The organism is Bradyrhizobium sp. NAS80.1 (genome assembly GCF_001908205.1).
In the GTDB taxonomy this organism is placed as follows: domain Bacteria; phylum Pseudomonadota; class Alphaproteobacteria; order Rhizobiales; family Xanthobacteraceae; genus Bradyrhizobium.
The window spans coordinates 1-55874 of record NZ_LGHL01000146.1 but is presented as its reverse complement, the minus strand read 5'-3'; the positions used below and the strand labels follow the sequence as shown (position 1 = coordinate 55874).

Here is a 55874-nt window from a genome sequence, read left to right as displayed (position 1 = left end):
GGCCCAGAACCTGCCAGCACTCCTCGGCCAGATGCGGCATCATCGGGGAGAACAGCTGAACCAGAATCTGGCTGGCCTCCTGGATTGCCCAAGCGAGGTCGGCCGCCGGCTGTCCGGGGCGCTGCAGCACCTCGGAGAACGCATTGGCGAATTCGCGGATATGGGCGAGGCAGACGTTGAAGTGCAGCCGCTCGATTCCGGTGGTGACCTTGTCCAGCGCGCCATGGGCGGCCTTGCGCAACGCGGTCGCGTCTGGGCCGAACGAGGCCGGCCGGGCCGCAGGGGCGCCCTTGCCGAGTTCGACAGCGTCGTTCACCAGACGCCACAGCCGCTGTACGAAACGCGAGGCGCCCTGGACGCGCTCGTCGCTCCAGATTACGTCGCGGTCGGGCGGGGAGTCCGACAGCATGAACCAGCGGGCGACGTCGGCACCGTAGGTCGCGATGATGTCGTCGGGATCGACCGTGTTCTTCTTCGACTTCGACATCTTCTCGATCGCGCCGATCTGGATGTCTTCGCCCGTTGTCATCAGAGTGGCGCGGCGGTCGTTGCCAGCGCCCTCGATCTTCACCTCGACCGGCTGCACATAGGTGCCGTCGGCCTTCTGGTAGGTCTCGTGCACCACCATGCCTTGCGTGAACATGCCGGCGAACGGCTCGTCCAGCGCAACATGCCCGGTCGCCTTCATGGCGCGGGTGAAGAAGCGGCTATAGAGCAGATGCAGGATCGCGTGCTCGACGCCCCCGATATACTGGTCTACCGGCAGCATCCGGTTGGCGACTGCGGGCGTCGTCGGCGCGTTCTCATTCCAGGGATCGGTGAAGCGCGCGAAGTACCAGGACGAATCCACGAAGGTGTCCATGGTGTCGGTTTCGCGTTGCGCCTTACCACCGCATTTGGGGCAGGTGACGTGCTTCCAGGTTGGGTGATGGTCGAGCGCATTGCCCGGCTTGTCGAAGGTGGCGTCGTCGGGCAGCTTCACCGGCAGGTCGGCATCCGGCACCGGCACCACATCGCATTTCGGACAGTGGATGACGGGAATCGGGCAGCCCCAATAGCGCTGGCGTGAAATGCCCCAATCGCGCAGGCGGAAATTCACCTGACGCTCGCCGACCGGCGCATTGCCGCGCAGCTCGCCCTCGAGACGCTTCGCTACATCTTCCTTGGCCTGATCGATGGTCATGCCGTCGAGGAAGCGCGAATTGATCATGCGGCCATCGCCATCATAGGCGGTGTCGGTGATCACGAACGTCTTCGGATCCTGGCCCTCGGGGCACACGACGGGCGTGTTGCCGAGATTGTACTTGTTGACGAAGTCGAGGTCGCGCTGGTCGTGCGCGGGGCAGCCGAAGATCGCGCCGGTGCCGTATTCCATCAGCACGAAGTTCGCGACATAGACCGGCAGCTTCCAGCTCGGATCGAACGGATGGACCGCGCGGATCCCCGTGTCAAAGCCCTGCTTCTCAGCGGTGTCGATGATTTCCTGCGCGGTGCCGATCTTCTTGATCTCGGCGATGAACTCCGCAAGCTCAGGGTTCTTCGCGGCTGCGGCCTGCGCCAGCGGATGATCGGCCGAGATCGCCATGAACTTGGCGCCGAACAGCGTGTCCGGGCGCGTCGTGAAGATCTTCAGCTCGTTCTCGCCGGCGGGCGTCGTTTCGGCATCGAGCGCAAAGCGGACCAGCAGGCCCTCTGAGCGGCCGATCCAGTTGCGCTGCATCAGCCGCACCTTGTCGGGCCAGCGATCCAGCGTATCCAGCGCGGCCAGCAGCTCCTGCGAATACTTCGTGATCTTGAAGACCCACTGGTTCATCTCGCGCTGCTCGACGACAGCGCCGGAACGCCAGCCTTTGCCGTCAATCACCTGCTCGTTGGCGAGCACGGTCATGTCGACCGGGTCCCAGTTCACCTTGCGCTTCTCGCGCTCGGCGAGGCCTTCGCGCAGGAAGTCCAGGAACATCTTCTGCTGGTGCTTGTAATAGGAGGGATCGCAGGTCGCGATCTCGCGGCTCCAGTCCAGCGACAGCCCGATCGAGCGGAGCTGCTTCTTCATCGCGGCGATGTTGTCGTAGGTCCAGGCCTTGGGCGCGACCTTGCGCTCGATGGCGGCGTTCTCGGCCGGCAGGCCGAAAGCGTCCCAGCCCATCGGGTGCAGCACGTTGAAGCCCTTTGCGCGCATGAAGCGGGCCAGCACGTCGCCCAGCGTGTAATTGCGGACATGGCCGATATGGATGCGCCCGGACGGGTAGGGGAACATCTCGAGGACATAGTATTTCGGCCGCGAATCGTCGTTCTTCGAGACGAAGATTGCCTGTTCGTCCCAGGCGGCTTGCCAGCGCGGTTCGGCGTCGCGGGCGTTATAGCGTTCGGAGGTCATGGAATCGTTGGTTTTTCTCGGATGCGGCCGTCTAAAGACGGCGGACTAGGCCATAGAAGTCCTCAAGGGGTCAATGGGTTGCCGCCGGCAGAGGGGCCCCGCAATGCTGCTCCGCAAAACTACGGAGGAACCTATTGGCATCGGATTAAGGGGTCGGTGCGAGGTTGCCCGCCAACAGCACCCGTGCCAGGCGATGGATTCCAGTTTCGACGATCCCGATTACGACTATGCCGCATCCATGGCCGGACGGGCGATGCGGTGCATGGCCGAACAGCGGATTGCGCCGACGCCGACCAATTTTGCCGTCTGGTTCCAATATTTCGCGGGCAGCCATGACGACCTGCGCAACGCCATCGATCTCCTGATTGACCACAATCGTCCCTTCGACGTCAGGACCAATCAGGATCTGTTCAGGACCTACGTCGCGCCCCAGGTGAGTGCCGCCGCCATCGACACGTCCGAGCGGCTGCATACCCTCATGGGCGCGGCGAAGGAGTTTCTGGCGACCGCGATCGCCGACAACCATTCGCAGATGCAGGCGATCAGCAAGGTTGCCGACCAGGGTAAGGCCGGTGTCGATCCGAAGGCGCTGGTCGCCCAGCTCATGAACGAGCTGGCCCGCGCCGCCACGAGGGCGACACGGCTTGAGGCAGGCTTTGCGGAAAAGACCCGCGAGCTCGACGTGATCCGCGATTCGCTCTCCAGGTCGGAGGAGCGCGCCCGGACCGACACGCTGACGGGGCTGGCGAACCGGCGGGCGCTCGATGAATTCCTGCGCAAGGCGCAGGCGACTGCGGAATGGGGCGAGCCGCTCAGCGTGCTGATGCTCGACATCGACCACTTCAAGACCTTCAACGACAATTTCGGTCACGGCGTCGGCGACCAGGTGCTGCGCCTGATGGCAGAGGTGCTGCGCGATAAGGTTCGCGAGCAGGATCTGTCGGCCCGCTACGGCGGCGAGGAGCTGATCGCCGTGCTGCCGGATGCCAATCTCGCAGCCTGTGCCGAGATCGCCGAGCGCATCAGGCGCGCTATCGCGGACTGCAAGATCACGCGACGTTCGATCGGCGAGGTTCTGCCGAACATCAGCGTGTCGATCGGCGTGGCGCAGTACCGGGCCGGCGAAGCGATGAGCGATCTCATCGAACGCTGCGACCGTGCGCTCTATCTCGCCAAGGGTGGCGGCCGCAATCGCGTGGTGACTGAGAACGAGCTCGATCGCGCCATCGCTGCAGGCTAACGTCAGCCCGCCAGCATCATGTCCGCCGCGCCGTTCTCGATCGGTTGCACGCCGTGCTCGACGACGTTGTTGCGGCCGCGGTGTTTTGCAGCGTAGAGCGCGGCGTCGGCGGCTTCGATCAGATCACCTGGACGCAAGCTCTCGTTGGGCCGCGCCGCGGCGACGCCGATCGAGACGGTGACGATCATATGGCTGGACGTGATGTGCGGCAGGCACAGCTTCAGCACGGCCGCACGCACCTGTTCGCCGATTTCGACGGCGCGGTTCACATCGGTGTTCGGCAGCAGGAGGCAGAATTCCTCGCCGCCATAGCGCGCCGCGAAGCCCATCGTGTCGGCGGCAATGCCGGACAGCGACTCGCCGAGCCTGGTCAGGCAGGAATCGCCTTCAAGATGGCCGTAGGTGTCGTTGAAGAGCTTGAAATGGTCGACGTCGATCATCAGCAGCGCGAGGTCGTTGCCATATTGCTGCGCGCGCATCCATTCGAAATCGAGCCGGCTCTGGAAGCCGCGGCGATTGGCCAGCCCCGACAGCATGTCGATCGAGGCCATCACCGTCAGGCGGTCGTTGCTCGCGACCAGCTCGCGCTCGCGTTGGCTCAGTTGCGCGGCCATGGCATTGAACGCGCGGGCCAGCGCCACGAACTCCGACGGCAGGCGATTGCGTGCCGCGCGCGCCGACAAGTCGCCTTCGCCAAGACGTTTGGCCATGTCCGCGAGCATCTCGATCGGCTTGATCACCAGTTTCTCGGCCGCGATCAGCGCGCCGAGCAGGACGAACACGACAACGAAAGCGAGCTGGAGATAGGCGGTGCGGATATCGCGGCTGACCGCCGCAGACACCTTGTCCTCGTCGATGCTGGCGATCAGGCGGGCATTGGTGCCCGCGATGCGGATATAGCTGACCGCGCGGCGGCTGCCGTCGGCGGCCAGGAAAGAAAGTGAGCCCTCATCCTGGTCCGAGCGCAGCGCCCGGTCGGCGATCGCCGACATCAGCGGCATGTTGTCGAGAGGACGGCCGACCGCGCTGTGCTGGTCGGCCGGCGCGGCCAGCACGGTGCCGGCGCTGTCGACCAGCACGGCGGCGATGCCGGCGCGGCCGCCGAGATTGCTCATGACCTTCGACATCCAGTCGAGGTTGACGGTCGCAAGCACGACGGCATCCGCGACGCCGCTGAAGGCGGACACCGGATAAACCGCCATGACGGTCGGTGTCGGGACGGGCCGCGATAGGATGAAATCGCTCAGCACGAAGCGGCCGGTTTCCTGCGCCTGCTGGAAGTAAGGCCGGTCACTGAGGTCGAGGCCGACATACATGTTGTTGGTGGCGCACTGGATGCGCCCGTCCTGACCGGCGATCAGAAGCGTGCGGATCCAGGGAAGGTTCGACGGCAGGCTCGCGCGCAGCACGTCGCAGCTCTTGCTGATGCCGCCGGCAGAGGCGCGGATGAAGGCTTCCGATTTCAGGATGGTCTCGACCGACGAGATCACCTCGCGCTGCGCATCGGCGCTGTGTCTTGCAATGGTGGTGAATTCAGCTGCCGCCTGCGCGATCTGCCGCGCGCGCGTATCCTCGAGCGATCGGATGCGCTCGAACATCAAAGGCGTCACCAGAATCACCGCGAGCAACGCAAGCCGCGCCCGGATTCCGAGAACCTGCTTGAGTTTCGCTCGTTTGCGGTTGAAACTGACGTTTGCCATCTTCGTTACCCACCCCATGGGCAAGGTAAAGCGAAGGGTTCAAAAACTCTTTCTTGAACTCGGTAAAATTGGACTTACCTCGGTTACAGACACAGCCAATCGACGTCATGACAGAAGCCAACGCCGCGCCGGTAACCGGCCATTCACCAAACGCGCTCGCCGCGGTCGAAGCCGAAATCGCGCGCGCCTGCAAGGATGCGCGGCGCGACCGTGCCTCCGTGACGCTGATCGCGGTGTCGAAGACTTTCGCCGCGGATGCAATTACACCGGTCATCGACGCCGGGCAGCGCGTATTCGGCGAGAATCGGGTGCAGGAGGCCAAGAGCAAATGGCCAGCGTTAACGTCTGCTTATTCCGGTATTGCACTGCATCTGATCGGGCCGCTGCAATCCAACAAGGCGAAAGAGGCGGTCGCGCTGTTCGATGCCATCCATTCGGTTGACCGTCCGAGCATTTGCCAGGCGTTAGCCAAGGAAATCGAATCTCAAAACAAGCATCCGGAACTGTTCGTCCAGATCAACATCGGCGAGGAGCCGCAGAAGGCCGGCGTCGCCCCCGCCGAGGCCGATGCCTTCATCGCGAGCTGCCGCGACACCTATGGGCTCACGATCTCCGGGTTGATGTGCATTCCGCCGGTCGACGAACCGCCGGCGGCGCATTTCGCGTTGACCGCCAAGATCGCGGAGCGCAACGGATTGAAGAAGCTCTCGATGGGCATGAGCGCGGATTTTGCGACCGCCATCATGCTGGGCGCCACGCATGTGCGCGTGGGAAGTGCGATCTTCGGACATAGGTAGTTGTTGTCGTCCCGGACAAGCGCAGCGCAGATCCGGGACCCATACCGCGTGATCTCTGATTGGTGGGCGGTGTTCGTACCGACGAAAGTTAGGTAACCCTCAGTCTTCGCCAAGCTTCTCCCTGGGGTTATGGATCCCGGATCTGCGCTTCGCTTGTCCGGGACGACAGCGGAGTGTGAGACTACTTACGCGAACCTCACCGACACTTTCCCGAGCACACCGAAATCCGCGGCAAAATGATCACCGGCCTGGATCGGCAGCGGCGGATGGCACGTGCCTGTTGTCACCACCTCCCCTGCCCGCAAGGTGATGCCGAGCCCGCGCAGCTCGTTCGCAAGCCAGGCGAGCGCAACGCGGGGGGTCTCCGAGCACGTTCTTGCCGTGGCCGACATAGCGCTCGCCCCGCAATGTGATCTGCGGCCGTTCCTCGACGAGATCTATCGCGCGCCAGTTCGCTGAACTCGCTGCGCCCAGCACGACAAGATGCGCGCAGGCATTGTCGGCGATCAGCTGCGCCTCGCCCGCGCTGACGAAATCGGCAAATCGCGAATCGGGAATCTCGATCGCCGGATGCAAGCTCTCGACGGCGGCCAGCACTTCATCGACACTGTACGGTGCCGCGCGCGGCCCCAGATCGCGTCCCATGCGGAAGGCGAATTCCGGCTCGCCGACGCGCATCTCGTTGCCCTTCATCGACGCCGTGCCGCCATCGGCGATCACGGTGTCGCTCATGATGCGTCCGGCCAGTGGTCCCCCGACGTTGATGTGCTTCTGTCCGGCCTCACTCGTTGCCGCGATCTTCCAGCCGAACAGTCTTCCAAGCGACTGCGCCTCAAGCACGGCCTGAACCGCGTAGCCCTCGGCGCGGCTCTGCGGGCGCAAATTTGCCGCCAGCGCGTCCAGCTTGGTGCCGTCGCGCCAATGTTGAACGAGAACGCGCGATGCGGCGGCGATCTGATCCTTGTCCAGCATCTGTCCTCACCCGATGATGATTTTTGTTTGTGGTCCCAGCCGCCGCAGCAATTGCAGCATCGCAGATTTCGTCATGGAGACGCAGCCCGCGGTCGGCCCGAAATTGTCGCGGGCCAGGTGCAAGAACACCGCGCTGCCGCGGCCGGTGATTCGCGGCCTGGTGTTGTGGTCGATTTCGATGATGAAGTCATAGAGATGGTCGGCCCGCTTGAGCCGGTCGCCGCCCTGCTCCCGTCCGAGCCGGATGGGCTGATTGTAATGGCGATCTCCGGGGTCTTCGCACCAGGCGTCCGCGTTGCCGATGGCCCGGGCGGGCAGAAAAGTCTGCGGGCGGCTGTGCCGGTCGCCCCTCCACCACAATTGCCGCGGCCGGTAGCTGCCCCTTGGCGTGCCGCCATCGCCCTCGCGCTTGTTCGCCAGGATGCCGCCGCGCCCCAGCGCCACCGGTATCGTCAGGTGTCCGGCCGTCAGCCAGCCCCGGCGCGGATTACCCGCGGCAGGCCGAACGCGGATCGCCGAAAGCGGTCCGGAGCTTCGATTTCGGCTGTAACTAGCTGAAGCAGCTTTGTTTTTCATGTGAACGTGCAATGTCGAATTCATTACAGGACATTCATCAAAACGCCCAGCTATTCTGGGTTAGAGTGGTTCTGGCTTGTGAATCGGTAACAGCCCACTACTTCAACACGAATAACAATAATAACGGCGACCCCTAACTTCCCCTCGCGGCTGGGTGCGGCATGCATGCGCGCCGAGCCCGACCCCAAAAGGATGATACCCTATGGCCAATGCCCGCAAGATCCTGATCGTGGATGACGATACCGATCTGCGCGATACGTTGGTGGAGCAATTATCGCTGCACGAAGAATTTGAAGCCTCCGCCGTCGATACCGGCGCCAAGGGCGCAAGCGCTGCAAAGGCCAATTCTCCCGATCTCGTCCTGATGGATGTAGGGCTGCCCGACACCGACGGCCGTGAGGTGGTCCGCTCCCTGCGCAAGGGTGGCTTCAAGGCTCCGATCATCATGCTCACCGGGCATGACACCGATTCCGACACGATCTTGGGGCTGGAATCCGGCGCCAACGACTATGTGGCAAAGCCCTTCCGTTTCGCCGTGTTGTTGGCCCGCATCCGCGCCCAGCTTCGCCAGCACGAGGCCAGCGAGGACGCAGTGTTCTCGGTCGGCCCCTACAGCTTCCGTCCGGGCTCGAAGATGCTGACCGCGGCCAATGCGCGCAAGGTACGGCTGACGGAGAAGGAAACCGCCATCCTCCGCTTCCTCTACCGGGCCGGCCAGATGCCGGTCTCGCGCGAGACCCTGCTCCAGGAGGTCTGGGGCTACAACTCAGGCGTCACCACCCACACGCTGGAAACCCACATCTACCGCCTTCGCCAGAAGATCGAGAAGGATGCCGCCAACCCGGAAATCCTGGTGACGGAAGCCGGTGGCTACAAGTTGGTGCCGTGATACGTTCCGGAAACGCGCGATTCGTCGTAAATTTGCGCGTTCCCTAAGCCTCGGACCGGAATGTCAATCGACGACGACGTAGCGATTCTCGAGCGTGTCCCGACACTGCGCCTGTTGGGAGACGCCTCGTTGCGCATGCTGGCGATCGGTTCCGAGCAGCGTGACTTCGTCCGCGGCGACGTCCTGTTCAATCTCGGCGATAATGCCGATGCCGGCTTCGTCGTCCAGCGTGGCGCCTTCCGGGTCGACGACGGCGCCGGCGCCGAAATGATCGCAGGTCCCGGCGCACTGATCGGCGAGCTCGCGCTGGTCGTGCCGATGAAGCGGCCGTCGACCGCGACCGCGCTGGAGCCCTCCACAGTCATCCGCGTCGCACGCAGCCTGTTTCAGCGCGTGCTCGAAAGCGACCCCGCCGCCGCCCTTCGCCTCCGCGACGAATTCGCGGTTCGCTCCAGCCAGATCGCCAGCGATATCCTGATGGCGGGCACGAAGCTGACGTCCTAGGTCTCTCCGCTCGTCATTCCGGGGCGCGACGAAGTCGCGAGCCCGGAATGACGACGATCAAACCTCCAGCGTCACCGTCACCGGCACGTGGTCCGACGGTCGCTCCCAGCTCCGCGCGTCGCGCAGTATCTTGAAATCACTGACCGCATCCTTCAGCGCGCGCGAGACCCAGATGTGATCGAGCCTGCGGCCGCGGTCGCCGACAGTCCAGTCGGCGGACCGGTAGCTCCACCACGTGTAGACCTTCTCCGACATCGGGATGCGCTCGCGCGCAACGTCGACCCACTCGCCGGCATCGAGCGCTGCCTTGAGCTTCTCGGTTTCGATCGGCGTGTGCGAGACCACCTTCAGAAGCTGCTTGTGCGACCACACGTCGTTCTCGTGCGGGGCGACGTTGAGATCGCCGACCAGGATGTGGCGATCCTCACCGCGCGGATGCAACGGCTCGCAGGCTTTCATTTCGTCGAGGAAGCGAAGCTTGTGATCGAATTTTTCGTTCAGCGCCGGGTCGGGAATGTCGCCGCCGGCGGGAACGTAGAAATTATGCAGCACCAGCGGCTTTGCGATGCTGGCCTTTTCGCCGAACGACACCGAGATGTGGCGCGAGTCGATCTTGTCGCAGAAGGTGCGGATGTCCTTTGACTCGAACGGAATCTTCGAGACGATGGCGACGCCGTGATAGCCCTTCTGCCCGTTCAGCGCGACATGCTCGTAGCCGAGCCGCTTGAATCGCTTCAGCGGAAAGGCGTCGTCGATGCACTTGGTCTCCTGCAGGCACAGCACGTCCGGCCGCGTGCTCTTGAGAAATTTCGCGACCAGGTCGATGCGCAGCCGCACCGAATTGATGTTCCAGGTTGTCAGGGAAAGACGCATGAGGGATGCGTCTTAGCAAGCTCTCGTAGGGTGGGCAAAGGCGCAGAGCGCCGTGCCCACCGTCTTTTCATGCTTGGGAGCAATGGTGGGCACGCTCCGCTTTGCCCACCCTACGGCTGTCCGTCCACGACAATCTCTCGTGCCCCGGACGCTGGGCGGCACGAAGTGACGCGCAGCAGAGCCGCGGCCCATCTGCGGCATTCTGGCTCCCGGCTCTGCGCCGCACCGCCATAGCGCGTCACAGACGCGCGTGAACGCGCTTTACGCGCTGCGTCGCGTCCGGGACACGAGAGCCTAGCCCGGCGACGGGCCGTAGTTGGTGAAGTCGATCTTGAACATGCTGGGATCGAGCTTCTTGCTCGAGTCCAGATTGTAGACCGCGATCGTGGTGTCGTAGCCCTGCGGGTCGGTGACGGTCCACTGTTTCAATTGGCCGTCCTTGGCGCCGAACATCAGCAAGAGCCGGCTGGTGCCGACCAGCGCCTGCTTCTCCTCGATGGTGACGCTGACGAAGAGGTCGTCGGCCGAGACGTTGACGACGTTGGTGTCCTTCATCAGGTCGATGCGGTCGGACAGCAGGAAGCGCAGCGGCGTCTGCGACAGCGGATAGACATCCTGCGTCGCGAGCTTGCGATCGCGCACCACCAGCGACGATCCGTCGGCGACGATGTCGATCGGGCTCGGCGCGTCATACTCGAAGCGCACCTTGCCGGGCTTCTGGATGTAGAAATCGCCCTGCGTCTTGCTGCCGTCGGGGCCGACCTGGACGAAATTCCCGACCAGCGTCTGAAGGGAAGAGAGATAGGCGCTGACTTTGGCCGCCTGCGCCTTCTGGTTGGCATCGAAAGTCTGGAAGATACTGCTCGGCACGTTCCGGCGCGGATCCGGGATGATCGGATTCGGCGGTGTCTGCGTTGCGCCGGTGACAGCGGGCCCCCCGGCGGACGCCCCGCCGTCGCGGCCCTTCGGCGCGGGCTTCGGCACCGGCACAGTCTGCGCGACCGACGCACAGGTCACCATCGCGGCGGTGACGAGAAGCACGCCGGCCATGCGCGCGCTTCGCGCAGCGATGGTGGCAGCGAATCGAATGTCCGGATCTCTGATCAACGGGTCGTCCTGTGTGGTTGGGCGCCCTTTTTTACCGTGATTTCGGGCAAAAGCAGATATCGATTTGCATGAAATTATGTTTAGAGGCCCCTCGCCTCACATATGGCTGTCTTCTTCCTCGACCAGAATCTCGCGCTTTCCGGCGTGGTTGGCGGGTCCGACGATGCCTTCCAGTTCCATGCGCTCCATCAGCGATGCGGCGCGATTATAGCCGATTTGCAGGCGGCGCTGGATGTAGCTGGTCGAGGCCTTGCGGTCGCGTTTGACGATGGCGACCGCCTGCGAGAACAGGTCGCCGCCGCCATCCGCACCCATGCCGGTCGCGTCGAACACCGCGCCGTCCTCGTCCTCGGTGGGCTCTTCGGCCGTGACGGCTTCGAGATATTCCGGCTGTCCCTGCGTCTTGAGGTGACGCACCACCTTCTCGACTTCCTCGTCCGACGCGAAAGGTCCGTGCACGCGGCTGATGCGGCCGCCACCGGCCATGTAGAGCATGTCGCCCTGGCCGAGCAGCTGTTCGGCGCCCATCTCGCCGAGGATCGTGCGGCTGTCGATCTTCGAGGTCACCTGGAAGGCGATGCGGGTCGGGAAGTTGGCCTTGATGGTGCCGGTGATGACGTCGACCGACGGACGCTGCGTCGCGAGGATCACATGCAGGCCCGCGGCGCGCGCCATCTGCGCGAGGCGCTGCACCGCGCCTTCGATGTCCTTGCCGGCGACCATCATCAGGTCCGCCATTTCGTCGACGATGATGACGATGTAGGGCAGCGGCTCCAGCGAGAGCTTCTCTTCCTCGTAGATCGCCTTGCCGGTCTCCTTGTCGAAGCCGGTGTGCACCGTGCGCGTCGGCTCCTCGCCCTTGGCCTTCATTTCGAGCAGGCGCGTATTGTAGCCGTCGATGTTGCGCACACCGAGCTTGGCCATGTTCTTGTAGCGCTCTTCCATCTCGCGCACGGCCCATTTCAGCGCGACCACCGCCTTCTTCGGGTCGGTCACGACGGGTGTGAGCAGATGGGGAATGCCGTCATAGACGGAAAGTTCGAGCATCTTCGGATCGACCATGATGAGCCGGCACTGGTCCGGGCGCAGGCGGTAGACCAGGCTGAGGATCATGGTGTTGATCGCGACCGACTTGCCGGAGCCGGTGGTGCCGGCGATCAGCATGTGCGGCGTGCGGGCGAGGTCGATGATGACGGGGTCACCGCCGATGGTCTTGCCGAGGCAGAGCGGCAGCTTTGCGACCGTGTCGGTCGCCTCCTTTGCCACCAGCAATTCCCGCAAATAGACTTTCTCGCGATGTGCGTTCGGCAGCTCGATACCGATCGCGTTGCGTCCGGGCACGACCGCGACGCGCGCCGACAGCGCGCTCATCGAGCGGGCGATGTCGTCGGCGAGGCCAATCACGCGCGAGGACTTGATGCCGGGCGCCGGCTCCAGCTCGTACAGCGTGACCACGGGGCCCGGATTGGCCTTCACGATCTCGCCGCGCACACCGAAGTCCTGCAGCACGCCTTCGAGCGAACGCGAATTGGTTTCCAGCTCGGCCTTGCTGAGCGGCTGGCGATCGCCGGCCTTCGGTGCGGCCAGCATTGAGACGGAGGGAAGATCGAACTTGTCGGAGGATTTCTTGGAGGCGGCTTTCGGCGCGGCCTTCTTGCGCGGGGTGCGCGCGGCCGGCTCCTCCTCCTCTTCTTCCTCCTCTTCCTCGTCTTCCGCTTCCTCGTGCTCGTCCTCGTAGTCTTCGTCTTCGGACTGCGGCGAGATCGAAGGCGCGGTGCGGCCGCCGCCGAGGTTCGGCTCCTGGCGGCTGAACGCAGCGGCCTTGGTCTTCGGTCCGCTCGAGACCAGCGTGCGGTAGGCGGCGCCGAGCAGCCAGATCAGCCGCGCCTTGGTGCTCATCAATGCGTGGAACAGCCAGCCCAGCGACACCGAGCCGCGATCGCTCTCCTCGTCTTCGTCGAGCGGTTTATCGTCATCCTCGATCTCGGCGAGCTCTTCGTCGTGCTCGCGAGCGCCGAGGCCGCAGGCGATCAGGAAGGTCACGGCCATCGCGACGAACAGGATGACGCCGAGCACCATGCGATAGATCATGCCCGGCGGCCCGAAGATCACCGCGGGCGCGCGCACGAGGGCATCGCCGACCACGCCGCCGAGACCGGTCGGCAGCGGCCAGGCGCCGCCATGCGGCCAGCAGCTCGCAAAGCCTGCCGCGATCACCGTGCAGAGAATCCAGGCGCCGAGCCGCAGCGCCTCGCGGTCGAACGGGCGGTGGGTCATCATGCGCCAGCCCCAGACTGCGACCGTCAGGACCAGCATGATCGCGCCGAGCCCAAGGATCTGCATCGCGAGGTCGGCGCCGATTGCGCCGGCATAACCGAGAATGTTGCGGATCGGCCGCGAGGTCGCGTGGCTGAGGCTGGGATCCTGCACCGACCAGGTCATCAGCGCCGCCGAGGCGACGCCGGACAGCGTGATCAGGCCGAGACCGGTGAGCTCGCGCATACGCCGCGCCAGCCCCTCGCGGATCGAGGGCGGCAGATGGCCCACCAGGGGAATGACACGTTCGATTGCCGACATGCTCATGGGCCTCGCCTAACCCAGAGTCTCGACCAGCCGGTGCAGCGCTTGCGCCGTGGTCTCACCGTCCTGCACCAGCGCAAGGCGGATATAGCCTGCGCCGGGATTGAAGCCGTCGGGTTGGAGCCGCGCCAGATAGCTGCCGGGCACCACGCGCACGCCTGCTTCCTTGAAGAGTCTCAGGGTCACGGACACGTCGTCGCCGATCTCGGACGTATTGAGCCAGACGCAGAAGCCCGCGTCGGGCCGGCGATAACCGTAGCGGTTGCCGATGATCTGGTCGGCGAGATCGAACTTGATGCGGTAGAGCCTGCGGTTCTCCTCTACATGCGCCTCGTCGCTGTAAGCAGCGGTCGCGACATGCTGGAGCGCCGCCGGCACCTGGGGAGCTGCGACGTTGCGCAGCTCGAGGAACATGTTGATGAATTTCTTGTCGCCGGCGGCGAAGCCGACGCGCATGCCCGGAAGGTTGGAGCGCTTCGACAGCGACTGGAACGCGACCACCCGGGTGAAGTCGGGGCCGGCGCATTCCAGCGCGCTGCCCGGCGCCTCGCGAGTGTAGATCTCCGAGTAGCACTCGTCGCTGAGGATCACGAATCCGTAGCGATCGGCGAGCTGCTTCAATCGCTTGAAATAGTCGGGCGAGGCGACCGAGCCCTGCGGATTGGCGGGTGAAGCCAGATAGAACGCCACCGTGCGCGCCAGCGTCGCCTCGTCGATGGCGTCGAGATCGGGCAGGAAGCCGTTTTCGACCGTGGTCGGCAGATAGACCGGCTCGCAAGCCGCCGCGCGGGCGCCGGCGCCATAGACCGGATAGAACGGGTTCGGCATCAGGATGGCGGGCTTGCCGGGACGCGGGCCGACATAGCGCGCGGCCGAGATCGCCGCGAAGAACAGCCCCTCTCGGCTGCCGTTGAGAACCAGAATCTCGTTCTGGGGGTCGAGCGGCCGCGGCAGCTTGAAGCGCGATGACAGCCAGGCGCCCGCCGCCTTGCGGAACGGCTCGGTGCCCTGGTTCGCCGGGTAGCGGCCGAAATCGGCGATGTGCCTGGCCAGCACCGGGCCGACGAAGTCAGGCACGGGATGCTGAGGCTCGCCGACCGCAAGCGAAATCAAGGGCTTACCCGGCTGATGGGGTGCCAGCAGCTCGTTAAGCCGGACGAAGGGCGAGCGTTCGTTATCGGAGCTTCCACCGCCCTGCGGCGCGAGGGATGAAGCGGTCATAGCCATTCGTTGGGCGCCAGCACTCTTGGAACTGCCGGCACGAAGGCACCGGCGGGAAGCGGTTCAGTTCACCATAGATAGGGCGAGGTTAAGACGCGATTAACCATCGGCCGGCCGGCCCGTCCAGAGCGGAATAATTAGGCCGGATAACAACGGGATGCGCCCTTCGGCGAGGACTGTCGGTTCCCGATAGCGCGACGTCAGACCGGGGCGGTGTGTGCCGTCAGCATCGTCATGGCCGGGCATAGCCGTCCGAAGGACGGCGTCGCTTCCGCTCGCCTATGTCCCGGCCATCCACGACCTTTCCCGCTCGCCCGGAGAACGTGGATGCCCGGGACAAGCCCGGGCATGACGAGCTTTGCGAGGTGAGTGCGCTGCCCTAGCGCCCCGGCAGCTTGTCGAATGTCGCCATGCCCGCAGGGATCGCGTGGAATTCCTGTTTGTCGCAGGTGTAGATCGCCATTTGTGGATGGAACTGCGCCGGTTCGTCCAGCGTGCCGACCTTCAGGACCGTTGCGGGGAGGCCCGGAACCTTGGTCACGAGGTGCGTGCCGCATTCGGCGCAGAATTCGCGCGTGACCGCGCGGGCGAGGTCCTTGCGTGTGAACTGCTTGGGCTGTCCGGTGATATAGGTGAAGCCGGCCGCCGGCATTGCGATGAAGGTGTTGGGCGCGCCGCCCGAGATGTACTGGCACTCGCGGCAATGACACTGCGCCTGCATCATCGGATCGCCCTCGGCCACGTAGCGAACTTCTCCGCAATAGCACCCGCCTTCCAAACGCATGACGACCTCCCAATTGTTGTTTGTTGTGGTCGATATTTCTGCGCCGGCAATCTGGAATGGCAATCCCTTTCTTTGGCGCGCCGGTCAAAAAGATTCCTTCAAAAAGAAAGGGGCTCCAGCTTGCGCTGGAGCCCCTCAACGGTCGGGGCATTGCCGGGTATGTGCCCAAACCGTAGGTGTGGGCGCGATCCCCGAAGAGATCGCGGCCGGGAGGAGAGTTACATGTTGTAGGCGCGCTCGGTGTGCTCGGTGATGTCGAGGCCTTCACGCTCGCTCTCGACATTGGCGCGGAGGCCAACGATCACATCGACCACCTTGTAGAGGATCGCCGAGCCGACGCCCGACCACACCAGCGTGGTGCAGACGGCCGTGATCTGGGAGATCATCTGCGCCGCGAAGTCATAATCGGCAACTTTGGGCGGGATCGCGGTGTAGTCGATGATGCCCGCGCCGCCGAGAGCCGGATTGACCAGGATGCCGGTGCCGAGGGCGCCGACGATGCCGCCGACGCAGTGCACGCCGAACACGTCGAGGGAGTCATCGTAGCCGAGCGCGTTCTTCACGACGGTGCAGAAGAACAGGCAGACCACGCCGACCACGAGGCCGAGGACGATCGCACCCATGACACCGGAGAAGCCGGCGGCAGGCGTGACCGCCACGAGACCCGCGACAGCGCCGGAGATGACGCCGAGCACCGACGGGTGACCCTTCACGATCCATTCCGCGAACATCCACGACAGCGCGGCGGCTGCGGTGGCGACGAACGAGTTGGTCATGGCGAGCGCAGCGCCGCCGTTGGCTTCGAGGTTGGAGCCGGCGTTAAAGCCGAACCAGCCGACCCAGAGCAGCGAGGCGCCGATCATCGACATGGTCAGCGAGTGCGGAGCCATCAGCTCCTTGCCATAGCCGACCCGCTTGCCGATCAGGAGAGCGCCGACGAGACCTGCGATACCGGCGTTGATGTGCACGACGGTACCGCCTGCGAAGTCGATTGCGCCCTTCTTGAAGATCCAGCCGGCGTCGGCGTTGATCTCGTCGAGCTTGGCCTGCGCCGCGGTCTTCGCCGCCGCATCACCCGCGGCAGCCAGAGCCTTGGCCGCATCCTGGATCGCGTCCGGGCCGGGCCAGTACCAGACCATGTGCGCGATCGGGAAGTAGATCAGCGTGACCCAGAGCGGGATGAAGAGAGCGATCGCCGAGAACTTCATGCGCTCGGCGAAGGCGCCGACGATGAGGGCGGGAGTGATTGCCGCGAAGGTCATCTGGAAGCACACATAGACGAGCTCCGAGATGTTGGCGTCGACCGAGAAGGTCGCGGCCTTCGAGTCGGTGGTGACGCCCATCATGAAGGCCTTGGAGAAGCCGCCGATGAAGTCGGAGCCGCCGGTGAACGCGAGGCTGTAGCCATACACGGCCCAGATCACGGTGACGACGCAGACGGTGTAGAAGACCTGCATCAGAACGGAGAGCATGTTCTTGGAGCGGACGAGGCCGCCGTAGAACAGCGCAAGACCCGGGATCGTCATCAGCAGCACGAGCACTGTCGATGTCAGCATCCAGGCGTTGTCTCCCTTGTTGATCGTCGGCTCGGCGTAGGCCGCGGTCGCAGCGAACATGCCGGCTGCGAGGGCCGCCAGTCCCGCGCCAAAGGGACGCTTGAACGTCATTTCATTCACTCCTGATTGGATTTTGGTTGAGCGCGAAATCAAAGGGCCGCGGCATCGGCCTCGCCGGTGCGGATGCGAACCGCGTGGTCGAGGTTGATGACGAAGATCTTGCCGTCGCCGATCTGTCCGGTTTTCGCGGCGGACGTGATGGCATCGATGGTCTTGTCGACCTGCTCGGAGGGGACAGCGACCTCGACCTTGATCTTGGGCAGGAAGCTCACGGCATATTCGGCGCCGCGATAGATTTCCGTATGGCCTTTCTGGCGGCCGTATCCCTTGACTTCCGTCACCGTGAGACCGTGAACGCCAATGGCGGTCAGGGCGTCACGGACTTCTTCCAGCTTGAATGGCTTGATGATCGCCATAACAATTTTCATGGGTCCTATCCCCGCTTGGGCCCGGTCCGGACGTGGCCGGGCGTTCTTGACTGGTTCGCCACGAGGGAGATTTTTCACTACGCGGGGCACAGCCAGGACCCCTAGAATCAAATGCCGTGCCAGATCGGGCGCGTTGCCTAACGGACTATGAAAACGGGTATTTTCGCGTTCGACGAGTGTTGCGGCGCAGTGCGCCATTCCGCCGCGCTCAAAACGTGACCATATCTGCTCAAAATGCGAGCACGACAGGCTGCCGACACAATGTTGCTCATGTGCCGGGCAGCTAGAAGGTAATTATATAGTGTAGTCGTTTATTGCAGGGCTTCGCCATGCTGGGTGATGTCGAGACCCTCCAGCTCCTGCTCGCGGGATACGCGCAGCGGAACGAACAGGGCGACCAGCTTGAGCAGAACGAAGCTCACCCCAGCCGACCAGATGAAGGTGACGGCGACCCCATAGAACTGGGCCGCCAGCAGCCGCGGGTGGCCTTCGAGCAAGCCAGCTGTCCCGCCGATGGCGCTGGTTGCGAACACGCCCGCGAGCAGGGTGCCGGTCAGGCCTCCGATGCCGTGGACGCCGAACACGTCGAGCGAGTCATCATAGTTGAAGCGGTGCTTGAGCCAGGTGCAGGCCCAGTAGCAAACGAGGCCCGCTATCACGCCGATGACGATACCATGCCAGGGTGCGACGAAGCCCGAGGCCGGCGTGATGGTGCCAAGGCCGGCGACCGCGCCCGAGATCATGCCCAGCACCGAGGGCTTGCGGCGGGTCGACCATTCGATCGCGCCCCAGGTCACGGCGCCGGAGCAGGCCGCAAGATGCGTCGCGATGATCGCCATCACCGCGCGCGAATTGGCTGCGCCGGCCGAGCCGCCGTTGAAGCCGAACCAGCCGACCCACAACAGGCCCGTGCCCATCACCGCGAGCGAGAGATCGAACGGCGAGAGATTTTCGGTGCCGTAGCCGTGACGGCGCCCCATCACCTTGGCCGCGACGAGGCCGCCGGTGCCGGCCGACAGATGCACGACAAGGCCGCCGGAGAAATCCAGCACGCCCGCCCTGGCGAGGAAGCCGCCGCCCCACACCCAATGCGCCAGCGGAATGTAGACGAAGATGAACCAGGCGACCGAGAACAACAGATAGGCGGAGAACCGCATCCGGTCCGCGACCGAGCCCGCGACCAGCGCCACCGTGATGATCGCAAACGTCATCTGATAAAGCATGAACAGCGATTCCGGGATCGTCTTCGCCGCCGGATTGATGCTGTCCATGGTCATGCCGGCCAGGAACCAGCGATCGAGCGAACCGATCCACGGGCCATCGCCGACGAAACAGAGCGAATAGCCGAACGCAACCCAGAGGATGGAGATCAGCGTCACTGCCGCGAGGCTCTGCGCCATTGTCGCGAGCACGTTCTTCTTGCGCACCATGCCGGAATAGAACAGCGCAAGCCCCGGGATCGTCATCATCAGCACCAGCGCGGTGGCGACGATCATCCAGGCGGTGTCGGCGGCGCTGATCTCGGATGCCGCGGCATACGCCGGCGAAGTTATGACGGACACAAATCCGACGGGCACAGCCATAGCGGCTACGCGGCGCAACAATCCCGCCATGTCGTTTCCCCCAAGCACAGTGATTGCAACGCGCGCCGGGGCGTCGTTGCCCGGTGCGATCGAAGAAGACGGTATTTAGAGCGCGTCGCTGTCGGTTTCGCCGGTGCGGATGCGCAGCGCGTGGTCGATCGGCGTGACGAAGATCTTGCCGTCGCCGATCTGCCCGGTGCGCGCGGAGGCGGTGATCACGGCGACGGCCTTGTCGGCGATGTCGGAGGCAACCGCGATCTCGATGCGCAGCTTCGGCAGGAAGTTCACGACATACTCGGCGCCGCGATAGATCTCGGTGTGGCCCTTCTGGCGGCCATAGCCCTTCACCTCGGTCACAGTCATGCCGTGGACGCCGATCGCCGTCAGCGCCTGGCGGACTTCATCGAGCTTGAAGGGTTTGATGATCGCGACGACGAGTTTCATGGTCAGGCCTATTCCCCGGGAATGCGCCTCGCCGCATGTCTCCGGCGCTGCGTCAATCTGACATCTTTCCGGGCAAATGGCATAAAAAAACTCGCGGATAGAAGCGGAAAAACGCTTGGCCACGTGAACAGCCGCCTCTGTACAGGGCATCCGTTGATCCCTCACAATGCATTTTTGGCATGGATGCAGTGAACCGAAGCGTCCCGGCCGGTACATAAGTATGTTTAAGGGGGACGCTTCATGGCGAGTTGGTTCTACGCATCCGAGGGCAAACAACAGGGGCCCTATCCGGAAGGGCAATTCCGTGACCTCGTCGCCCAGGGAATTGTACGCCCGGATACGCTGGTGTGGTCTGAGGGCATGGCCGGCTGGCAGAAGGCCGCCGAAATCCCCGGCCTGATCGGCGGCCGCGGTGCGCCCCCGATGATGCCGGCCGGCGGCCCGCCGATGATGGGCGCCGGTGGCTATGCCGGCGGCAGCGGCAGCGGAGGATCGATTTCGGTCGATTTCGACATCATCGAGTTCACCTGGCGCAGCATCGTGATGCTGATCGGCATGTGCTTCATCATCCCGGTGCCGTGGGTGTTCGTCTGGTACACGAAATGGATCGTGCCCTGCGTGAATGTCCCGGGGCGGCCTAATCTCAGCTTCACCGGCAATGCGATGGCGCTGGTGCCCTGGTTTTTCGGCTTCATCGTTCTGGCGATCGTCATCAGCCTCATCGGCAGCCAGTTGCTCAGCAACCTGCTGTTCATCGCGCAGATCGTTCTCTACTGGCTCCTGATCAAATGGATGGTTGCGAACCTCGCTTCCAACGGGCAGCCGCTCGGGCTGAGCTTCACCGGCTCGGTCTGGGCCTATATCGGCTGGAATCTGCTGTTCGCGATCTCGATCATCACCATCATCGGCTGGGCCTGGGTCGCCGCGGCCCAGATGCGCTGGTTCTGCCGCAGCATCGAAGGCACAAGGCGCGAAATCCTTTTCAACGGCAGTGGCCTTGAGATTCTCTGGCGCGGCATCGTGGCCGCGATCCTGTGCGCCTTCATCATCCCGATCCCGTGGGTGTATCGCTGGATCATGAACTGGTTTGGGTCGCAGACCGAGCTCGCTCCGCGCGGCTCCGTCCGGGCATGATCCGGAAACCTTGAGCGCGATGAACTCGCGCTTTGGGCGTCAGGCCTTCCGCTCGCGCACGGAGCCTTCCTGCGCGACGGAGGCCACCAGCGTGCCATCCGGCTTGAAGATCAGGCCGCGCGTCAAGCCGCGGCCGTCCTGTGCGCTCGGCGAATCCTGCGCGTAGAGCAGCCATTCGTCGGCGCGGAACGGGCGGTGAAACCACATTGCGTGGTCGAGGCTGGCCGGCATCATGCGCTTGTCGAACAGCGTGCGGCCGTACCGCGCCATCACTGCGTCCAGCAGCGAGAAATCCGACGCGTAGGCGAGCGCGCACATGTGCAGCGCCGGATCGTCAGGCAGCTTTGCCGCGGTCTTGATCCAGACATTGATGCGGCCGTCGTCGATCTTCTGGCCGAAATAGCGGCCGAGCTCGACCGGGCGCAGCTCGATCGGGCGATCGGATTCATAGTAGCGGCGGATGAAGTCCGGCATCTCGCGGAACATCGGCTGCTTGGCCACCTCCTCCGCCGTGAGCTTCTCCGGCGGCGGCACGTCGGGCATTTTCTCCTGATGGTCGAAGGAGCCCTGCTCGTCGGCGTGGAATGACACCATGATCGAGAAGATCGCGTTGCCGTGCTGGATCGCCGTGACGCGGCGGGTCGAATAGCTCTTGCCGTCGCGTAAGCGCTCGACCTGGTAGATGATCGGGATTTGAGGATCGCCCGGCAGGATGAAATAGCAATGCAGCGAATGCGGCAGCCGGCCCTCGACCGTGCGGCAGGCCGCAACCATGGCCTGCCCGATCACTTGGCCGCCGAACACCCGCTGCCAGCTCGTCTTCGGGCTGTTTCCGCGGAACAAATTCACCTCGAGCTGTTCGAGGTCGAGGATCGCGATGAGGTCGATCAGGCTTTTGGACATGGAATTCAGCTTTCGCCTCGTCATTCCGGGCTCGCTGCTTCGGAATGACACAATGGGGGCTTTCCGCCCTTGTTTCACCGCACTGTTTCGCCCAGCTCAAGTCTGCTAGCAAGACCAAGAGTTAGCCGGAAATTTTGGCAGGAAGCTTGGCAGGAATTTTGGGTATGTCGGTACAGGGTAGCATTGTCATTGGCGGCGGCGCGTTTGCGGGCCTGGCTCTGGCCCTGGCGCTGCGTCAGGGGCTCGGACCCGAGATTCCCGTCATCGTCGCCGATCCGGCGCTCAGCGCACGCCCGAGCCGCGACCCGCGCGCCACTGCGATCGTGGCCGCCTGCCGCCGCCTGTTCGAGACGATCGGCGCCTGGGACGGCGTCAGGAGCGAGGCGCAGCCGATCCTCGACATGGTCGTCACCGATTCCAAGCTGGAAGACGCCACCCGCCCCGTGTTTTTGAATTTTGCCGGCGATGTCGCGCCCGGCGAGCCCTTCGCGCATATGGTCGAGAACCGCCGTCTGATCGATGCGCTTGTGGTACGCGCTGAAGCCGAGGGCATCGATCTGCGCGCGACCGCCGTGTCGTCTTACGACGCGCGTAGCGACGGCATCGACGTGACGCTGGGCGATGGCAGCGTCATTGCCGCGAGCCTGCTGGTCGCGGCCGACGGCGCGAGGTCAAAGCTGCGCGAGCGCGCCGGCATCGTCACCCATGGCTGGGAGTACGACCAGTCCGGCATCGTCGTCACCGTCGGCCACGAGCGCGATCACGAGGGCCGCGCCGAAGAACACTTTTTGCCCGCAGGTCCGTTCGCGATCCTGCCGCTCTCGGGAAAACGTTCCTCGCTGGTGTGGACCGAGCGCCGCAGCGAGGCCGCGCGCATCATTGCGCTCGGCGACGAGGAATTTCACAGCGAGCTCGAGCAGCGCTTCGGCCTGCATCTCGGCGAGCTGAAGGCGCTCGACAAGCCGCGCGCGTTCCCGCTGTCCTATTTCGTGGCGCGATCCTTCATCGCCGAACGCCTCGCACTGGTCGGCGATTCCGCGCATGTCATCCACCCGATCGCGGGCCAGGGTCTCAACATGGGGCTGAAAGACGTCGCCGCGCTGGCCGAAGTCGTCGTCGATGCCGCGCGGCTCGGCATGGATATCGGCGGGGCCGACGTGCTCGAACGCTACCAGCGCTGGCGCCGCTTCGACACCATGGCGATGGGCGTTGCCACCAACTCGCTGAACTTCCTGTTCTCCAACCACTCGACGCTGCTGCGCACCGTCCGCGACATCGGGCTCGGCATCGTCGATCGCGCCCCGCCGCTGAAGAACCTTTTCATCCGCCAGGCCGCCGGGTTGACGGGCGAGGTGCCGCGGCTGTTGAAGGGCGAGGCGTTGTAAGCTCTCGCTGGTGCCCCACTCTCCACCGTCGTCCCGGACAAGCGAAGCGCTGATCCGGGACCCATAACCACAGGGAGATGTTTGGCGAGGACTCGTGGTTATCAGTCTCGCGCCACAACCGTGCCCTGGGGTTATAGGTCCCCGCGTTCGCGGGGACGACACCGAGATTGTTGCGCGGCTATCGCCGCCGCTGGTTCCCTAATCGATCTTCCGCGCTTCTTCCGGCAGCATGATCGGGATGCCGTCGCGGATCGGATAGGCGAGCTTTGCGCTGCGCGAGATCAGCTCCTGCCGCGCCGAATCGAACTCCAGCGGGCCCTTGGTCAGTGGGCACACCAAAATCTCCAGCAATTTGGGGTCGACACTGTTTTCGGGGCGTTCGGCGTTCATTGTGGTCTCCGGCGATCGGTTGCCTCTAGCACAGAAAAGCCTAGCCGCCCATTGCTGCGGTTAAAGCGTTTCGAGCAAAATGGATGCCGGTTCCCGTAAGGGAAACGCATCAAAACTAGAATCTAGAGCCCCGTTCCGATTCCATCGGAACGGAACTGGCTCTAGGCCGCGACCATCCTCAGGAGCTCATCGAGCAAGCCCTGGAGCCGCGCCGGCGGCACTGGCGCAGCCGAAAGTGCGAAGCCGAGAAACGTCCAATACAGGATCTGTGCGCGGGCCTGCGCCGCCGCCGGCTCAAGCCCCCGCTTCTTCAGCAGCGCCTCGATATAGTCGAGCCGGCGGCGGTCGATGGCACGGACCGCGCCCTGCGCTGCCGCATCGAACGCCGCCCAGTTGCGCACGGCCCGCTCGAGATCGAGCCGGGCGCCAAAGGTCCTGCGCAGCAGCGCCTTGAGAGGATCGTCGCTGTCGGCTTCGACATCGGCGATGATCTGCTCGGCCGCGATCTCGCGCCAGCGCTTCAGCACGGCGCTGTGGAACGCGGCGAGATCGGCAAAATGCCAGTAGAAGCTGCCGCGCGAGACACTCATGGACTTCGCCAGCGGATCGGCCTTCAGCGCCGTGAAGCCGTTTCTGGCGAGCGCCTTCAGGCCTTCCTTGATCCAGTCATCGGCGGAGAGCTGTTCGGTCATGTCGGGGTCCCAGGATCGAACCATACACTAGTGTATTGACAGGCCGCAGGCCAGCGCCTATCTCACCATACATAGCTGTATGGATAGAGCCTTAAGGGAGCCCCGATGATGCGTGATCTCCTGCTCCAATGTGCTGGCCTTGCCACCATTGCCGTGGCCCTGATCCACGGCATCCTCGGCGAGACCAAGGTCTTCGCGCGGGCTCGTATCGAGCCGGAACGGCTGCGTGCCCTGCTCCGCCTGGTCTGGCAGACCTCGACCGTCGCCTGGATCGGCGGCGGCGTCCTCCTGATCGCGACACCGTGGATGGCCTCGGAGCCGGCACGCCACTGGATCGTCATCACCATGGCCTGCGTGTTTGGCTTCGCGGCCTTCGCTAATGCCTGGGCCACGCGCGGCCGGCATTTTGGCTGGATGGCGCTCGGTGCTGCCGTCGCCATGGCGATCGCCGGCTACTGAGCGGCGACCAGCAGCCTAACGTTCGAGCGGAGCGGCACAATGACAGCTCGTGTTCGCCTGACCATCGAGGACGGCGATCTGCAAACGCTCGGCACTGTGAAGGCATCCTCGGCGTTCAACCTCGCTGGCTTCGAAGTCGTCGCGGCCGAGAACGGTGAAGCAACCATGCGCATGACATGGCGTGGCGACCTCACAAAGCCGCTATCCAGCAACGCGAAGCGCGGTCTAGCGTAACTTGCCCGATCAGCAGTCCATTCCAAACCCGTGAGGCGTAAGGCCGCAGCAGCACTTCAAATGCGCACTGCATACGGAGAGCACTGATCTTTTTCGGATCGTTAGAATATCTCTAAAGCTCCTCGCGGTCGAACTTGATTGACTTCACCCTCCGCTTCGCTTCCTTCGATCACGCATCGCGCTGAGCGAAGCGCACACGACAGAGGAGAGACGTTCGTGAAGGTCATTCGTGTTGTTGCCATTGCACTGACGATCGGGATTGGAACAAGCTCAGCGGCCATGGCCGACGGCTTCAAGGACTGCACCAAGCTCGACAAGGCGTCGTGGAAGCCGGCCAGCGACGCCGAAGCCAAGGCCAAGGCCGCTGGCTATGAAGTGCGGCGCTCGAAGATCGAAGGCTCGTGCTACGAGGTCTATGGCGTCAAGGAAGGCAAGCTCTACGAGCTGTTCTACAGCCCCGAAGACCTCAGCCTGAAGCACACGATTGCCAAGTAAGATTTGATGCTAGAGCGTTTTCGAGCGAAGTGGATGCCGGTTCGCGTGAAGAAAACGCGTCCAAACAAGAACCTAGAGCCCGTTCCGATTCCATCGGAACGGAAATAGCTCTAGGTAAGATTTGAGGGTGGTCCCGGCTTGATCGAAGAAGCGGTGCCAGAAGCGCGCGGGGTGTCCGACAGGCGCCCCGCGGATCGAACCGTCTCGCGGACGGTCGCGGTCTGGGATCTCCCGCTGCGTCTTTGGCACTGGGCTCTCGCCGCCAGCGTTCTGGTCGCGTGGTTCACGCCTACGGTCTATGACAGCCTTCACCGCATTGTCGGCTACACGGTGCTCGGGCTCTTGGCCTTTCGTCTCGTCTGGGGCTTCCTGGGAAGTCGCTATTCGCGGTTTCGCATGGTCCGCGTCAGGCTGCGCGCGGCGCCGAGCTATCTCTGGAATCTGCGACGCGGCATCACCGGCCGTTATATTGGGCTCAACCCAGCCGGCACCTTGATGCTGGTGGCGCTGCTGCTGTCGCTCGCCGTCTCAGCGATCACGGGCGCGCTGTCGGTGACCGTCACCTTCTTCGGCGTCTGGTGGATCGAGGACACGCACGCCTACGCATCCGACGCCGTTATCGTGCTGGTCGTGCTGCACGTCGTGGGCGTGGTGCTGATGGGGGTGCTTCAGCGCGAGAACCTGATCCGCGCGATGTTCACCGGACGCAAACGCATTCGCGCCTGAGCGAGCCGCGTTTAGGATTCCGGTCGGGTCGCCTGCTCGCTCTGCGACGAGGCGCCTTTTTCATTATTCTAATTCTAATGTAGAGCTATTCTAGCTTCACCCTTCCTTCTTCTGCTTCCCAAGGCACGCTTTTGCAGGCTTCTCCTGCGGTGAATTGTCGCAAGTCTTGGGGAGCGCATGTCATTTCACGTTTTCACCGATCCAGTCGCGCCACGTTTCAACAATCGTCGATGCCGGCGCCGATCAGCATTGCTCGCGGCAACTGCGATCTCGATTCTGAGTTCTGGTGCGGCTTGCGCAGCGGAAGGTGGGGCGAATGACGCCCTGCTCAAGAAGCTGGAAAAGATGGAGCAGCGCATCCAGCAGCTCGAAGCCGAGCTGAAGCAGAAGCAGGATCGCCCGACGGCCGACACAGACGCAAAGCGGGCGGCCAAAACGGCATCGCTGACGAGCACCAATGCAGCCGCGCCATCCGCTGAGGGAAAGGATGCGCCAGCCAAATCTGACGTCCAAAAGTCTGACGCTCAAAAGCCTGAAGCCCAATCGTCCGAGAAGTCGGCCAAGTCGAAGTCGAAAGACTTCATCCCTCTGCCGCCACTGCCGTCAGCGTCGGACAAACCGATCCTCGGGCTTGCGGATTCTCCGGTCTCCGGCCTCAGCATCGGGGCTTATGGCGAGATGAACTTCGGCACCATCCAGAATCCTGCTGCCGGTGGCCAGTGGCAGAAGGGTTTTGACGCGGCCAGGTTCGTTCTCCTGCCCACCTATGCGATCACCCCGAACATCATCTTCAATGCGGAGATCGAGTTCGAGCACGCGGGCTCCGGATTTGACAACGACGACAAGCTGCACGGCACCGCCGAGATCGAGCAGCTCTGGGTCGATTTCAAGATCATCGACCAATTCAACTGGCGTTCGCCGGGCATTGATCTGGTGCCGATCGGGTACATCAATCAGCATCACGAACCCACGCAATATTACAGCGTGCTCCGGCCCGCACTCTACAACGGCCTCATTCCGTCGACCTGGAAGGTCCCATCGACCAGCGTCTATGGGACGATCACCGAGGACCTCAAATATCAGGTCATGCTCAGCACCAGCAACGAGGATTTCGGCGACTCCTTCGACAATCGCACTGAGGCAAAGACCGTCCCGCTTCTCGGGACGGGGTACGTCGCCGGCATTGACGGCGTAACCGCGCTCGCATTCTCGAGGCCCCCGCTCGGCGACTTCCAGCAACTCAACAACGCCATGGCCGTGTCCGGCCGGCTCGACTTCACGCCGACATTCTGGCCAGGCTTCGCCGGAAGCGTCAGCGCCTATTTCTCGCCGAACACGACGCCGCGCGGGGCGCATGACGATCTCGGTAACTTCCTCGGCAGGTCCAGTCTCACAATGTTTGATGCCGAATTCCGCTACAGGGTGCCGGACACAGGTCTTGAGTTTCGCGGCGAATATGTCCTCGCCGGGTTCGGGCATCCGGAAAACCTGCGCGCCAACAACGACTCGGATCCGACCAACAATGTCGGCAAGTCGATGTACGGCTATTCCGGCGAGATTGCCTACCATGTCCCGCTCGGCACGATTCTCAACAGCGAGTGGGAGGCTGTGCCGTTCTATCGCTACACGTATCAGAATCTGCAAACGAGCGGCTACGCCGGCACCGATGCCAATCTGCCGACTGGTCAGGGTCAGCGACAGTACCACACGGCCGGCTTTGCGGTGTTTCCATCCCCGAAGATTGTGCTGAAGGCGACCTACCAGCGTGTGATCGACAAGAGCGCCACCGGCGCGCTTTCGGATTCGTTCCTCGGCGGCGTCGGGTTCTTCTTTTGATGCCGACAGGGTCGCTTGGGACAATGTTGCGAGGCCTGATGAGAGGGCCAGGAGCGAGGTGACTATGAATTGGGTTCGATACACCGCGCCGGCTGCGGCGATCTTGTCTGCCACCTCTCCCGCCTATGCCGTCCGGTATCTGTCGATTGAGGAAGCGCAGAAGGAGGCATTTCCGTCCGCGACACATTTTTCCGAAGTTCAGGCGGGCCGCGTCTGGAAGGCCGAGGCCGGCGGCAAGGCTGTCGGCTTCTTCGTCTTCGACCGGGTCGTCGGCAAGCACCTCTTCATCGACTACGCGGTGGCGCTGACCCCGGCGGGTGCCGTCCATAAAATCGAGATCCTGGAATATCGGGAATCCTATGGCGGCGAAATCAGGAGCCCGAGCTGGCTCGCACAGTTCGTCGGCAAGACGAGCGGTAGTGCGCTCAAGATCAACGGCGATATCAGGAACATCGCGGGGGCGACGCTATCGTCGACCCATGTCACCGAAGGCGTGAGAAGAATATTGGCAGCTTATGGCAATCGCCTCCGATAGCATCCGTCGCGCAAGGCCGCTGCTCGGCACCTTCGTGGAGATCGAGGTTGCGGGCGCTCGCAGACCCGACATGGACGGCGCCATCGACGCCGCATTCGATGCCATTGCGCAGGTGCATCGGCTGATGAGCTTTCATGAGCCGGACAGCGACGTCAGTCGGCTTAACCGCGAAGCCGGCATTCGCCCCTTGAGCGTTCATGCATGGACGTTCGAGGTGCTCGAGACCGCCGTTGAGCTGCATCGCCGCTCCGGGGGGCTTTTTGATATCACGATCGCACCGGCGTTGCAGACGATGGGGTTGCTGCCGCTCGTGAAGGATAAGCCTGCGTCGGCGCCGATTGCGGGCTTTGCCGACGCGATTGAGCTGCTTCCGGACCACACGGCCCACTTTCGATCGGCCGATGTCACGATTGACCTTGGTGGCATAGCGAAGGGCTTCGCTGTCGATCGAGCGGTGGCCGCGCTGCGCGATTTTGGCGTTCCAGGCGGCATGGTGAATGCGGGCGGCGACCTTCGGGCCTTTGGCGCGGAGCCGCGCGCAGTTCACGTCCGCGATCCTCGCGACCCAGGCCAATCGATCTGCCGCATCGACGTGGCCGACGAAGCGCTGGCCTCAACGGCGCGTCGCGTCGAGTTGTTCGACAGCAGTGAGCCGGGTTGTTCGGCGGTGATTGATCCCAGAACTCAGAGGCCGGCAAGGCTGATCGACGGCGTCACGATTCGCGCGCCCTCCTGCATGATTGCCGACGCCTTGACCAAGATCGTCATGATCTCCGGGACCGATGCGGGCCAACTGCTCAAATATTACCAGGCCGGCGCATTGCTGATCTCGGCCGACGGCGATGTTCAGATCACCTCCGACTGGCATCACGCGGTGCACCTTGCGGCTTAGAACATCATTTCGCTACTCGCTCTACGCGGCGTTCGCGGCGCTCATTCTGACCGGCGCTGCTTGGCTCGTGGCCGACTGGCAGAAGGACCTTGCCGGCGACGAGATATGGCAGCAAATCGCCGCCAACGCGCTGATGATCCATGGCGGTGTCGCAATGCTGGCGCTATTGCTGCTTGGCGCCCTCATTCCGATGCACTTGCTGCGATCGTGGCGGAGCGGCAGGAATCTCGTCTCCGGATCGATCATGGGGTCGTTCAATGCCGTGCTGATCGCGACCGCGTTCGGGCTCTACTACCTGGGATCGGAAGCGGTACGGCCCTGGATGAGCTGGATCCACCTGGGCGTCGGATTCTCGCTGGCCCTGATGCTTCCGCTTCATATCTGGCTAGGTCGACGGGAGCCACGGTAGCGTCCCGCAGGCTCGTGCTATTGCAGCGGCGGATCGCCGCTGGTGCGCTTCTTGGCGAGGTCCATCTCGGTCACCGCGATCAAGATCTCGGCGCGGGTCTTCAAATCCGGCGCCTCCAGCATGGCCTGCTTCTCCGCGGGGCCATAGGGCGACATCATCGCCAGCGCGTTGACGAGCGCTTCATTAGGGGCGGCTTCGACGCCTTCCCAGTCGACCTTGAGGTTGTTGGCCTTCAAAAAGTCCGCCAGCACCGAGAGCAGCGCCTCGCGATCGACCTCGTCCTCGCCCATGCGCGCGGTGAAGTCGTCGACGAAGGCGGAGAAGTCGACCTTGCACTGCCGGTAGGCAGTCAGGACTTCGAGCTCCTCGACCACCCTGAAGCGCGAGACGCCGGTGAGCTCGAGGATGTAGCGGCCGTCACCGGATTCGGCGAGTTGGGTGATGCGTCCGACGCAGCCGACGCGGAACAGCACCGGCTTGTTGGTGTTCTTCGGCGAATGCGCCACGTCGGGCTGGATCATGCCGATCAGGCGATGGCCGTCGCGCAAGGCGTCGTCGACCATCGCAAGATAGCGCGCCTCGAAGATGTTGAGCGGCATCTGGCCGCGGGGCAGCAGCAGCGCGCCCGGCAGCGGAAACACCGGAATGATCTCCGGAAGGTCGGCGGGCCCGCGATATTCGATGTTGATCGGCATCTGGTCCCCGCTAAAGGCGTTAGAACATGATCTGGATCCGCAGGACCGCGTTAGCGCAAAGTGTGCAACGGTTTTCCGGCAAGATCATGCTCCATCAAAAACCGCGCCTCAGGAAAACAGGATCGTCGACAGGCGCTTTCGTCCCTCGACCGTTGCATCATCCGTGCCGCCCCAGGCCTCGAAGAACTGCACCAGCTGCTTGCGGGCGCCGTCGTCGTTCCATTTGCGGTCGCGCTTGACGATCGCGAGCAGCTGCTCGGTGGCGGCCGCCCGGTTGCCTTGGGCGTTGAGCGCGGTCGCAAGGTCGAAGCGGGCCTGATGATCGAGCGGGTTTGCGGCGACCTTCTGCTCCAGCTCGGCGACCGGTCCCAGCGACTCCGCCTGCTCGGCGAGATCAATCGTGGCCTGCACCGCCTTCACGGCGGGGTCGTTGCGCTTGGACTCCGGCACCATGGCGAGCGTCTGCTTGGCCTGCTCCATTGCGCCGGAGACGGCGTAGCACTTCGCCAGCCCGGCAAGGGCCGCGATGTTGGTCGAATCATGCTGCAGCGCCTCGGCGTAGATCTGCGCGGCCGCCGCGGCGTCACCCTCGGCGAGCACGCCGTCGGCTTCCTGCACGATCTCGGCGACATTGACCTCGCCCGGTGCGGTGACGCCCTTGGTCAGCCGCTCGATGAAGGTGTTGACCTGGCTCTCCGGCACCGCGCCCATGAAGCCGTCGGCCGGCTGGCCGTTGACGAAGGCGATCACGGCCGGGATCGACTGGATGCCCATCTGGCCCGGGATCGCCGGGTGCTGGTCGATGTTCATCTTGACCAGCTTGACCTTGCCCTTGGCGGCCTTGACCGCCTTTTCCAGGACGGGGGTCAGCTGCTTGCAGGGCCCGCACCACTCAGCCCAGAAGTCGATCAGCACCGGCTGGCGCTTCGATTCCTCGATGACATCCTTCACGAAGCCCTGGGTGGTAGTGTCCTTGATCAGATCGGCCGCAGCCGGGCCAGCCGCTCCGTTACCCTGGTCGATGATCGTCACGGGATCCCCTCGTATGATGTCTGGAATGGCGGCTCTTTAGCACGTCGCCAATTCATATGCTGTGATGTCGGCCCTAAATTGGGCCGGGACGGCCGAATTTCAATCCACCGGCGTCGATTCGGCAGTTCCAGGGCGTTTTCGGCCGATTTGATTGGAATCGGGGTCCATATGGGGCCTAGAAACCGAATCTATAACGTCAGTAGCTGTTGCATTCACCGTCCGCTTTTGGCATACGACAGCCGTTGCCGGCGCGACACGCGACCGACACAGGATGCGGGTGTAGCTCAGTGGTAGAGCACGACCTTGCCAAGGTCGGGGTCGAGGGTTCGAGCCCCTTCGCCCGCTCCAATTTTCCCCAGAGCATCCAGCCAAACCGGATTGAGCCGTGGTTTTCCACGCCGCTGGCGGCTGTATTGGTTCTCAAATGACAATTCTGGTCACCGGCAGCGCGGGCCACCTCGGCGAGGCCATTCTCCGGACGCTCCGTGCGCGTGGTTCACGTGTGCATGGGGTTGATTTGAAGAAATCAGCCTGGACCGATGCAGTCGGCTCGATCGTCGACCCGGACTTCGTGCGGCGCCAGATGGCAGGCGTCACCGCCGTGATCCATACCGCGACGCTGCACAAGCCGCATGTGGCGACCCACACGAGGCAGGAATTTGTCGACACCAACGTCACCGGCACACTGAACCTGCTCGAGGCCGCCTTGGCCGCCGGAGTGCACAGCTTCGTCTTCACCAGCACCACCAGCGCCTTCGGTTCGCAGCTCAGACCCGAGGCTGGACAGGCGGCGGTGTGGGTGACCGAGGATCTGCCTCCGGTGCCCAAAAACATCTATGGCACGTCCAAGCTGATGGCTGAGAGCGTGTGCGAGCTGTTCTTTCGTGAGCGCGGGCTGCCGGTTCTCATCCTGAGGACCTCGCGCTTCTTTCCGGAGGACGACGACGATCCGGCGATGCGGTCGGCTTACGCGCTCGAGAACGCGCAGGCCAACGAGCTGCTCTATCGCCGGCTGGATATAGCGGACGCGGTGAGCGCCCATCTGCTTGCCGTCGAGCGTGCACCGAAGATCGGTTTCGGTCGCTACATCGTCTCTGCGACGAGCCCGTTCGAGCCACGCCATCTCGCGGCGCTCGCGCGCGACGCGGCCAGTGTCGTGCGCGAGCTCTATCCGGATTGTGCGCAGCTCTATGCGGCGCGCGGCTGGCGGCTATTCCCCGAGATCGACCGCGTCTATGTCAACGATCGTGCGCGGCGCGAGCTTGGCTGGCGGCCAGAATTCGATTTCGCGCATGTGCTGCATAGCCTTCGCGCGGGGCAGGATTTCCGCAGCGCGCTGGCGCGCGAGATTGGATCGAAGGGCTATCATGACACGGTGTTCGACGGCGGGCCTTATCCTATCGTCTCTTAATCGCCGCGATTGCTGTTTTGCTCGACGCGTCAAATGTCTGTCCGGTGTCACCGGGAGCAAAATGGTCTGAGCCGTTTTACTTTGCATGGGGTTGTTTTCGCGAATTTTGTGCGGCCACCCTCTTGCTGCCCGCAAATCAGCCGCACGCCATCTGATTTCGCGTTGCAGCGATTGCTGTCGCCTACGGGATGAGTGAGGAAGAGATTACTGCGGTCGCGCACTATCTGGCGCATTTGCAGTAGCGGCGGGACCGCAAGAGGCAATCGCCTCTGTCGTCCCGGGGCGCGCGAAGCGCGAGCCCGGGACCCATAGCCACAGGATCGAGTTTGACGAAGACTCGGGGCCACCCGCTCGTATCACAACCACTCCCTGTGGTCAGCACGACGAGCGCAAGCGCTCGCGCAGGGGGCCCGAATCAGCGCTCCGCTTCGCTGCGCTTGTCCGGGACGACAGCGGAATGTGGGGTTAGCTCGCCCGCTGCTTCTCATACGCCTTCAGATGCGTGTAGGCGATGCGCAGCTTCGGCACGGGCACCTTGGCGGCATCGCCGCGCGCGATCAGGTCGCCGATCACGTGGTCGGCCTCGACCGGCAGGCCCGCCTTGATGTCGCGGAACATCGACGCCGTCATCGGCGATCCTTCGGTGGTGAGGTTACCCTTCACCCGCTCGAAGAACGGCCCGCCTGGCGTGTAGCCTGACGCGGTGGCGATCGCGCTGGTCTCGTCGAGCATGCCGAGCAGGAAATCCCTGCCGCCGGGAGCGGCGAGGATGTTGCCGACGGAGGTACGCATCAGGCTGGTGGAGGCCGCGAGCGAGGAGAGGAACACCCACTTCTCCCACATGTCCTGCATGATGTTCTGGCTGGCGGCGGCGCCGTTGATGCCGCTCTTGAAGGCTTCGTCGATGGCCTTGACCCTGTCCGACAGCTTGCCGTCGCGCTCGCCGTAATTCAGAGACTGCATCGGCTGGAGCTGCACCACCTCGCGCTTGTCGTTCAAGGTCGCGGCGATCGCGCAGAGGCCGCCGAGCACGCGCTCCTTGCCGAACTTGTCGTCGAGCGTGTCGAGATGCTTCATGCCGTTCAGCATCGGAATGATCGACGTGTTCGGACCGACTGCCGCGGCGAACGACTTGATGGCGTCATCGAGGTCGAACGCCTTGCAGCTGAGCAGCACGACGTCGAACCTGTCCTTGAGCGCGTCGGCCTGCACAGTCGGCGGATTCTTCAAGGTCACATCGCCATTCGGACTCTTGATGATGAGCCCGGCGCTCGCGAGCTCGCTGGCGCGTCGCGGCCGGACCAGAAAGGTGACGTCGCGGCCAGCCTGCAACAGTCTGCCACCAAAATAGCCGCCGATGGCGCCGGCGCCGACCACGAGGATACGCATGGGATGCTCCATTATTGCTCTTGGCGGCTACTTATAATCGTCATCGCCGATGATGCGAAGCAATCCGGAGTGGTACCGCAATCACATTCGATGTCCGCCATGCCGGGATTATTTGCCCAGCACCATCTCCTCGACCTCGCGCAGTTGCTCCTTGCCGAAGAACATCTCGTTGCCGACGAAGAAGGTCGGCGAGCCGAACGCGCCGCGAGCAACAGCCTCCTCGGTATTCTTGATCAGCTTGCCCTTCACCTCGGGCTCCTGGGCCCGGGCGAACAGCTTTTGGGCATCGAGACCGGAGGAGGCCAGCGCCTTTGCCGCGACCTCGGGATCGTCCATCTTCTTCGGCTCGTGCCACATGTGGTGGAAAGCGGCCTCCACATATTTCTCGAACACGCCTTCGAGCTGTGCCGCGATCGCCGCGCGCATCAGGTTCAGCGTGTTGACGGGGAAGTTGGGATTGAAGACGTAGGGCTGGACCTTGAAACGCTTGATGAAGCGCTCGGTCTCGACCGCCTGGAATTCGCGCTTGTTCTTGATGCCGGCAAGCGTCTCGGCCGGCGACTTGTTGTTGGTCGCCTTGAAGATGCCGCCGAGCAGGATCGGCACATATTCGAACTTGACGCCGATGCGCTGTTCGATCGCCGGGATCGCAAGATGGCTGAGATAGGCGTTCGGGCTGCCGAAATCGAACAGGAATTGCGGGGCTGTGCGGGTCAAAATCGTTCTCCCTGACATCGCTTTTCCAGCATTGTGGCGCAGTGCGCGCCACAGGTCCACCGTTTAATGATGGTCATAATACTTTGATGATCCTGTCAGATCAGACGCCGGATCGCCCGCTTGCGCCACACCAGGAGGTAATAGCCCATCTGCAAAACGAACATGGCGCAGAACACGATCGGATAGGCGGCCCACACGCCTTGCAGGCCGATCGTTCGGCTCAGGATCACAGCGGACGGCAGCTCGATCGCGACAATGGCGAAGATCGAGAGCAGCATCGGTGTCAGTGCCACGCCTCCGGCGCGCATCGCCCCTGAAAACACCGTGGCCATGCCAAACGGCACCGAGCTCCACAAGGCGATATAGAGCAGCTCTTTCGCCAGTTCGAGCACCGCGCCATCCGTGATGAAGATGCCGAGCACGGCGCGCGGCGCCAGGTAGATCAGCGCGACCAGCCCGCCGGTCAGGACGAGGTTGAACGCGAGGCCGGTTCGCACAATGTCGTCGAGCCTCGCCCTGTCGCCGCTGCCAACCGCCTGCGCGCCGAGGATCGAGACTGCGATCGAGATCGACATCGCCGTGAATTGCGTGTAGCCCATCACCTGGTTGACGGCGCCGTAGGCCGCCGTGGCGTCCGATCCAAAGCCGTTGACGAGGCCGAGCAGCATGAGCTCGGCGATCGCCATCACGACCATGCCGATCGCAGTCGGCAGTCCAATGCTGAGGATCTTTCCGAGCACGCTGCCGTTAAGCCACAGATGACGCAGCAACGCTGCGTCCGGTGCCAACGCATGCTTCTTTCGCAGGAGATAGACGGCCAACGCGATCAGCGTCAGCGTGTTGGCGATCGCGGCCGCCCAGGCTGGACTCGTGATGCCAGCGGTAGGCAATCCGAACGAGCCAAGAACCAGTATCGGTGTCAGGACCAGACCGATCGCAGTCGACAACGTCAGCGCCAGCAGCGGCGTCACTGCGTCGCCGACACCACGGATCATCGCGGTCATCAGCAGGAAGACGAAACCGAGCGGCATGGTGAGCAGCATGATGCGGGCATAGGCGCTGGCCTGGTCGAGAATGTTCGCGGGCGTGGCGAGCATCGTCATCAATTGCCGGCTGAACAGTCCGCCGATCAGCGCAATCGATATCGAAAGCAATAGGCCGACCGCTAGTGTCGTGCCCACGACGATCTTGATCCTGCGGTGCTCGCCCGCGCCAAACGCCTGACCGATCAGCACGGTGGCGCCGGTGCTCAGGCCCATGACGAAGGCGAACAGGAAGAACATCACCGGGAAGAACGCCGAGACCGCAGCGAGCGCGTCGACGCCGATCATCTGGCCGAGATAGACGTTGCTGACGGTGCCGAACAGCGATTGCAGCGCGTTGCTCAGCATCAACGGTGCGAGGAAGCCCAGAAAATTGGGCCAGAGCGGCTTGGCGGCGGACATGGAGTGGCCTTTCATCAGGGCGTGCAAAGCCGTTGCCACGCGAAGCACGCGTGGCCCGGCCGTCGATGGGGTGAGAGAAGGTGCTGCGCCTAAGCGCGGTCGCTGTAGGCGAGCTTGACGATGTGGTCGCGGATGTCGGCGGGCCAGTCCGCGATCAGTCCGGTGAAGCGCCGCCGGTCATCTGCGAACAGCGCGCGCGAAGCTTCCTCGAACTGCGGTAGATTGCCCGCCATGGTCGACATGAAGTGATAGGCCGCATCGCGCGCCTGCCGCTCGCGGTCCTTGTCGCCGCTTGCGCGCCGCGCCTCGTCGACCAGCTTTCGCAGCGCGACCGAGGCGCCGCCCGGCTGCGCGTTGAGCCACTCCCAGTGCCGGGGCAACAGCGTCACCTCGCGCGCGACGACGCCGAGTTTTGGCCGGCCGCGCCCGCGCGGCTCGCTCGGTGCTTCGGCGACCTCGCTCGCAGGCGGCGGCATAAGCTTTGCCAGCCGTGCCAGCACCTCGCGATCCTCGCCGCGCAGGTCGAAATCGATCGACCGGCCCGTCCCGTCGTCGAAGATGATGATCGGCTCGTCCGGTCGCGGCCCGGCCCGCTTGACGGCAAGCGCGACCTCGCCGGCCGGGCCGGAGGCCAGCCGACGCCGGCCGATGAAGGCGGTGAAAGTCGATTGCATTGGAATCATTGCCATATTGATCGCGTGGGCAGCTTAATACCCGGGTAAATTATCCGCGTCAATATACCCGGGTGAAATATCCCACCAGATGGCTCGACATTGTGTTCCCGGGCTGGCACGAACGCGCGGACGACGACGCCTAGCCTGGGGGGACCACCGCGATGCTGACTGTTCATCACCTCAACAATTCCCGCTCGCAGCGCGTGCTGTGGCTGCTCGAGGAGTTGGGCGTGCCCTACGAGATCGTGCGCTATCAGCGCCAGCCGGACATGCGCGCGCCGAAGGAGCTGCGCGCCATCCATCCGCTCGGCAAGTCGCCTGTCATCACCGACAACGGCAACACCATCGCCGAATCAGGCGCGATCATCGAATATCTCATCACCACCTACGGCAACGGTCGGCTGATCCCGCCGCCGAACACGCCGGAGCGGCTGCGTTACACCTATTGGCTGCACTATGCGGAGGGGTCGGCGATGCAGCCGCTGCTCTTGAAGCTGCTGTTTACGCTGATGCCGAAGCGCGCGCCCGCGCTGCTTCGCCCGCTGGTGCGCAAGGTCTCGAACCAGGCGCTGACCGCACTGGTCAATCCGCAGCTCAAGCAGCACATGGATTATTGGGAAGGCGAACTCGGCAAGAGCGAATGGTTCGCCGGCAGCGAATTCACCGCAGCCGATATCCAGATGAGCTTTCCGCTGGAAGCAGCCCAGGCGCGCGGCGGGCTTGAGCCGGGCCACCCCAAGGCGATGGCGTTCCTCGAACGTATTCACGCGCGGCCGGCGTATGCCAAAGCGCTGGAAAAGGGCGGGCCGTATCAGGTGGGACGGTAGTTAGTCTCCGTCATTCCGGGGCGCCCGCAGGGCGATCTTTGGTGCGCAATTGCGCAGCTGAGAATCTCGAGATCCCGGGTTCGATGCTAGCGCATCGCCCCGGGATGACGGCCCAGAACTAGTCCGGGTGCAACACGCGGCCGCGTGTCTCTGGCAGTGCGAAGGCGGCAAGGAAGAACACCGCGTAAGCCACCACCGCGAAGATCGCGATCGCATTCGCAAGCGACGTCGTCGCCGACAGCGCACCGACGAGGAACGGAAACAGCGCGCCGATGCCGCGGCCGAAATTGTAGCAGAAGCCCTGGCCGGAGCCGCGCAGCCGCGTCGGATAGAGCTCGGTCAGGAACGCACCGATGCCGGAGAAATAGCCCGACGCGAAGAAGCCGAGCGGGAAACCGAGCACCCACAGGATTTCGTTGGTGAGCGGCAGCTGCGTGTAGAGCAGCACCACAGCCATAGCGCCGATCGAGAAGATCAGGAACAGGTTGCGCCGTCCGATTCGGTCGGCGAGCCAGGCCCCGACGAGATAGCCGATGAAGGAGCCGATGATCAGCGTGAACAGATAGCCGGTCGAGCCGACGATCGACAGGTGCCGCTCCTTGGTCAGGAATTGCGGCACCCAGAACGTGATGGCGTAGTAGCCGCCCTGGCAGCCTGTCGCCGCCAGCGACGCAAGGATCGTGGTCTTCAGGATCGGGCCTGAGAAGATTTCCCAAAGCGCCGGGCGATCGCCGCTCGCGGCCTGCTTGGCGCGCGCCTCAGCCGCGATCTCCGGCTCGGTGACGGAACGACGGATGTAGAACACCAGCAGCGCCGGCAGCGCGCCGATCACGAACATCCAGCGCCATGCCGTCTCCGCTGGCATCAGCGAGAACAGGATCGCCTGCGACAGCACCGCGAGACCCCAGCCGACTGCCCAGCCCGACTGTACCGAGCCGACCGCGCGTCCGCGATATTGTGGCCGGATCGCCTCGCCCATCAGCACGGCGCCCGCCGCCCATTCGCCGCCGAAGCCGAGGCCCAGGACAGCGCGCGCGATCAGAAGCTGGTCGAAATTCTGCACGACGGCACAGACCAGCGAGAAGAACGAGAACCAGATGATGGTGATCTGGAGCGTCCTGACCCGGCCGATATGGTCGGAGAGATAGCCGCCGAGCCAGCCGCCGATCGCCGAGGCCAGCAGCGTCACCGTGCCGGCGAGACCCGCCGAGGCCGCATCGACTTTCCACAGTGCGATGATGGTGCCGATCACCAGCGGATAGATCATGAAGTCCATGCCGTCGAGCGCCCAGCCTGCCGCGCAGGCCCAGAACGTCCGTCGCTCGGCGCTGTTCATGTCGCGATAGAAGGCAAGAAGACTGGTGTCTTCGATCTCCGCGCGCTCGATATGCTGGGTCGGATCGGCTGTGCTCATGTACGTTTTCCCGGCAATTCCTAAAACTGCGCGGTGGTAGCACGCGTGGCAGCCAGCGCAAGCCGGGGCTGGCGGTCATATCATGCCGCTGCCGGGCTACTGCCCGGCTGCCTCGGCACCGCGCGTGCGCGGATCGGGCGCGCCGAGCGGCCCCTTCGGCGTCACGAGAATCGAATTGGCCGACGTCTGTCCCATCGGCTCGACGATGAGGTGGTCCATCGCCTTCAGCTCAGACAGCACGTCGTCGGGAAAGCCGCTCTCGACGCGCACCTCGTCCGGCAGCCACTGATGATGCAGCCGCGGGGCGGCAACGGCCGCCGCCACATCCATCTTGTAGTCGAGGACGTTGACAATGACCTGGAGCACGGTCGAGATGATGCGGCTGCCGCCGGGCGAGCCCGTCACCAGCACCGGCTTGCCGCCCCTGAGCACGATGGTCGGCGACATCGAGGACAGCGGCCGCTTGCCGGGCCCGGGCAGATTGGGCTCGAAGCCGACGAGGCCATAGGCATTGGAAGCGCCCACCGCCGCGGTGAAGTCGTCGAGCTCATTGTTAAGCAGCACGCCGGTGCCCTCGGCGACGAGACCAACCCCATAGCTGAAGTTCAGGGTATAGGTGTTGCTGACGGCATTGCCGCGGGCATCGACGACGGAGAAATGTGTGGTGTTGGTGCCCTCGCGCGGCGCAGGAGGGGCGGACACGAGCTGCTTCGACGGTGTGGCGCGATCGGCAGAAATGCCCGCGCGCAGCTTGGCCGCATAGTCTTTCGCAGTGAGCGTTTCGATCGGTGCTTTGACGAAGGCGGGATCGCCGAGATAGCGCGCGCGGTCGGCATAGGCACGCTTCATGGCTTCGATCAGCAGATGCAGCGATGCCGACGAGCCCTGCTTCAAATCGGCGAGCTGAAAGCCTTCGAGGATGTTGAGCGTCTCGACCAGCACCACGCCGCCGGAGGAAGGCAGCGGCATCGAGACGATGTCGTAGCCGCGATAGGTGCCGCGCACTGGCGCACGGATCACCGCCTGATAGGATTTCAGGTCAGCCGGCGTCATGATGCCGCCGGCATCGGAGACGGCCTTGGCGAGCTTGTCTGCAACTGCGCCTTCATAGAAGCCGCGCGGACCATGCGCCGCAACAGCAGACAGCGTTTCGGCGAGATCGCTCTGCACCAGCCTGTCGCCTTCGCCGAGCGGCGCGCCATCAGGTCGCGAGAAGATTTTGGCCGAGGACGGCCAGCGCGCGAGCCGCCGGTCCCAGCCCGGCAAGGTATCGGCGATGTCGTCGCTGACAACAAAGCCGTCGCGGGCAAACGCGATCGCGGGCTCGAGCAATTGCGGCAGCGTGAACTGGCCCGAGCCGTATTTCTCCAGCGCCAGTGCGAGACCCGCCACGGTGCCGGGCACGCCGACGCCGAGCGCGGAATCGCGCGACTTCGCCGCATCTGGCTTGCCGTCTGGTCCAAGGAAAGTTTGCGTTGTGGTCGCTGCCGGTGCGGTCTCGCGGTAATCGATCGTGATGTCTTCATTACGCTCGGCGGAGTGGATCACCATGAAGCCGCCACCGCCGATATTGCCGGCGCGGGGATAGGTCACCGCCATCGCAAAGCCGGTAGCAACCGCTGCATCGATCGCATTGCCGCCGCGTCGCAAAATATCGGCGCCGACTTGCGCAGAAATCTTCTCCTGCGCCACCACCATGCCGTGTTCGGCGGGGACGGCGTGCACGGTATCGAGCGTCGGTGGGACATAGGCCCGCCGCGCATCCTGTGCGGCTGCAGGCGCAAGACCAAACGCCAAAGTGGCGATGACCGCAAAAAATGTCCGCCGTGTCGAATATGCTGCCATTATCAAACTTCCGCCGCGCCCCCGGGCCAAATGCACACGGGTAATGCTATACGGTTTGCGCTGAGAGAGCCAAAACTGTTCGTGATGGGGACTGGAAGATGACGACGATCGCCTCGGATGCGCGCGTGGGGGCGCCGCGGACCTATCCGCCGCGCTCCGCCGTCGTCAGCTGGATCTTCTTCGACTGGGCCGCACAGCCCTATTTCACGCTGATCACGACCTTCGTGTTCGCACCCTATTTCGCCACCAGCATCGCGCCAGATCCCGCCACCGGCCAATCGCTGTGGGGCTTTGCGATGGCGGCTGCGGGCCTCGCGATCGCGCTGATGTCGCCGGTGTTAGGGGCCATCGCGGATGCTGCCGGCCGCAGGAAACCCTGGATCGCCGGCTTCGGCGCGCTGCTGGTGGTTGCGTCCTGCACGCTGTGGATCGGCAAGCCCGGCGATCACGCCATCATTCCCCCGCTGCTCATCGCGGTCGCGCTCGCCAGCGTCGGCGCGGAATTCGCCACGGTCTTCAACAACGCGATGATGCCGACCCTGGTGCCGCCGGAGCGGATCGGCCGTCTCTCCGGCACCGGCTGGGCCACCGGCTACATCGGCGGCATCGTCAGCCTGATCGTCGTGCTCGGCTTCCTCGCCGCCAATCCGGAGACCGGCCGCACGCTGCTCGGCTTCAAGCCGCTGTTCGGGCTCGATCCCGCAACTCACCAGGGCGACCGGGCCGCTGGGCCCTTGACCGGGCTGTGGTTCATCATCTTCGTGACGCCGATGTTTCTGTTCACGCCGGACTATCCGGCGCGGCGTCCGGTGCGCCGGGCGCTGCGCGAAGGTCTGTACGGGCTGAGGCAGTCGCTCAAGGATTTGCCGAAGCGCAAATCGCTCGCGGCGTTTCTGCTTGCCAACATGATCTACACCGATGGCCTGGTCTCGCTGTTTGCCTTCGGCGGCATCTATGCCGCGGGCACCTTTGGCTGGCACACGATCCAGATCGGTATGTTTGGAATCATCCTGGCGATCGCGGGTACCTTCGGCGCATGGCTCGGCGGCAAGCTCGACGATCTCCTGGGACCGAAGCGCGTCATTGCCGGCAGCATGCTGATCCTGCTGCTGGCGCTCGCCGCGATCCTGCTGGTCGACAAGGATTCGATCTTCTTCATCAAGGTCGCGCCGCCCGAGCCGGGTGGCCCGCTGTTCGGTGCCGCCGCGGAGCGCGCCTATCTCGTACTGGGCTGTCTCATCGGCGCCGCCGGTGGTCCGCTCCAGGCCGCCTCGCGCTCGCTTCTGATCCGTCTCGCACCGAAGGATCGCATCGCGCAGTACTTCGGGCTGTTTGCGTTGACGGGGAAAGTAACCTCCTTCATCGGCCCGCTCCTGATCGGCATGATCACAGCGGTCACGGCGAGCCAGAAGGCCGGCATGGCCGTGCTGGTGGTGTTCTTCGTCGCAGGGTTGGGGCTGCTGATGCGCGTGAAGGATTAGCATCCTCACCGTCATTTCCGGGGCATCGCTACGCGCGCCCCGGAACGACAGCGAAATCAGTGCCTGAAGTGGCGCGTTCCCGTGAACACCATGGCGATGCCGTGCTCGTCGGCGGCCTTGATCACCTCATCGTCGCGCATGGAGCCGCCGGGCTGAACCACGGCGGTGGCGCCGGCTTCGATGCAGGCGAGCATGCCGTCGGCAAATGGGAAGAACGCATCCGATGCCACGACCGAGCCCTTGGTCAGCGGCTCGGCGAGCTTCAGCTCATTGGCTGCATCCTGCGCCTTGCGCGCAGCGATCCGCGCTGAGTCCACGCGGCTCATCTGGCCCGCGCCAATGCCGACGGTGGCGAGATCCTTGGCGTAGATGATGGTGTTGGACTTGACGTGCTTTGCCACACGGAACGCGAACTTCAGGTCGCGCATTTCGGCATCGGTCGGCGCGCGCTTGGTCACGACCTTGAAGGTCATGTCGTCGACCACGGCGTTGTCGCGGCTCTGCACGAGGAGACCACCGGCGACCGTCTTGACGGTCAGGCCGGGCGCGCGCGGGTCGGGCAGGCTGCCGGCGAGCAGCAGGCGGAGATTCTTGCGGGCGCCGATGATGGCGATCGCTTCCTCGCTGGCGTCGGGTGCGATGATCACCTCGGTGAAGATCTTGGTGATCTCGCGCGCGGTGTCCGCATCGAGCGCACGGTTCATCGCGATGATGCCGCCGAATGCCGAGGTGGAATCGCAGGCGAGCGCCTTGCGATAGGCGCTGACGAGGTCAGAGCCTTCGGCGACGCCGCAGGGATTGGCATGCTTGACGATGACGCAGGCCGCGGTGCGCTTGGCGTCGAACTCGCCGATGCACTCATAGGCCGCATCGGTGTCGTTGATGTTGTTGTAGGAGAGCTCCTTGCCCTGCAACTGCCGTGCGGTGGAGACGCCGGGGCGCTTGTCCGGCGTGGCATAGAACGCTGCGGTCTGGTGCGGGTTCTCGCCATAGCGCAGCGACTGGATCAGTCTGCCGCCGAAGGCGCGGAAATCGGGAGCCTCGATCTCGAGCTGGCGGTTGAACCAGTTCGAGATCGCGGCGTCATAGGCCGCGGTGCGCGCGTAGGCCTTGGCGGCAAGGCGCCGACGCAGCTTCAGTGTGGTCGCGCCGTTGTTGGCGGCGAGCTCGTCGAGCACGGCCTGATAGTCCTGCGCCTCGACCACGACGGCGACGTCGTCATGGTTCTTCGCGGCGGCGCGGATCATCGCGGGGCCGCCAATGTCGATGTTCTCGATGCAATCCTCGAAGCCCGCTCCTTTGTCGACGGTCGCCTCGAACGGATAGAGATTGACGGCGAGGAGGTCGATCGGTGCGATCCCATGCGTCTTCATCGCTTCCGCGTGCTCCTTGTTGTCACGGATCGCGAGCAGGCCGCCATGCACCTTCGGATGCAGCGTCTTGACTCGGCCGTCCATCATCTCGGGGAAGCCGGTCAGCTCGGAGACATCTCTCACCTTGAGGCCCGCCGCGGCGATCGCCTTGGCAGTGCCGCCGGTCGAGACCAGTTCGACGCCATGGGCGGCAAGCGCCTTTGCGAATTCGATCAGGCCGGTCTTGTCGGAAACGGAAAGCAGGGCGCGGGTGACGCGGCGGGGATGGTCAGTCATGAGCAAGATCCTCTGTTGAAGGGAGTACCTATGCCCAGGCGCGCGGCAGCTGTGTCCCGCGCTTCCCGATGGTGCTCCATCCAAGGTCGCCAGTTGCGCGGGCGCGCGTTGGTTAGCAGCTTTCGCCGCCCTTCACAACGACCAGATGGGGCCAGATCGCGCGCGCTTACAGCGGGAGTTCCGGCTCCCGCCGCGCGTTGCGGCGGGCATTGGTGACCGTCGGCGAGGCGGTGGAGCGGACAAAACTCCAGCGGATAGAGGGGGCCTGGCGGGCGTCCTGGCGGATCACGATCTGGGCGGTGCGGCGGGGGCCGTCATTGCCGGCCAGGAACACGCTGTCCTCGAGATCGACCTTGTCGTCGAGCGCCTCGAAAGTCCAGACGTCGCGGTTAGGCAGCACCAGCATGACGCCGTGTGCGTCCGACAGCCTGCTCGCCTTGACCGCCGGATGCAGGTGGAAGCGCAGCGCGAAATCGGCGTCAGCGCCCTTGAAACGTCCGCCCTGTCTCGGCGACAGCGTGTCCTCGCCGTCGATGCGCGCGCCGTCATTGGCAATCATCAGCAAGCGGCGATGGATCGCGCCGAATTTGGCGAGATAGCCGTCATGCGACGTCGTGAGCAGCGTGCCGTTCTGCACGACCTCACGATAGCTCTCGACCTCGACGGGACCGGTGGTGACAGGTGCGCCGTGCAGGAGCCGCTTCATCGCCGACATCTCAACAAACTGGCATGACGACGTGTCGTGATAGGTCAGCGTCGAATGCGCCGCCGTGCCGCGCGCGAACGGTCGCCAGTTGTCGCGGCCCGTGGTCGGCATGCCGCAATTGGTGACGATGCGGCTGATGCCGGAGGACAGTTCGAACGACAGGCAGCCGGCATGAGCGTCGTGGCTGACGCTGGCCGGCGGTGGTGGGCCGGTGTCGATGATCAGCGTGGTCTGGCCGGCATCAAGGCGCTGGAAGCCGGTATGAGGCATGTTCGCCATCGGCACGCCGTGGGTGTCGTCATAGGCGAGCAACGTGGCAAGTTGGTCCGAAGGCGTCGCGCTCATGCCGTTGAACAGCGCGAAATTGCCGTCGCCGTGACGGAAGAAGCGCAGCATCGGCATCATGCGGTCGATCGCGTTGAGCAGCGCGGGCGGCGGCGCGATGTTGCGCGCGGCAAAGGTCTGCCGCAGCGGCAACAGGTCGATCAGGAGTTCGATCAGCGCGCCCGGATTGCGGGAGATGTGTCCGCCGTCGGGCAGGATCTGCCGCTGCAATTCGTCCGAGAGCTTTTTCGATGCGCTGCGGATGTGACTTGCCTGGTTGGCGAGGCACAGCGCGGCGTAGCACAGCGCGATCAGCACCTGCAGCTTCGGCACCCCGTCGGGAATGTCGAGCATGGTGTAGCGCAGGAAGCGGATCTCGCGCGCCAGCGCGCGCAGATAGCGGCGATAGAACTTGTTGTCGGTGTCGTTGAGCACCAGCGGCGCCTGCGACAGCAACGAGATCACGCGGCGCGCCAGCACGTCGGCGCGGCGCGCGACGGGTCGGCGCTTGTTGGCGGGGTTGGAGATCCAATCCTCGACCAGCGCGCGCGCATTGGCCCGCGTCAGCGCGGTATCGGCGGCGCGCAAGTGGCGCAGCCAGCCGAAGCCGAGCAGCGCGACCTCCCAATCCTCCGACGGCGGCTCAAGATCGAAGATCGAGCGGCCATGGCAATTGACGATCTTGCCGGCGAAGACAAAGCGGCCGGCATAGATTTCGGCGGCGCGGGTCGCATCCGCCGTGCGCAGATCATGCGGCGCGATGATCAGCCGGTCGGTGCGGCCGGGCCAGACCCGCGACAGCGCAACGGATCCGCCGCTCGCACGCGACAGCATGTTCCGCGCGAAGCGGTTCATGACCAGCGTCGAGATACGTCTGCGTTGAGCGACCGACACGCCTTGCCTTGAAGGGGGAGAGGATTAACGACGAATCCTTCTTAATCCCAAAATCGGACGTCCGACACCATCTTGAAGGGTCGCGAATCAGCGCCGTCGAAAAAACGGTGCAAAATCAGGATTTAACGAGCCGGGCCGCGTAGAATCCGTCGAGCCCGCCGAGCTTGGGATCGGCGTTCGGCAGATGGCTGGGCAGGGTGCGCAAATCGCCATCGGGGGTGACGATCTCGCTGAGCCCCGACACCTCGGACGCTTCGATCGGCACGCGCCGAAGCGCAGGCTCCGCGGCCAGCAGCGCGGCCACGGCCTGCTCACCCTCCTCGGGTTCCAGCGAACAGGTGCAGTAGACCAGCGTCCCGCCGGGTTTGAGCAGCGACAGTGATTTCCGCAGCAGTCGCTGCTGGAGCGCAGTCAAAGCGGCGATGTCGGACTCCTGGCGCAGCCATGCGACGTCGGGATGGCGGCGGATCGTACCGGTCGAAGTGCAGGGCGCATCGATCAGGATGCCGTCGAAGCCTTCGGCCGGACCGGCCCATTCCACGGCGTCGGCGACCACTGTCTCGGCCTGGAGCGACAGCCGCGCCAGATTCTCGCGCAGGCGTGCCACCCTGGCGGGCGAGCGGTCGATCGCCGTGACATGCGCACCGGCCTGCGCCAGTTGCGCGGTCTTGCCGCCGGGGGCGGCGCAGAGATCGGCAATGGACTTGCCCTTGATGTCGCCGAACAGCCGGGCCGGCAGCGCGGCGGCGGCATCCTGCACCCACCATTGCCCCTCGGCGAAGCCGGGCAGCATGGTCACCGAGCCGTGCAGCAGCATCCGCACCGTGCCGGTCGGCAGCGTCTCGCCATGGAGGCGGCTCGCCCATTGTGCGGCGTCCGACTTCACGGTGAGATCGAGCGACGGTTCGTGGCTAAGTGCGAGTGCCATGTCCCTTGCGGTCGCCTCGCCGTAATGCGCGCTCCAGCGTGCGAGCATCCAGGGCGGCAGGTCCAGCGATTGCGTCGCGACTTCATCCACCAGCGCCTGGCCCTCGCGCGCACAGCGGCGCAGCACGGCGTTGACGAGGCCGGCATAGCGCGCGGCGCGGCGATCGGATTGCACGAGACGAACGGAGAGATCGACCGCGGCGTGATCAGGCACGTCCATCCAGAGAATCTGGGCGGCGCCGATCAACAGCGCGCTCTGCGCGCGCGGCGCGTCGGAGGGAATGCCCTTGTCGAGCAGGCGGGACAACACATGGCCGAGCGTGCCGAGCCGGCGCAGCACCGTCGCGACCAGGCGCCGCATCAGCGCGCGGTCGCGGTCGGCCAGCGTCTTCAGGCCGGGGTGGGCGCCGCCGCCGTCGAGCTGGTCGTCAAGTGTGCGGTGCTTGTGCAGGACGCCGTCGACGATATCGGCGGCAATCCGCCGCGCCGCGAGACCGGGCACTTCGGACGGGGGAACGAAACGTTGAGATGGCATGCGGAAGCAAGGTTCTGAGCGAGCGGCAGTTCCGCCGCAATGGGCGCATGCCTTGAGGAAGGGATATGTGGCACGTGAATATGCCAAATGTAAGAATGGTCTCTCGCGTTTACAGCCCGCAGCGACCATTTCAGCAATGCGTTATTGGACGTCGCGCATCGTCTGATCCTGCGTTAGGAACTGCCACGATGAGTGACCAGCCCTCCATTCCCGATCGCAAGCCGCTATCGCCGGCCGCCCAGCGCGCGCTGGCCGAAGCCGAGGCGCGCCGGCAGGCCGCCGCTGTACACGCCAAGGACGGCACCAAGGCCGCGCCGAAGGAATTGCAGGGACCGAAGGGGCCTGAGCCGACCCGCTACGGCGATTGGGAGCGCAAGGGCATCGCCTCCGACTTTTGAGGTCCGGTTCTCGAGGCGCGCTCTTCTTAATCTTGAGGCGCTCTTGTCTTAAGGTACGCTCCTTAAGGCGCACTTGCCGGTCCAGCCGACTCAGCCCTAGCGCGCGTGGATGCCGCGTTTCGATCCCAGCCATCCATACCGGCCTGCATACAGTGGCTCACCGTTCGGCCGCCGCTTCTCCGGATTGTTGCCGTGGATGTTCGTGGTCGGCGTCGTGATGGCTGTCGTGCTCGCCTTCCGCCATGGGACGAACTGGCCGCATGCGGATGACAGACAATCGCGAGATGCCGCGATCATCCTGCAGCAGTCCGGCAGTTCCGACATGCGTCAACCTGTTGACGTCGTCCGCACCATCGACGGCGACACCTTCCTCGCTCGCGTGCATCAGCGCGACGGGCGCGATCTCGTTGCGCGGGTTCGCCTGCGCGGCATCGATGCACCCAAGATGAAAGCATCCTGCCAGGACGAACTGGACAAGGCCGAAGCCGCCAGCGATGCGCTGCGCAACCTGCTCGGCCAGGGCGGCGTCACGATCTTCAATCTTGGTCAGGACAAATACGGGCGCGTTCTCGCCGACGTCGCGACCAAACGTACCGCCAACGTCTCGGCCGCGCTGCTCGCGGGCGGCTATGCGCGCAGCTACAACGGTGGCCATCGCGACGGCTGGTGCACCAGAGGCTGGCGCTTCTGGTAACGAAAAAGCCGCGTCTTTCGACGCGGCTCTGTTGTCTTGCCTGGTCCCCGGCGATCAGCGCGTCACGACCACCGTCGTGCCGACGGAGACGCGGCTGTAGAGATCGGTGATGTCGTCGTTGAGCATGCGGATGCAGCCATAGGAGACGAAGCCGCCGACCGAGCCCGGTACGTTGGTGCCGTGGATCGCGTATTCGCCGCCGGCCAGCGTCATCGCTGCGACGCCCATCGGGTTGCGCGGCGAGCCGCCCGGGATCACGTCGGGAATGCTCGGCTTGTCGCGCTTCACCTCGGCGGGCGGCGACCAGGCGGGATTGCGATACTTGCCGTCGATGCGGGTGGTGCCGGCCCACTGCTTGCCGGACTTGCCGACGCCGACCGGGTAACGCATGGCGTGGCCGTTATCGAGAATGAGGTAAAGCCGGCGCTCATTGGTTTTGACGACGATGGTGCCCGGCGAATAGTCGGCCAGATGCGTTCCCACCATTTCCGGCCGCGCCTGCGCCGCCGTCGACATCAAGACCCCTGCCCCGATGGTGGCGGCCAGCGCCATAGCAATCTTCATCGACATTAATGTTCCCCCGAACAGATCGTCCAAATTGACGCAAAACCCGGCAATCGCCGGCTCGCCAAGTCCTTGTTGGGGACATTCTGAACCGCGCTCGTTAACCGGATGGTTTCCACGCACGGCCACCGAGGGCCAGCCAGCACGCGGACCAAAGGAAATGTTCGAAATAAAGTAAATGATCTGAAAACAACACTTGGTGGGAAAGATACCGGCGTGCCCACTCGCGCCCTGACAAGTGCGTGAGGGGTGTGAACGGCTGTTATTTGGTGGGGTAGATCGCCTCCGTGTCCCGGACGCGCTGCAGCGCCTTAGCGCTGCTGCGCAGAGCCGGAACCAGTCCTTGATGCGGGACCAATGGCCCCCGGCTCAGCAGCGCACCACTAACGTGCTGCGCTGCGTCCGGGGCACGAGAGCTTGCTTTATACCGACTTCCGATTCTGCCGGTTCTTGACGAGATCGTCGACCACGGCGGGATCGGCCAGGGTCGAGGTATCACCGAGGCTGCCCGGCTCGTCCTCGGCAATCTTGCGCAGGATGCGGCGCATGATCTTGCCGGAGCGGGTCTTGGGCAGGCCCGGCGCGAACTGAATCTGGTCGGGCGAGGCGATCGGGCCGATCTCCTTGCGCACCCAGGTAGTCAGCTCCTTGCGCAGGTCCTCGGTCGGCTCGACGCCGGCCATCAGGGTCACATAGGCGTAGATGCCCTGGCCCTTGATGTCGTGCGGGAAGCCGACGACGGCGGCTTCCGAGACTTTCTCATGCGCGACCAGCGCGCTCTCGACTTCGGCCGTGCCCATACGGTGGCCGGAGACGTTGATGACGTCGTCGACGCGGCCGGTGATCCAGTAATAGCCGTCGGCATCGCGCCGGCAGCCGTCGCCGGTGAAATACTTGCCCTTGTAGGTCGAGAAGTAGGTCTGCTCGAAGCGGGCGTGGTCGCCATAGACCGTGCGCATCTGGCCCGGCCAGGAGCGGGTGAGACAGAGATTGCCTGACGTCTCGCCGTCCAGCACCTTGCCGTCGGCGTCGACGATTTCAGGCACCACGCCGAAGAACGGCTGCGTCGCCGAGCCCGGCTTCAGCTTGGTCGCGCCCGGCAGCGGCGTGATCAAAATGCCGCCGGTCTCGGTCTGCCACCAGGTGTCGACGATCGGGCAGCGGTCGTCGCCGACGACACGGTAATACCACTCCCAGGCTTCCGGATTGATCGGCTCGCCAACCGAGCCGAGCAGGCGGAGCGAAGCACGCGAGGTCTTCTTCACGGGCTCGTCACCCGACTGCATCAGCGCGCGGATCGCGGTCGGCGCGGTGTAGAAGGTGTTGACCTTGTGCTTGTCGATGACGTTCCAGAACCGCGAATTATCCGGATAATTCGGCACGCCCTCGAACATCAGCGTCGTCGCGCCGTTGGCGAGCGGCCCGTAGAGAATGTAGCTGTGGCCGGTGACCCAGCCGACGTCCGCGGTGCACCAGTAGATGTCGCCGTCGTGATAATCGAAGACGTATTGATGCGTCATCGCGGCGAACACGAGATAGCCGGCGGAGGTGTGCAGCACGCCCTTGGGCTGGCCGGTCGAGCCCGAGGTATAGAGGATGAACAGCGGATCCTCGGCGTGCATGTGCTCGGCCGGGCATTCCGTCGTCACCATCGCGGCCGCCTCGTGATACCAGAGGTCGCGGGTCGGGTTCATGTCGATCTTGCCGCCGGTGCGCTTGACCACGACGACCCAGTCGACGCCTTCGGTCTTGGCAAGCGCCGCGTCGACATTGGCCTTCAGCGGCACCTTCTTGCCGCCGCGCAGGCCTTCGTCCGCGGTGATGATCACCTTGGATTGGCAGTCGTTGATGCGCTGGGCGAGGCTGTCGGGCGAGAAGCCGGCGAACACCACGGAGTGGATGGCGCCGATCCGCGCGCAGGCCAGCATCGCGTAGGCCGCTTCTGGAATCATCGGAAGGTAGATGGTGACGCGGTCGCCTTTCTTGACGTTGCGGGTGCGCAGGATGTTGGCCATCCGGCAGACCTCGTCGTGGAGCTCCTTGTAGGTGATGTGCTTCGACTGCGAGGGATCGTCGCCTTCCCAGATGATCGCGGTCTGGTTGGCGCGCTTGTGAAGATGCCGGTCGATGCAGTTATGGGCGACGTTGAGGACGCCGTCCTCGAACCATTTGATCGAGATGTTGCCGGGCGCGAAGGAGACGTTCTCGATTTTGGTCGGCGCCTTCATCCAGTCGATGCGCTTGGCCTGCTCCGCCCAGAATGCGTTCGGGTCCGAAATCGAACGAGCGTACATGTCCTTGTACTTGGCCTGGTCGATCCAGGCGCGCTTGGCCCATTCCGCGGGGACGTCGTAGGTCTTCTCGGACATGTTTCCCTCCAGATACGGCAAGCCCAGCACCGATGACTGGCGAGCCGACTTGATCATTGAACCGATTATGCGTTGGGCTAACCGTGCCCGACAAGGAGCACAAGCTGGACCTTCGGCGAGCGGGCCGCCATGTGGAAGATCAACGCCTGATGGTGCGACTGTCGCAGGTCTGAAACAGGTCGAGAGTGGCTTTTGGGGCCTTTTCCCAAGACGAGGAAGAGGCCGCGCAGAGCCCCCATGCACCTGTCGGCGGTATCTAGCAACCGCCCCTCACTGATTCGGGACTCGCAATGCCGTTCGCAACACCCTAAATGGCCAACCCGGGTCCAGAGCGGCCCTTCGGAACATAAATCAGAACAGCGGCATTGACCGATAACGGACAGGGCTAAGGCTTAAGACTATGATGGATCAGCAGAATCTCGGGACGATACGGCCCGCTTCAGCCGATCCTGCCGCTGTCGCACTGGCCAAAGCCCTCGGACAATGGCCGAAAACGGCCACTTCCGGCCGTCCCAGCCCCAAAAAGGTCTTCGACACGGCGCCCACGGCGACAGTCGAGTCGCTCGCCAGGGAGCTGGGCCTGCGGCTTGGCGACCAGAATGAGCTGACCATCCGCCGCATCAGGCGCGGCAAGGGCTATTCCTTCGTCCGTCCCAACGGGGCCCATATCCGCGATGCCCGCACCATCCGCCGGCTGCACGCCATGGCAGTGCCTCCGGCCTATCGCGAGGTGCGTTACTCGGCCGATCCGAGTTCGCATCTCCAGGCGGTGGGGCGAGATGCCGCGGGCCGGCTGCAATACCGCTATCACGCCGATTGGGAGAAGGTCCGCGAGCACCGCAAGGCGCATCGCCTGGAAAAGCTCGTCGGCGCGCTGCCAAAGATCCGGCGCAAGGTCTCGATGTTCCTGTCGGGCGACGAGCCGACGCGTGAATTCGCGCTCTCGGCCGTGATCGAGCTGATCGCGCGCACCGCGATCCGCCCCGGCAACGAATCCTACGCCCGTCTCAACGGCACCCGCGGCGCCACAACGATGCTGAAGTCGAACGTCACGCTCGAAGACGATTCCTTCGTGCTGACCTTCAAGGCGAAGGGCGGCAAGGCGGTGCGGAAAGAATGTGACGCCGCCAAGCTGGTGCGCGCCATCGGCATCCTGCGCAGCGTTCCGGGCAAGCGCATGTTCCAGTATCGCGATGCCTATGGCATCGTGCGCGCGGTCAACACCACGCAGGTGAACGCGTTCTTGCGCGAGATCGCCGGCATCAAGATTTCGCTGAAGGATTTTCGCACGCTGATGGCCTCTGCCGTCGTCGTTGAATCGCTGTCGCGGATTACGCCGGCGACCAGTCAGCGCGGCCGCAAGAAGCAGGTGCTGGATGCGATCCGCGCCGCCGCCGACAAGCTCTCCAACACGCCGGCGATCTGCCGCAAGAGTTACGTCCACGACACCATCGTCACCGCCTTCGAGGACGGCATCCTTGAACGCTTCGCGGCGACCATGAAAGGCCAGCGTTCGCAGGCGAGACGCGAGCAGCTTTTGGCGCAAGTGGTTGCGACCGCGGCGGTTTGACCCGCCGCACCGCTACATTTCGTGTGAAATACCCTTGTCGGGACCGGGATCGCCGCCGGCCGCTACGGTCGTAAGCCGCCCCAGATAGTGCGCCCACCCTCTCGCATGCGCGGCAGCCTGTTCCTCGGTCGGCAGGCCACTGTGCGTCAGGCGCAGCAGCGTGCCGCCGTCGCGCTCGATCAGGTCGATCTCGATCAGGCTCGAGCCGGGTGGCACTTCCTGACCGCCGTCCCAGCCGAACGTATAGGCCAGGCGGTGCACCGGCACGACCTCTCGGAACGCGCCGCGACCGACGCCGCCGCGCGGGCCGATACCCTTCAGCAGGTAGACCCCGCCGGGATGCGGCTCCATGGTCGCGTCCGAGCCCATCCAGCTCAGGATCTTTTCGGGATCGGTCAAATAGGCGAAGACGGTGGCGCGCGGAGCCGGAATCTGGGTCTCGCGTCGCACTACGAGCGGTTCGGTCATTGGCGATCATCCCTGGGTTGACGTTGGGACATGGCGGGACATGGCGGCGCCGCAGCGCCCCGTCAAGGATTGCCCGTGACAAAGACGGCCAGTCTTCGCCATCATCGGGCCATGCAACTCTCCCCGACCCTCGCCTGGCTCGTCGATGCCGCCTCGGATAGTTCCGGAGCCGACCGACTGCTTGCGGAACTTGGCGCGCATCTGGTCGCCGACGGCGTGCCGCTTGCGGGCGGCGCCTTGACGCTGGAGGTGCCGCATCCGCTGATCGCGAAGCGGACCTGGCTCTGGCGTGCAGAGAGCGGCGCGGTGATTGAAGCGCTCGGTTTCGCACCCGGTGGCCTCGCGCCCGATCCGCCGAACGATGCCGGTCGCCGCTGGCTGCGCGGCATCGCGGGCGGCGACGTCCACGAAGACATTGTCGGACGGCAAGATGGGCCGTTGCTCGGCTGGATCGGGCCGCGCCCGTTCACCGCAGATGAGACTGAGCAATTGCGTCAGGCCGCGCGTTTCGCCGCGACGCCCCTCGCCGTGCTCGCCGCGCGCGCCACGTTGCGCGCGACGCTGGATGCCTATCTTGGCAGGCGCAGCGCGGAGCGGGTGCTGGCGGCGCCCTTGCGACGCGATCTCGGCGAGACGATTCAAGCCGCGCTGCTTTATGCGGACCTGCGCAATTTCACGACCCTGTCTGAATCAAATCCGCCCGCCGATGTCATCGCGGCGCTCGACGCCTGGTTCGATCGCATCGCCGGTGCCGTTCATGCCTTCGGCGGCGAGGTGCTGAAATTCATCGGTGACGGCGTGCTGGCGATCTTTCCGGTGCTTGAGGCGTCACCGCGCAGTGCGTGCGATGCCGCTCTGCGTGCGGCAGGCGCCGCCAGGGCCGGCATGGCCCATCTCAACGGCGAGCGCCGGGCCCAGGGCCTGCCGCCACTCGCGTTCGGTGCGGCCCTTCATCTCGGCGAGATACTCTGGGGCAATATCGGCGCCGCCAACCGTCTTGACTTCACGGCGATCGGTCCCGCCGTCAATCTCGCCAGCCGGCTCGAAGGTCTGTGCAAGCAGCTCGGCAAGACCGTGCTGGTGTCGGGCGCGCTAGCCGCTAAGACGGATACCCTTCTGATCGCGCTCGGCTCGCATGCACTCCGTGGCATCGCCGCGCCATGCGAGGTGTTCGCCCTGCCGGAGACGTAAGCCTGATATTGTAGCCCGCATGAGCGATAGCGACATGCGGTTACAGTAACCCCGGATATCGCTGCGCTCATCCGGGCTACAGCAGCTAGGACTAAACCCCGCCCATCTTGCAAACGAGCTTCCACTCCTCGGCCGTCACCGGCTGCACCGACAGGCGCGAATACCTTACCAGCGCCATGTCGGCGAGTTTTCTCTCCGCCTTGATCGCGGCCATCGTCACCGGCGTCTTCAAAGGCTTGTCGGCCTTGATATCGACGCAGACGAATTTTTCGGTCTTGTCGGTCGGGTCGGGATAGGCTTCCTTGATGATCTCCGCGATGCCGACGATCTCCTTGCCCTCGTTGGAATGATAGAAGAACGCCTTGTCGCCCTTCTTCATGTTCACGAGATTCTGGCGCGCAGTGTAATTGCGCACGCCGGTCCAGGCCTCGCCCTTGGCGCCCTTTGCCACCTGCTGGTCCCAGGACCACACCGACGGTTCGGATTTCACCAGCCAGTACGCCATGTTCATTCCTCTGCCTTGAAGGGGCGCGTCAAAAGTCCTGAAATCGCAGCGTCGATCGTGCTCCGGCCGCTCAGGATCGAAGCGACCGCTTCTGATACCGGCATCTCGACGTTTTGCGAAGCTGCGAGCTCGATCAGCACGGGGGGCGGTGAACTCGCCCTCGGCGAGCTTGCCGGCTGGCGGCTGCTCGCCGCGCCCGAGCGCGAGCCCAAGCGCGAAATTGCGCGATTGCGGGCTCGAGCACGTCAGGATCAGATCGCCGAGACCGGACAGGCCCGTGAGCGTCTCGCTGCGCGCGCCGAGTGCGCGGCCGAGGCGCGTCAGCTCGGCAAAGGCGCGGGTCGTGAGCGCGGCCTGGGCGGACGCGCC

Annotated in this window: 51 protein-coding genes, 1 tRNA gene, 2 pseudogenes and 1 riboswitch (1 of these 55 running past the window's edge); of the genes and pseudogenes, 22 read left to right on the top strand and 32 right to left on the bottom strand. The window is 64.2% G+C overall.

Annotation, left to right across the window (positions count from 1 at the left end; genetic code table 11):
- On the bottom strand, positions 1–2377 hold the 5' portion of the coding sequence (gene leuS / locus AC629_RS30550; protein WP_084808557.1) for a leucine--tRNA ligase. Its footprint begins 248 nt before the window's first position; the window shows 2377 of its 2625 coding nt (coding positions 1–2377); the start codon lies at positions 2375–2377; its stop codon lies off the left edge, out of view.
- A gap of 193 nt (positions 2378–2570) precedes the next feature.
- On the opposite strand from leuS, the gene AC629_RS30545 reads away from it, so the two are divergent.
- Entirely contained in the window at positions 2571–3617 is a 1047-nt protein-coding gene (locus AC629_RS30545) for a GGDEF domain-containing protein (protein ID WP_210419128.1), read from the top strand.
- A 2-nt stretch (positions 3618–3619) separates the two neighbouring features.
- Here the strand turns inward: AC629_RS30545 and AC629_RS30540 are convergent, their stop codons facing one another.
- Positions 3620–5317, bottom strand: a complete 1698-nt coding sequence (locus AC629_RS30540; protein WP_084808588.1) for a sensor domain-containing diguanylate cyclase — start codon at positions 5315–5317, stop codon at positions 3620–3622.
- A 107-nt stretch (positions 5318–5424) separates the two neighbouring features.
- On the opposite strand from AC629_RS30540, the gene AC629_RS30535 reads away from it, so the two are divergent.
- Positions 5425–6114 (top strand): YggS family pyridoxal phosphate-dependent enzyme, encoded by a 690-nt coding sequence (locus tag AC629_RS30535; RefSeq protein ID WP_084808556.1) that lies wholly within the window; start codon positions 5425–5427, stop codon positions 6112–6114.
- Between the two features lie 185 nt (positions 6115–6299).
- Here AC629_RS30535 and AC629_RS30530 read toward each other — a convergent pair.
- Positions 6300–7086, bottom strand: a pseudogene (locus tag AC629_RS30530) (2-keto-4-pentenoate hydratase).
- Positions 7087–7092: 6 nt separating this feature from the next.
- On the bottom strand, positions 7093–7662 hold the full coding sequence (locus AC629_RS30525; RefSeq protein ID WP_084808555.1) for a L,D-transpeptidase family protein: 570 nt from the start codon (positions 7660–7662) through the stop codon (positions 7093–7095).
- A gap of 202 nt (positions 7663–7864) precedes the next feature.
- Between AC629_RS30525 and AC629_RS30520 the strand changes: the two genes are divergently transcribed.
- Both AC629_RS30520 and AC629_RS30515 read left to right on the top strand, forming a co-directional pair.
- Entirely contained in the window at positions 7865–8551 is a 687-nt protein-coding gene (locus AC629_RS30520; RefSeq protein WP_008142830.1) for a response regulator transcription factor, read from the top strand.
- Between the two features lie 60 nt (positions 8552–8611).
- A complete protein-coding gene (locus AC629_RS30515) occupies positions 8612–9055 on the top strand; it encodes a Crp/Fnr family transcriptional regulator (protein WP_084808554.1) in 444 nt (147 codons plus the stop codon).
- Positions 9056–9112: 57 nt separating this feature from the next.
- On the opposite strand, the gene xth is transcribed toward AC629_RS30515, so the two are convergent.
- The 9 genes from xth to AC629_RS30470 form a co-directional block, all read right to left on the bottom strand.
- Positions 9113–9928: an exodeoxyribonuclease III gene (gene xth, locus AC629_RS30510; RefSeq protein WP_084808553.1), complete on the bottom strand. Its 816-nt coding sequence runs from the start codon at positions 9926–9928 to the stop codon at positions 9113–9115.
- A 294-nt stretch (positions 9929–10222) separates the two neighbouring features.
- Complete coding sequence (locus tag AC629_RS30505; RefSeq protein WP_084808552.1) at positions 10223–10978, bottom strand: outer membrane lipoprotein carrier protein LolA; 756 nt, start codon at positions 10976–10978, stop codon at positions 10223–10225.
- A 153-nt stretch (positions 10979–11131) separates the two neighbouring features.
- The gene (locus AC629_RS30500) at positions 11132–13618 is read right to left on the bottom strand and encodes a DNA translocase FtsK (protein WP_084808551.1); all 2487 of its coding nucleotides are present in this window, start codon (positions 13616–13618) and stop codon (positions 11132–11134) included.
- Positions 13619–13627: 9 nt separating this feature from the next.
- The gene (locus AC629_RS30495) at positions 13628–14842 is read right to left on the bottom strand and encodes an aminotransferase class I/II-fold pyridoxal phosphate-dependent enzyme (RefSeq protein ID WP_084808550.1); all 1215 of its coding nucleotides are present in this window, start codon (positions 14840–14842) and stop codon (positions 13628–13630) included.
- Between the two features lie 373 nt (positions 14843–15215).
- Entirely contained in the window at positions 15216–15620 is a 405-nt protein-coding gene (locus AC629_RS30490) for a GFA family protein (RefSeq protein WP_084808587.1), read from the bottom strand.
- A 218-nt stretch (positions 15621–15838) separates the two neighbouring features.
- On the bottom strand, positions 15839–17287 hold the full coding sequence (locus AC629_RS30485) for an ammonium transporter (RefSeq protein ID WP_084808549.1): 1449 nt from the start codon (positions 17285–17287) through the stop codon (positions 15839–15841).
- 38 nt (positions 17288–17325) lie between these two features.
- Complete coding sequence (locus AC629_RS30480; RefSeq protein WP_084808548.1) at positions 17326–17664, bottom strand: P-II family nitrogen regulator; 339 nt, start codon at positions 17662–17664, stop codon at positions 17326–17328.
- A 311-nt stretch (positions 17665–17975) separates the two neighbouring features.
- The gene (locus tag AC629_RS30475) at positions 17976–19277 is read right to left on the bottom strand and encodes an ammonium transporter (RefSeq protein ID WP_084808547.1); all 1302 of its coding nucleotides are present in this window, start codon (positions 19275–19277) and stop codon (positions 17976–17978) included.
- Between the two features lie 75 nt (positions 19278–19352).
- Positions 19353–19691, bottom strand: coding sequence for a P-II family nitrogen regulator (locus AC629_RS30470; RefSeq protein ID WP_074117937.1), 339 nt, complete (start codon positions 19689–19691; stop codon positions 19353–19355).
- 240 nt (positions 19692–19931) lie between these two features.
- On the opposite strand from AC629_RS30470, the gene AC629_RS30465 reads away from it, so the two are divergent.
- Positions 19932–20825, top strand: a complete 894-nt coding sequence (locus AC629_RS30465) for a DUF4339 domain-containing protein (protein ID WP_084808546.1) — start codon at positions 19932–19934, stop codon at positions 20823–20825.
- 39 nt (positions 20826–20864) lie between these two features.
- Here AC629_RS30465 and tesB read toward each other — a convergent pair whose 3' ends face one another.
- A complete protein-coding gene (gene tesB / locus AC629_RS30460; RefSeq protein ID WP_084808586.1) occupies positions 20865–21728 on the bottom strand; it encodes an acyl-CoA thioesterase II in 864 nt (287 codons plus the stop codon).
- A 164-nt stretch (positions 21729–21892) separates the two neighbouring features.
- Between tesB and AC629_RS30455 the strand changes: the two genes are divergently transcribed.
- Positions 21893–23113, top strand: a complete 1221-nt coding sequence (locus AC629_RS30455; RefSeq protein ID WP_084808545.1) for a ubiquinone biosynthesis hydroxylase — start codon at positions 21893–21895, stop codon at positions 23111–23113.
- Positions 23114–23311: 198 nt separating this feature from the next.
- On the opposite strand, the gene AC629_RS30450 is transcribed toward AC629_RS30455, so the two are convergent.
- Complete coding sequence (locus AC629_RS30450; RefSeq protein WP_084808544.1) at positions 23312–23503, bottom strand: Trm112 family protein; 192 nt, start codon at positions 23501–23503, stop codon at positions 23312–23314.
- 161 nt (positions 23504–23664) lie between these two features.
- Positions 23665–24195, bottom strand: a complete 531-nt coding sequence (locus AC629_RS30445) for a TetR/AcrR family transcriptional regulator (protein WP_084808543.1) — start codon at positions 24193–24195, stop codon at positions 23665–23667.
- Positions 24196–24303: 108 nt separating this feature from the next.
- On the opposite strand from AC629_RS30445, the gene AC629_RS30440 reads away from it, so the two are divergent.
- From AC629_RS30440 to AC629_RS30405, 8 genes are all read left to right on the top strand, one after another.
- Entirely contained in the window at positions 24304–24654 is a 351-nt protein-coding gene (locus AC629_RS30440; protein WP_084808542.1) for a hypothetical protein, read from the top strand.
- A 39-nt stretch (positions 24655–24693) separates the two neighbouring features.
- The gene (locus AC629_RS30435; RefSeq protein WP_084808541.1) at positions 24694–24888 is read left to right on the top strand and encodes a hypothetical protein; all 195 of its coding nucleotides are present in this window, start codon (positions 24694–24696) and stop codon (positions 24886–24888) included.
- A gap of 216 nt (positions 24889–25104) precedes the next feature.
- The gene (locus tag AC629_RS30430; protein ID WP_084808540.1) at positions 25105–25383 is read left to right on the top strand and encodes a PepSY domain-containing protein; all 279 of its coding nucleotides are present in this window, start codon (positions 25105–25107) and stop codon (positions 25381–25383) included.
- A gap of 138 nt (positions 25384–25521) precedes the next feature.
- Positions 25522–26109: a cytochrome b/b6 domain-containing protein gene (locus tag AC629_RS30425; protein ID WP_084808539.1), complete on the top strand. Its 588-nt coding sequence runs from the start codon at positions 25522–25524 to the stop codon at positions 26107–26109.
- A 345-nt stretch (positions 26110–26454) separates the two neighbouring features.
- Entirely contained in the window at positions 26455–27945 is a 1491-nt protein-coding gene (locus AC629_RS30420; protein ID WP_245332046.1) for a hypothetical protein, read from the top strand.
- Positions 27946–28009: 64 nt separating this feature from the next.
- Complete coding sequence (locus AC629_RS30415) at positions 28010–28480, top strand: FMN-binding protein (protein WP_084808537.1); 471 nt, start codon at positions 28010–28012, stop codon at positions 28478–28480.
- A complete protein-coding gene (locus tag AC629_RS30410; protein WP_084808536.1) occupies positions 28461–29372 on the top strand; it encodes an FAD:protein FMN transferase in 912 nt (303 codons plus the stop codon). Before AC629_RS30415 ends, AC629_RS30410 begins: the two co-directional genes overlap by 20 nt.
- Positions 29362–29781 carry a hypothetical protein gene (locus tag AC629_RS30405; protein ID WP_084808535.1) on the top strand — a complete coding sequence of 140 codons (420 nt, stop codon included), beginning with the start codon at positions 29362–29364 and terminating at the stop codon, positions 29779–29781. The genes AC629_RS30410 and AC629_RS30405 overlap by 11 nt, the downstream gene beginning before the upstream one ends.
- A 17-nt stretch (positions 29782–29798) precedes the next feature.
- Here the strand turns inward: AC629_RS30405 and AC629_RS30400 are convergent, their stop codons facing one another.
- Together AC629_RS30400 and trxA are read right to left on the bottom strand one after the other, a co-directional pair.
- A complete protein-coding gene (locus AC629_RS30400; protein ID WP_084808534.1) occupies positions 29799–30476 on the bottom strand; it encodes an LON peptidase substrate-binding domain-containing protein in 678 nt (225 codons plus the stop codon).
- 108 nt (positions 30477–30584) lie between these two features.
- A complete protein-coding gene (gene trxA / locus AC629_RS30395; RefSeq protein ID WP_084808525.1) occupies positions 30585–31508 on the bottom strand; it encodes a thioredoxin in 924 nt (307 codons plus the stop codon).
- A 273-nt stretch (positions 31509–31781) separates the two neighbouring features.
- On the opposite strand from trxA, the gene AC629_RS30390 reads away from it, so the two are divergent.
- Both AC629_RS30390 and AC629_RS30385 read left to right on the top strand, forming a co-directional pair.
- Positions 31782–31856, top strand: a tRNA-Gly gene (locus AC629_RS30390).
- Positions 31857–31932: 76 nt separating this feature from the next.
- Positions 31933–32919 (top strand): NAD-dependent epimerase/dehydratase family protein, encoded by a 987-nt coding sequence (locus AC629_RS30385; RefSeq protein ID WP_084808524.1) that lies wholly within the window; start codon positions 31933–31935, stop codon positions 32917–32919.
- 465 nt (positions 32920–33384) lie between these two features.
- Here AC629_RS30385 and panE read toward each other — a convergent pair whose 3' ends face one another.
- The 4 genes from panE to AC629_RS30365 form a co-directional block, all read right to left on the bottom strand.
- A complete protein-coding gene (gene panE / locus AC629_RS30380) occupies positions 33385–34308 on the bottom strand; it encodes a 2-dehydropantoate 2-reductase (RefSeq protein WP_084808585.1) in 924 nt (307 codons plus the stop codon).
- 108 nt (positions 34309–34416) lie between these two features.
- Positions 34417–35025, bottom strand: coding sequence for a 2-hydroxychromene-2-carboxylate isomerase (locus AC629_RS30375; protein WP_168195613.1), 609 nt, complete (start codon positions 35023–35025; stop codon positions 34417–34419).
- 95 nt (positions 35026–35120) lie between these two features.
- Positions 35121–36470, bottom strand: a complete 1350-nt coding sequence (locus tag AC629_RS30370) for an MATE family efflux transporter (RefSeq protein ID WP_210419127.1) — start codon at positions 36468–36470, stop codon at positions 35121–35123.
- A gap of 89 nt (positions 36471–36559) precedes the next feature.
- Positions 36560–37159: a DUF2239 family protein gene (locus AC629_RS30365; RefSeq protein WP_143199554.1), complete on the bottom strand. Its 600-nt coding sequence runs from the start codon at positions 37157–37159 to the stop codon at positions 36560–36562.
- Positions 37160–37305: 146 nt separating this feature from the next.
- On the opposite strand from AC629_RS30365, the gene AC629_RS30360 reads away from it, so the two are divergent.
- Positions 37306–37971, top strand: a complete 666-nt coding sequence (locus AC629_RS30360; RefSeq protein WP_084808517.1) for a glutathione S-transferase family protein — start codon at positions 37306–37308, stop codon at positions 37969–37971.
- Positions 37972–38089: 118 nt separating this feature from the next.
- On the opposite strand, the gene AC629_RS30355 is transcribed toward AC629_RS30360, so the two are convergent.
- On the bottom strand, positions 38090–39385 hold the full coding sequence (locus AC629_RS30355; RefSeq protein ID WP_084808515.1) for an MFS transporter: 1296 nt from the start codon (positions 39383–39385) through the stop codon (positions 38090–38092).
- Positions 39386–39481: 96 nt separating this feature from the next.
- Positions 39482–41230 (bottom strand): gamma-glutamyltransferase, encoded by a 1749-nt coding sequence (gene ggt, locus AC629_RS30350; protein ID WP_210419126.1) that lies wholly within the window; start codon positions 41228–41230, stop codon positions 39482–39484.
- A gap of 98 nt (positions 41231–41328) precedes the next feature.
- Between ggt and AC629_RS30345 the strand changes: the two genes are divergently transcribed.
- The gene (locus AC629_RS30345; protein ID WP_084808513.1) at positions 41329–42711 is read left to right on the top strand and encodes an MFS transporter; all 1383 of its coding nucleotides are present in this window, start codon (positions 41329–41331) and stop codon (positions 42709–42711) included.
- Positions 42712–42767: 56 nt separating this feature from the next.
- On the opposite strand, the gene purH is transcribed toward AC629_RS30345, so the two are convergent.
- The 3 genes from purH to AC629_RS30330 form a co-directional block, all read right to left on the bottom strand.
- Positions 42768–44360, bottom strand: coding sequence for a bifunctional phosphoribosylaminoimidazolecarboxamide formyltransferase/IMP cyclohydrolase (purH, locus tag AC629_RS30340; RefSeq protein ID WP_084808512.1), 1593 nt, complete (start codon positions 44358–44360; stop codon positions 42768–42770).
- A 25-nt stretch (positions 44361–44385) separates the two neighbouring features.
- Positions 44386–44467: riboswitch (ZMP/ZTP riboswitch) on the bottom strand.
- Between the two features lie 59 nt (positions 44468–44526).
- The gene (locus tag AC629_RS30335; protein WP_084808582.1) at positions 44527–46245 is read right to left on the bottom strand and encodes a heparinase II/III family protein; all 1719 of its coding nucleotides are present in this window, start codon (positions 46243–46245) and stop codon (positions 44527–44529) included.
- A gap of 154 nt (positions 46246–46399) precedes the next feature.
- Entirely contained in the window at positions 46400–47746 is a 1347-nt protein-coding gene (locus AC629_RS30330; RefSeq protein WP_084808510.1) for an RsmB/NOP family class I SAM-dependent RNA methyltransferase, read from the bottom strand.
- Between the two features lie 188 nt (positions 47747–47934).
- Between AC629_RS30330 and AC629_RS30325 the strand changes: the two genes are divergently transcribed.
- Together AC629_RS30325 and AC629_RS30320 are read left to right on the top strand one after the other, a co-directional pair.
- Positions 47935–48144, top strand: a complete 210-nt coding sequence (locus tag AC629_RS30325) for a DUF1674 domain-containing protein (protein ID WP_084808508.1) — start codon at positions 47935–47937, stop codon at positions 48142–48144.
- A gap of 109 nt (positions 48145–48253) precedes the next feature.
- The gene (locus tag AC629_RS30320; RefSeq protein ID WP_084808507.1) at positions 48254–48838 is read left to right on the top strand and encodes a thermonuclease family protein; all 585 of its coding nucleotides are present in this window, start codon (positions 48254–48256) and stop codon (positions 48836–48838) included.
- Between the two features lie 54 nt (positions 48839–48892).
- Here AC629_RS30320 and AC629_RS30315 read toward each other — a convergent pair whose 3' ends face one another.
- Both AC629_RS30315 and acs read right to left on the bottom strand, forming a co-directional pair.
- Entirely contained in the window at positions 48893–49408 is a 516-nt protein-coding gene (locus AC629_RS30315; RefSeq protein ID WP_084808506.1) for a L,D-transpeptidase, read from the bottom strand.
- A 416-nt stretch (positions 49409–49824) separates the two neighbouring features.
- The gene (gene acs, locus AC629_RS30310; protein ID WP_084808581.1) at positions 49825–51771 is read right to left on the bottom strand and encodes an acetate--CoA ligase; all 1947 of its coding nucleotides are present in this window, start codon (positions 51769–51771) and stop codon (positions 49825–49827) included.
- A 400-nt stretch (positions 51772–52171) separates the two neighbouring features.
- Between acs and AC629_RS30305 the strand changes: the two genes are divergently transcribed.
- A complete protein-coding gene (locus tag AC629_RS30305; protein WP_084808505.1) occupies positions 52172–53341 on the top strand; it encodes a DNA topoisomerase IB in 1170 nt (389 codons plus the stop codon).
- 12 nt (positions 53342–53353) lie between these two features.
- Here the strand turns inward: AC629_RS30305 and AC629_RS30300 are convergent, their stop codons facing one another.
- Positions 53354–53809 (bottom strand): SRPBCC family protein, encoded by a 456-nt coding sequence (locus tag AC629_RS30300; protein ID WP_084808504.1) that lies wholly within the window; start codon positions 53807–53809, stop codon positions 53354–53356.
- Positions 53810–53920: 111 nt separating this feature from the next.
- Here AC629_RS30300 and AC629_RS30295 point away from each other — a divergent pair, with 111 nt between their 5' ends.
- Entirely contained in the window at positions 53921–55000 is a 1080-nt protein-coding gene (locus AC629_RS30295) for an adenylate/guanylate cyclase domain-containing protein (protein ID WP_084808503.1), read from the top strand.
- A gap of 91 nt (positions 55001–55091) precedes the next feature.
- On the opposite strand, the gene AC629_RS30290 is transcribed toward AC629_RS30295, so the two are convergent.
- Complete coding sequence (locus tag AC629_RS30290) at positions 55092–55505, bottom strand: EVE domain-containing protein (protein WP_084808502.1); 414 nt, start codon at positions 55503–55505, stop codon at positions 55092–55094.
- Positions 55506–55507: 2 nt separating this feature from the next.
- Positions 55508–55874, bottom strand: a pseudogene (locus tag AC629_RS30285) (NAD(P)H-dependent glycerol-3-phosphate dehydrogenase); the annotation flags it as partial.

What these genes read in the sequence shown, in the direction of transcription:
- AC629_RS30475 (WP_084808547.1), bottom strand. Translation starts at nt 19,277, where the DNA reads ATGGCGGGATTGTTGCGCCGCGTAGCCGCTATGGCTGTGCCCGTCGGA.
- AC629_RS30540 (WP_084808588.1), bottom strand. Translation starts at nt 5,317, where the DNA reads ATGGCAAACGTCAGTTTCAACCGCAAACGAGCGAAACTCAAGCAGGTT.
- AC629_RS30435 (WP_084808541.1), top strand. Translation starts at nt 24,694, where the DNA reads ATGACAGCTCGTGTTCGCCTGACCATCGAGGACGGCGATCTGCAAACG.
- AC629_RS30290 (WP_084808502.1), bottom strand. Translation starts at nt 55,505, where the DNA reads ATGGCGTACTGGCTGGTGAAATCCGAACCGTCGGTGTGGTCCTGGGAC.
- acs (WP_084808581.1), bottom strand. Translation starts at nt 51,771, where the DNA reads ATGTCCGAGAAGACCTACGACGTCCCCGCGGAATGGGCCAAGCGCGCC.
- AC629_RS30410 (WP_084808536.1), top strand. Translation starts at nt 28,461, where the DNA reads ATGGCAATCGCCTCCGATAGCATCCGTCGCGCAAGGCCGCTGCTCGGC.
- AC629_RS30385 (WP_084808524.1), top strand. Translation starts at nt 31,933, where the DNA reads ATGACAATTCTGGTCACCGGCAGCGCGGGCCACCTCGGCGAGGCCATT.
- AC629_RS30355 (WP_084808515.1), bottom strand. Translation starts at nt 39,385, where the DNA reads ATGAGCACAGCCGATCCGACCCAGCATATCGAGCGCGCGGAGATCGAA.
- AC629_RS30345 (WP_084808513.1), top strand. Translation starts at nt 41,329, where the DNA reads ATGACGACGATCGCCTCGGATGCGCGCGTGGGGGCGCCGCGGACCTAT.
- AC629_RS30515 (WP_084808554.1), top strand. Translation starts at nt 8,612, where the DNA reads ATGTCAATCGACGACGACGTAGCGATTCTCGAGCGTGTCCCGACACTG.
- AC629_RS30400 (WP_084808534.1), bottom strand. Translation starts at nt 30,476, where the DNA reads ATGCCGATCAACATCGAATATCGCGGGCCCGCCGACCTTCCGGAGATC.
- AC629_RS30440 (WP_084808542.1), top strand. Translation starts at nt 24,304, where the DNA reads ATGCGTGATCTCCTGCTCCAATGTGCTGGCCTTGCCACCATTGCCGTG.
- AC629_RS30305 (WP_084808505.1), top strand. Translation starts at nt 52,172, where the DNA reads ATGATGGATCAGCAGAATCTCGGGACGATACGGCCCGCTTCAGCCGAT.
- xth (WP_084808553.1), bottom strand. Translation starts at nt 9,928, where the DNA reads ATGCGTCTTTCCCTGACAACCTGGAACATCAATTCGGTGCGGCTGCGC.
- AC629_RS30545 (WP_210419128.1), top strand. Translation starts at nt 2,571, where the DNA reads ATGGATTCCAGTTTCGACGATCCCGATTACGACTATGCCGCATCCATG.
- AC629_RS30445 (WP_084808543.1), bottom strand. Translation starts at nt 24,195, where the DNA reads ATGACCGAACAGCTCTCCGCCGATGACTGGATCAAGGAAGGCCTGAAG.
- ggt (WP_210419126.1), bottom strand. Translation starts at nt 41,230, where the DNA reads ATGGCAGCATATTCGACACGGCGGACATTTTTTGCGGTCATCGCCACT.
- AC629_RS30495 (WP_084808550.1), bottom strand. Translation starts at nt 14,842, where the DNA reads ATGGCTATGACCGCTTCATCCCTCGCGCCGCAGGGCGGTGGAAGCTCC.
- AC629_RS30480 (WP_084808548.1), bottom strand. Translation starts at nt 17,664, where the DNA reads ATGAAAATTGTTATGGCGATCATCAAGCCATTCAAGCTGGAAGAAGTC.
- AC629_RS30315 (WP_084808506.1), bottom strand. Translation starts at nt 49,408, where the DNA reads ATGTCGATGAAGATTGCTATGGCGCTGGCCGCCACCATCGGGGCAGGG.
- AC629_RS30455 (WP_084808545.1), top strand. Translation starts at nt 21,893, where the DNA reads ATGTCGGTACAGGGTAGCATTGTCATTGGCGGCGGCGCGTTTGCGGGC.
- AC629_RS30325 (WP_084808508.1), top strand. Translation starts at nt 47,935, where the DNA reads ATGAGTGACCAGCCCTCCATTCCCGATCGCAAGCCGCTATCGCCGGCC.
- tesB (WP_084808586.1), bottom strand. Translation starts at nt 21,728, where the DNA reads ATGTCCAAAAGCCTGATCGACCTCATCGCGATCCTCGACCTCGAACAG.
- AC629_RS30485 (WP_084808549.1), bottom strand. Translation starts at nt 17,287, where the DNA reads ATGACGTTCAAGCGTCCCTTTGGCGCGGGACTGGCGGCCCTCGCAGCC.
- AC629_RS30295 (WP_084808503.1), top strand. Translation starts at nt 53,921, where the DNA reads ATGCAACTCTCCCCGACCCTCGCCTGGCTCGTCGATGCCGCCTCGGAT.
- AC629_RS30490 (WP_084808587.1), bottom strand. Translation starts at nt 15,620, where the DNA reads ATGCGTTTGGAAGGCGGGTGCTATTGCGGAGAAGTTCGCTACGTGGCC.
- AC629_RS30300 (WP_084808504.1), bottom strand. Translation starts at nt 53,809, where the DNA reads ATGACCGAACCGCTCGTAGTGCGACGCGAGACCCAGATTCCGGCTCCG.
- panE (WP_084808585.1), bottom strand. Translation starts at nt 34,308, where the DNA reads ATGCGTATCCTCGTGGTCGGCGCCGGCGCCATCGGCGGCTATTTTGGT.
- AC629_RS30535 (WP_084808556.1), top strand. Translation starts at nt 5,425, where the DNA reads ATGACAGAAGCCAACGCCGCGCCGGTAACCGGCCATTCACCAAACGCG.
- AC629_RS30500 (WP_084808551.1), bottom strand. Translation starts at nt 13,618, where the DNA reads ATGAGCATGTCGGCAATCGAACGTGTCATTCCCCTGGTGGGCCATCTG.
- AC629_RS30330 (WP_084808510.1), bottom strand. Translation starts at nt 47,746, where the DNA reads ATGCCATCTCAACGTTTCGTTCCCCCGTCCGAAGTGCCCGGTCTCGCG.
- purH (WP_084808512.1), bottom strand. Translation starts at nt 44,360, where the DNA reads ATGACTGACCATCCCCGCCGCGTCACCCGCGCCCTGCTTTCCGTTTCC.
- AC629_RS30470 (WP_074117937.1), bottom strand. Translation starts at nt 19,691, where the DNA reads ATGAAACTCGTCGTCGCGATCATCAAACCCTTCAAGCTCGATGAAGTC.
- AC629_RS30365 (WP_143199554.1), bottom strand. Translation starts at nt 37,159, where the DNA reads ATGGCAATGATTCCAATGCAATCGACTTTCACCGCCTTCATCGGCCGG.
- AC629_RS30320 (WP_084808507.1), top strand. Translation starts at nt 48,254, where the DNA reads ATGCCGCGTTTCGATCCCAGCCATCCATACCGGCCTGCATACAGTGGC.
- AC629_RS30420 (WP_245332046.1), top strand. Translation starts at nt 26,455, where the DNA reads ATGGAGCAGCGCATCCAGCAGCTCGAAGCCGAGCTGAAGCAGAAGCAG.
- AC629_RS30335 (WP_084808582.1), bottom strand. Translation starts at nt 46,245, where the DNA reads ATGAACCGCTTCGCGCGGAACATGCTGTCGCGTGCGAGCGGCGGATCC.
- AC629_RS30450 (WP_084808544.1), bottom strand. Translation starts at nt 23,503, where the DNA reads ATGAACGCCGAACGCCCCGAAAACAGTGTCGACCCCAAATTGCTGGAG.
- AC629_RS30370 (WP_210419127.1), bottom strand. Translation starts at nt 36,470, where the DNA reads ATGTCCGCCGCCAAGCCGCTCTGGCCCAATTTTCTGGGCTTCCTCGCA.
- AC629_RS30360 (WP_084808517.1), top strand. Translation starts at nt 37,306, where the DNA reads ATGCTGACTGTTCATCACCTCAACAATTCCCGCTCGCAGCGCGTGCTG.
- AC629_RS30505 (WP_084808552.1), bottom strand. Translation starts at nt 10,978, where the DNA reads ATGGCCGGCGTGCTTCTCGTCACCGCCGCGATGGTGACCTGTGCGTCG.
- AC629_RS30525 (WP_084808555.1), bottom strand. Translation starts at nt 7,662, where the DNA reads ATGAAAAACAAAGCTGCTTCAGCTAGTTACAGCCGAAATCGAAGCTCC.
- AC629_RS30520 (WP_008142830.1), top strand. Translation starts at nt 7,865, where the DNA reads ATGGCCAATGCCCGCAAGATCCTGATCGTGGATGACGATACCGATCTG.
- AC629_RS30415 (WP_084808537.1), top strand. Translation starts at nt 28,010, where the DNA reads ATGAATTGGGTTCGATACACCGCGCCGGCTGCGGCGATCTTGTCTGCC.
- AC629_RS30465 (WP_084808546.1), top strand. Translation starts at nt 19,932, where the DNA reads ATGGCGAGTTGGTTCTACGCATCCGAGGGCAAACAACAGGGGCCCTAT.